This window comes from Flavobacterium galactosidilyticum (genome assembly GCF_020911945.1).
Classification (GTDB): domain Bacteria; phylum Bacteroidota; class Bacteroidia; order Flavobacteriales; family Flavobacteriaceae; genus Flavobacterium; species Flavobacterium galactosidilyticum.
The window spans coordinates 1,910,001-1,967,671 of sequence record NZ_CP087135.1; the positions used below are offsets into that span (position 1 = coordinate 1,910,001).

General features: G+C 33.5%; 55 protein-coding genes and 1 other RNA gene (1 of these 56 only partly in view). 17 read left to right on the forward strand and 39 right to left on the reverse strand.

All coding sequences use genetic code 11. The features are described 5' to 3' along the window. Window positions 1-56 precede the first annotated feature (56 nt). The 10 genes from LNP27_RS08410 to LNP27_RS08455 form a co-directional block, all read right to left on the reverse strand. Window positions 57-488, reverse strand: a complete 432-nt coding sequence (locus LNP27_RS08410) for a transposase (RefSeq protein WP_229941202.1) — start codon at window positions 486-488, stop codon at window positions 57-59. Between the two features lie 176 nt (window positions 489-664). Further along, complete coding sequence (locus LNP27_RS08415; RefSeq protein ID WP_229941203.1) at window positions 665-2,389, reverse strand: ATP-binding protein; 1,725 nt, start codon at window positions 2,387-2,389, stop codon at window positions 665-667. A 1-nt stretch (window position 2,390) separates the two neighbouring features. Beyond that, window positions 2,391-3,518 carry a sensor protein KdpD gene (locus tag LNP27_RS08420; protein WP_229941204.1) on the reverse strand — a complete coding sequence of 376 codons (1,128 nt, stop codon included), beginning with the start codon at window positions 3,516-3,518 and terminating at the stop codon, window positions 2,391-2,393. 32 nt (window positions 3,519-3,550) lie between these two features. Continuing rightward, entirely contained in the window at window positions 3,551-4,633 is a 1,083-nt protein-coding gene (locus LNP27_RS08425; RefSeq protein ID WP_229941205.1) for a porin, read from the reverse strand. A gap of 158 nt (window positions 4,634-4,791) precedes the next feature. Next, the gene (locus LNP27_RS08430; protein WP_229941206.1) at window positions 4,792-5,346 is read right to left on the reverse strand and encodes a K(+)-transporting ATPase subunit C; all 555 of its coding nucleotides are present in this window, start codon (window positions 5,344-5,346) and stop codon (window positions 4,792-4,794) included. 51 nt (window positions 5,347-5,397) lie between these two features. Next, window positions 5,398-7,431 carry a potassium-transporting ATPase subunit KdpB gene (gene kdpB / locus LNP27_RS08435; RefSeq protein ID WP_229941207.1) on the reverse strand — a complete coding sequence of 678 codons (2,034 nt, stop codon included), beginning with the start codon at window positions 7,429-7,431 and terminating at the stop codon, window positions 5,398-5,400. Window positions 7,432-7,439: 8 nt separating this feature from the next. Continuing rightward, a complete protein-coding gene (gene kdpA / locus LNP27_RS08440; protein WP_229941208.1) occupies window positions 7,440-9,161 on the reverse strand; it encodes a potassium-transporting ATPase subunit KdpA in 1,722 nt (573 codons plus the stop codon). Between the two features lie 22 nt (window positions 9,162-9,183). Next, on the reverse strand, window positions 9,184-9,261 hold the full coding sequence (gene kdpF, locus LNP27_RS08445) for a K(+)-transporting ATPase subunit F (protein WP_144889189.1): 78 nt from the start codon (window positions 9,259-9,261) through the stop codon (window positions 9,184-9,186). A gap of 156 nt (window positions 9,262-9,417) precedes the next feature. Beyond that, window positions 9,418-9,699 carry a DUF7674 family protein gene (locus LNP27_RS08450; RefSeq protein WP_086455239.1) on the reverse strand — a complete coding sequence of 94 codons (282 nt, stop codon included), beginning with the start codon at window positions 9,697-9,699 and terminating at the stop codon, window positions 9,418-9,420. Between the two features lie 200 nt (window positions 9,700-9,899). Further along, on the reverse strand, window positions 9,900-11,240 hold the full coding sequence (locus tag LNP27_RS08455) for a sigma-54-dependent transcriptional regulator (protein ID WP_229941209.1): 1,341 nt from the start codon (window positions 11,238-11,240) through the stop codon (window positions 9,900-9,902). 269 nt (window positions 11,241-11,509) lie between these two features. Here LNP27_RS08455 and LNP27_RS08460 point away from each other — a divergent pair, with 269 nt between their 5' ends. Both LNP27_RS08460 and LNP27_RS08465 read left to right on the forward strand, forming a co-directional pair. Then, the gene (locus tag LNP27_RS08460; RefSeq protein WP_229941210.1) at window positions 11,510-11,854 is read left to right on the forward strand and encodes a hypothetical protein; all 345 of its coding nucleotides are present in this window, start codon (window positions 11,510-11,512) and stop codon (window positions 11,852-11,854) included. A gap of 105 nt (window positions 11,855-11,959) precedes the next feature. Further along, a complete protein-coding gene (locus tag LNP27_RS08465) occupies window positions 11,960-12,109 on the forward strand; it encodes a transposase (protein ID WP_229941211.1) in 150 nt (49 codons plus the stop codon). Window positions 12,110-12,412: 303 nt separating this feature from the next. Here the strand turns inward: LNP27_RS08465 and LNP27_RS08470 are convergent, their stop codons facing one another. Both LNP27_RS08470 and LNP27_RS08475 read right to left on the reverse strand, forming a co-directional pair. After that, window positions 12,413-12,802, reverse strand: coding sequence for a GreA/GreB family elongation factor (locus LNP27_RS08470; protein ID WP_229941212.1), 390 nt, complete (start codon window positions 12,800-12,802; stop codon window positions 12,413-12,415). Between the two features lie 6 nt (window positions 12,803-12,808). Then, on the reverse strand, window positions 12,809-14,362 hold the full coding sequence (locus tag LNP27_RS08475) for an FMN-binding glutamate synthase family protein (protein WP_229941213.1): 1,554 nt from the start codon (window positions 14,360-14,362) through the stop codon (window positions 12,809-12,811). A gap of 409 nt (window positions 14,363-14,771) precedes the next feature. Here LNP27_RS08475 and LNP27_RS08480 point away from each other — a divergent pair, with 409 nt between their 5' ends. Beyond that, a complete protein-coding gene (locus tag LNP27_RS08480) occupies window positions 14,772-15,107 on the forward strand; it encodes a tRNA-binding protein (RefSeq protein WP_229941214.1) in 336 nt (111 codons plus the stop codon). 124 nt (window positions 15,108-15,231) lie between these two features. Here LNP27_RS08480 and LNP27_RS08485 read toward each other — a convergent pair whose 3' ends face one another. After that, window positions 15,232-15,612, reverse strand: coding sequence for a PUR family DNA/RNA-binding protein (locus LNP27_RS08485; protein ID WP_229944053.1), 381 nt, complete (start codon window positions 15,610-15,612; stop codon window positions 15,232-15,234). A 71-nt stretch (window positions 15,613-15,683) separates the two neighbouring features. Then, complete coding sequence (locus tag LNP27_RS08490; protein WP_229941215.1) at window positions 15,684-17,444, reverse strand: ABC transporter ATP-binding protein; 1,761 nt, start codon at window positions 17,442-17,444, stop codon at window positions 15,684-15,686. A gap of 166 nt (window positions 17,445-17,610) precedes the next feature. Here LNP27_RS08490 and LNP27_RS08495 point away from each other — a divergent pair, with 166 nt between their 5' ends. The 3 genes from LNP27_RS08495 (at window position 17,611) to yajC (ending at window position 20,366) form a co-directional block, all read left to right on the forward strand. Beyond that, complete coding sequence (locus LNP27_RS08495; RefSeq protein ID WP_305070157.1) at window positions 17,611-18,717, forward strand: Glu/Leu/Phe/Val family dehydrogenase; 1,107 nt, start codon at window positions 17,611-17,613, stop codon at window positions 18,715-18,717. 434 nt (window positions 18,718-19,151) lie between these two features. After that, entirely contained in the window at window positions 19,152-20,063 is a 912-nt protein-coding gene (gene nusB, locus LNP27_RS08500; RefSeq protein WP_229941216.1) for a transcription antitermination factor NusB, read from the forward strand. A gap of 30 nt (window positions 20,064-20,093) precedes the next feature. Beyond that, window positions 20,094-20,366: a preprotein translocase subunit YajC gene (gene yajC, locus LNP27_RS08505; protein WP_229941217.1), complete on the forward strand. Its 273-nt coding sequence runs from the start codon at window positions 20,094-20,096 to the stop codon at window positions 20,364-20,366. 123 nt (window positions 20,367-20,489) lie between these two features. Here the strand turns inward: yajC and LNP27_RS15290 are convergent, their stop codons facing one another. From LNP27_RS15290 to LNP27_RS08515, 3 genes are all read right to left on the reverse strand, one after another. Next, window positions 20,490-20,840 carry a glutamate synthase-related protein gene (locus LNP27_RS15290; protein ID WP_346432404.1) on the reverse strand — a complete coding sequence of 117 codons (351 nt, stop codon included), beginning with the start codon at window positions 20,838-20,840 and terminating at the stop codon, window positions 20,490-20,492. Continuing rightward, window positions 20,756-21,049 carry a hypothetical protein gene (locus tag LNP27_RS15295; RefSeq protein ID WP_346432384.1) on the reverse strand — a complete coding sequence of 98 codons (294 nt, stop codon included), beginning with the start codon at window positions 21,047-21,049 and terminating at the stop codon, window positions 20,756-20,758. Before LNP27_RS15295 ends, LNP27_RS15290 begins: the two co-directional genes overlap by 85 nt. 104 nt (window positions 21,050-21,153) lie before the next feature. Further along, window positions 21,154-21,951, reverse strand: a complete 798-nt coding sequence (locus tag LNP27_RS08515; protein WP_229941218.1) for an NYN domain-containing protein — start codon at window positions 21,949-21,951, stop codon at window positions 21,154-21,156. Between the two features lie 272 nt (window positions 21,952-22,223). On the opposite strand from LNP27_RS08515, the gene capB reads away from it, so the two are divergent. Further along, window positions 22,224-23,486, forward strand: a complete 1,263-nt coding sequence (capB, locus tag LNP27_RS08520; protein ID WP_229941219.1) for a cysteate-C-fatty acyltransferase — start codon at window positions 22,224-22,226, stop codon at window positions 23,484-23,486. A gap of 136 nt (window positions 23,487-23,622) precedes the next feature. On the opposite strand, the gene LNP27_RS08525 is transcribed toward capB, so the two are convergent. From LNP27_RS08525 to LNP27_RS08555, 7 genes are all read right to left on the reverse strand, one after another. Then, complete coding sequence (locus tag LNP27_RS08525) at window positions 23,623-24,363, reverse strand: LOG family protein (protein ID WP_229941220.1); 741 nt, start codon at window positions 24,361-24,363, stop codon at window positions 23,623-23,625. A gap of 93 nt (window positions 24,364-24,456) precedes the next feature. Then, complete coding sequence (trxA, locus tag LNP27_RS08530) at window positions 24,457-24,759, reverse strand: thioredoxin (RefSeq protein WP_229941221.1); 303 nt, start codon at window positions 24,757-24,759, stop codon at window positions 24,457-24,459. Then, the gene (locus tag LNP27_RS08535; protein ID WP_229941222.1) at window positions 24,756-24,959 is read right to left on the reverse strand and encodes a hypothetical protein; all 204 of its coding nucleotides are present in this window, start codon (window positions 24,957-24,959) and stop codon (window positions 24,756-24,758) included. Before LNP27_RS08535 ends, trxA begins: the two co-directional genes overlap by 4 nt. Window positions 24,960-24,990: 31 nt before the next feature. Beyond that, window positions 24,991-25,821, reverse strand: a complete 831-nt coding sequence (locus LNP27_RS08540; RefSeq protein WP_229941223.1) for a methyltransferase domain-containing protein — start codon at window positions 25,819-25,821, stop codon at window positions 24,991-24,993. Window positions 25,822-25,845: 24 nt separating this feature from the next. Next, on the reverse strand, window positions 25,846-27,261 hold the full coding sequence (locus tag LNP27_RS08545; protein ID WP_229941224.1) for an MBL fold metallo-hydrolase: 1,416 nt from the start codon (window positions 27,259-27,261) through the stop codon (window positions 25,846-25,848). A 79-nt stretch (window positions 27,262-27,340) separates the two neighbouring features. Beyond that, a complete protein-coding gene (locus tag LNP27_RS08550) occupies window positions 27,341-28,129 on the reverse strand; it encodes a sulfite exporter TauE/SafE family protein (RefSeq protein WP_229941225.1) in 789 nt (262 codons plus the stop codon). Between the two features lie 69 nt (window positions 28,130-28,198). Next, entirely contained in the window at window positions 28,199-28,825 is a 627-nt protein-coding gene (locus LNP27_RS08555; protein WP_229941226.1) for a Crp/Fnr family transcriptional regulator, read from the reverse strand. 287 nt (window positions 28,826-29,112) lie between these two features. Here LNP27_RS08555 and LNP27_RS08560 point away from each other — a divergent pair, with 287 nt between their 5' ends. Together LNP27_RS08560 and LNP27_RS08565 are read left to right on the forward strand one after the other, a co-directional pair. Further along, the gene (locus LNP27_RS08560) at window positions 29,113-29,424 is read left to right on the forward strand and encodes a rhodanese-like domain-containing protein (protein WP_229941227.1); all 312 of its coding nucleotides are present in this window, start codon (window positions 29,113-29,115) and stop codon (window positions 29,422-29,424) included. Between the two features lie 62 nt (window positions 29,425-29,486). Continuing rightward, entirely contained in the window at window positions 29,487-31,067 is a 1,581-nt protein-coding gene (locus tag LNP27_RS08565; protein WP_229941228.1) for an NADP-dependent glyceraldehyde-3-phosphate dehydrogenase, read from the forward strand. A 390-nt stretch (window positions 31,068-31,457) separates the two neighbouring features. Here LNP27_RS08565 and LNP27_RS08570 read toward each other — a convergent pair whose 3' ends face one another. The 10 genes from LNP27_RS08570 to LNP27_RS08615 form a co-directional block, all read right to left on the reverse strand. After that, window positions 31,458-32,027 (reverse strand): TlpA family protein disulfide reductase, encoded by a 570-nt coding sequence (locus LNP27_RS08570; protein WP_229941229.1) that lies wholly within the window; start codon window positions 32,025-32,027, stop codon window positions 31,458-31,460. Window positions 32,028-32,096: 69 nt separating this feature from the next. After that, window positions 32,097-32,405 carry a DUF202 domain-containing protein gene (locus LNP27_RS08575; RefSeq protein WP_229941230.1) on the reverse strand — a complete coding sequence of 103 codons (309 nt, stop codon included), beginning with the start codon at window positions 32,403-32,405 and terminating at the stop codon, window positions 32,097-32,099. A 54-nt stretch (window positions 32,406-32,459) separates the two neighbouring features. After that, on the reverse strand, window positions 32,460-33,581 hold the full coding sequence (locus LNP27_RS08580) for an ABC transporter permease (protein WP_229941231.1): 1,122 nt from the start codon (window positions 33,579-33,581) through the stop codon (window positions 32,460-32,462). 32 nt (window positions 33,582-33,613) lie between these two features. Then, entirely contained in the window at window positions 33,614-34,720 is a 1,107-nt protein-coding gene (locus LNP27_RS08585; protein WP_229941232.1) for an ABC transporter permease, read from the reverse strand. Between the two features lie 167 nt (window positions 34,721-34,887). Continuing rightward, complete coding sequence (locus LNP27_RS08590; RefSeq protein WP_229941233.1) at window positions 34,888-35,622, reverse strand: ABC transporter ATP-binding protein; 735 nt, start codon at window positions 35,620-35,622, stop codon at window positions 34,888-34,890. A gap of 23 nt (window positions 35,623-35,645) precedes the next feature. Next, window positions 35,646-36,542: an ABC transporter ATP-binding protein gene (locus tag LNP27_RS08595; protein ID WP_229941234.1), complete on the reverse strand. Its 897-nt coding sequence runs from the start codon at window positions 36,540-36,542 to the stop codon at window positions 35,646-35,648. Continuing rightward, the gene (locus LNP27_RS08600) at window positions 36,542-36,907 is read right to left on the reverse strand and encodes a cupin domain-containing protein (protein ID WP_229941235.1); all 366 of its coding nucleotides are present in this window, start codon (window positions 36,905-36,907) and stop codon (window positions 36,542-36,544) included. Before LNP27_RS08600 ends, LNP27_RS08595 begins: the two co-directional genes overlap by 1 nt. Window positions 36,908-36,944: 37 nt before the next feature. Continuing rightward, entirely contained in the window at window positions 36,945-37,823 is an 879-nt protein-coding gene (locus tag LNP27_RS08605) for an HlyD family secretion protein (RefSeq protein WP_229941236.1), read from the reverse strand. Window positions 37,824-37,846: 23 nt separating this feature from the next. Further along, entirely contained in the window at window positions 37,847-39,097 is a 1,251-nt protein-coding gene (locus LNP27_RS08610; RefSeq protein WP_229941237.1) for a TolC family protein, read from the reverse strand. A 3-nt stretch (window positions 39,098-39,100) separates the two neighbouring features. After that, window positions 39,101-39,712 (reverse strand): TetR/AcrR family transcriptional regulator, encoded by a 612-nt coding sequence (locus LNP27_RS08615; RefSeq protein ID WP_229941238.1) that lies wholly within the window; start codon window positions 39,710-39,712, stop codon window positions 39,101-39,103. Window positions 39,713-39,895: 183 nt separating this feature from the next. Here LNP27_RS08615 and LNP27_RS08620 point away from each other — a divergent pair, with 183 nt between their 5' ends. After that, the gene (locus LNP27_RS08620; RefSeq protein ID WP_229941239.1) at window positions 39,896-41,866 is read left to right on the forward strand and encodes a glycoside hydrolase family 20 protein; all 1,971 of its coding nucleotides are present in this window, start codon (window positions 39,896-39,898) and stop codon (window positions 41,864-41,866) included. Between the two features lie 199 nt (window positions 41,867-42,065). Here the strand turns inward: LNP27_RS08620 and LNP27_RS08625 are convergent, their stop codons facing one another. Then, on the reverse strand, window positions 42,066-44,363 hold the full coding sequence (locus LNP27_RS08625) for an aminotransferase class III-fold pyridoxal phosphate-dependent enzyme (protein ID WP_229941240.1): 2,298 nt from the start codon (window positions 44,361-44,363) through the stop codon (window positions 42,066-42,068). Window positions 44,364-44,596: 233 nt separating this feature from the next. After that, window positions 44,597-46,063, reverse strand: coding sequence for a glycoside hydrolase family 130 protein (locus LNP27_RS08630; RefSeq protein ID WP_229941241.1), 1,467 nt, complete (start codon window positions 46,061-46,063; stop codon window positions 44,597-44,599). Between the two features lie 821 nt (window positions 46,064-46,884). Here LNP27_RS08630 and LNP27_RS08635 point away from each other — a divergent pair. Together LNP27_RS08635 and LNP27_RS08640 are read left to right on the forward strand one after the other, a co-directional pair. Then, the gene (locus LNP27_RS08635) at window positions 46,885-47,217 is read left to right on the forward strand and encodes a glycosyltransferase family protein (protein WP_229941242.1); all 333 of its coding nucleotides are present in this window, start codon (window positions 46,885-46,887) and stop codon (window positions 47,215-47,217) included. Between the two features lie 136 nt (window positions 47,218-47,353). Beyond that, a complete protein-coding gene (locus tag LNP27_RS08640) occupies window positions 47,354-49,234 on the forward strand; it encodes a glycosyltransferase (RefSeq protein WP_229941243.1) in 1,881 nt (626 codons plus the stop codon). 107 nt (window positions 49,235-49,341) lie between these two features. Here the strand turns inward: LNP27_RS08640 and ssrA are convergent. Both ssrA and LNP27_RS08650 read right to left on the reverse strand, forming a co-directional pair. Then, window positions 49,342-49,738, reverse strand: a transfer-messenger RNA (tmRNA) gene (ssrA, locus tag LNP27_RS08645). Window positions 49,739-49,845: 107 nt separating this feature from the next. Further along, entirely contained in the window at window positions 49,846-51,045 is a 1,200-nt protein-coding gene (locus LNP27_RS08650; protein WP_229941244.1) for a serine hydrolase domain-containing protein, read from the reverse strand. A gap of 249 nt (window positions 51,046-51,294) precedes the next feature. Here LNP27_RS08650 and LNP27_RS08655 point away from each other — a divergent pair, with 249 nt between their 5' ends. Together LNP27_RS08655 and LNP27_RS08660 are read left to right on the forward strand one after the other, a co-directional pair. Then, complete coding sequence (locus tag LNP27_RS08655) at window positions 51,295-52,497, forward strand: NAD(P)-dependent oxidoreductase (RefSeq protein ID WP_229941245.1); 1,203 nt, start codon at window positions 51,295-51,297, stop codon at window positions 52,495-52,497. A 312-nt stretch (window positions 52,498-52,809) separates the two neighbouring features. Beyond that, window positions 52,810-53,808, forward strand: coding sequence for an LLM class flavin-dependent oxidoreductase (locus LNP27_RS08660; RefSeq protein WP_229941246.1), 999 nt, complete (start codon window positions 52,810-52,812; stop codon window positions 53,806-53,808). A gap of 126 nt (window positions 53,809-53,934) precedes the next feature. Here the strand turns inward: LNP27_RS08660 and LNP27_RS08665 are convergent, their stop codons facing one another. Then, complete coding sequence (locus LNP27_RS08665; RefSeq protein ID WP_229941247.1) at window positions 53,935-54,312, reverse strand: DoxX family membrane protein; 378 nt, start codon at window positions 54,310-54,312, stop codon at window positions 53,935-53,937. Window positions 54,313-54,643: 331 nt separating this feature from the next. On the opposite strand from LNP27_RS08665, the gene LNP27_RS08670 reads away from it, so the two are divergent. The 3 genes from LNP27_RS08670 to LNP27_RS08680 form a co-directional block, all read left to right on the forward strand. Then, window positions 54,644-55,933, forward strand: a complete 1,290-nt coding sequence (locus tag LNP27_RS08670) for an anthranilate synthase component I family protein (RefSeq protein WP_229941248.1) — start codon at window positions 54,644-54,646, stop codon at window positions 55,931-55,933. Between the two features lie 232 nt (window positions 55,934-56,165). After that, window positions 56,166-57,476: a tRNA lysidine(34) synthetase TilS gene (tilS, locus tag LNP27_RS08675; RefSeq protein ID WP_229941249.1), complete on the forward strand. Its 1,311-nt coding sequence runs from the start codon at window positions 56,166-56,168 to the stop codon at window positions 57,474-57,476. Then, window positions 57,476-57,671 carry the beginning of a protein-disulfide reductase DsbD family protein gene (locus LNP27_RS08680; RefSeq protein ID WP_229941250.1) on the forward strand. It continues 1,841 nt past the right edge of the window, so only the first 196 of its 2,037 coding nucleotides appear in the window; the start codon lies at window positions 57,476-57,478; the stop codon falls past the right edge of the window. The genes tilS and LNP27_RS08680 overlap by 1 nt, the downstream gene beginning before the upstream one ends.

A 57,671-nucleotide genomic window follows, 5' to 3' on the forward strand; every position in this document is an offset into this window, starting at 1 on the left:
AATTTTGCATTTAAATATATAAAGGATCAACACGAAAACCTGTGGAGCAGCAAAAATTAAGCATATATATTCGTTAGTCGAAAAAGGAAAAATTCTACATTCCTAACACCTCTGAATCGTGATCTAAATGCTTTTATTTTTGCATTGAAAGATTCTGCTGAAGCATTTGTACTTCGATTATCAAAGTAGTTTAGTATGGATTGATAATTAACCGTTATTGTATTGAGAACAATATTAAAGTTCTTAAATCCTGACTCCTCAACTTTTCTGTACCAATTAGCTAATTTCAACATGGCTACATTCTTATCATTATTGGTATTGTAAGTGCTACGTAATTGCTGAGATAGGCCATAAGCTGTTTTTATATCAGGATATAGTTCAAATAAAAGACGTGCTCTTTCTTCTTGGTTAAGGGTCCAATTTTCTCTGGATTTATAAAGTAAATAGCGACTTCTTGGGATCAAAGCGAATACCTGTGGGAAAGCCATCTGTTTGGCTTCTTTTTTATTTACTTTTATCGGACAGCAATGATATTTATACTAATTCCTAATTTACTACACTTATATGATGACTGTTAATTATCTTTTGATAAACAATAATTAATAAATTTCACAATTTTAGTTTTTAAGATTTAATTACTATTGCCTTCTGATAATTATACTATTCAAAAAGAAACTAGTATGAAATAAAAAGTACTACCCAGCCCCAACTCACTGTCTACTCCAATAGTTCCATTTTGTGCTTCTATAAATTCTTTGCTAATAGCTAATCCGAGTCCAGTTCCAGATTTCTGGCTTCCTGGGACCTGAAAATATTTATCAAAAACTTTAGTTTTATAACGATTATCAATTCCTTTTCCAGTATCAATTACTTGAAAAACAACTTGATTGTTTTCATTTTTAAGTTTTACAATTACCTTACTGTTTTCTGTTGAATACGTAATTGCATTGGTTAAAAAATTAATCAAAACCCAAGCAGTTTTTTCGCTATCCGCTTTTATATACGGTAAATTTTGTTCAGTCTCGACAACTAGTTCAATTTGTTTTTGATCTGCTCGCACTTTGACAGCTTCGGTAGCGTAATTAATAATTTCATAAGGATTACTCTTCTCCATATTCAGCTTAATATTTCCTGTTTCTAACTGCGACAATTCCAAGAGTTCGCCAGTAATTTTTAGTAGCCGCTGACTATCGTCTTTTATGCTTTCGATTAATTGCTTTTGATCTTCATTAATATTGCCTGTTTCTGCTTTTTCAAGTAATTGTAAACTTAGTTTTATGGATGAAATTGGGGTTTTCAATTCGTGTGAAACAGTAGCAATAAAATTGGTTTTAGCAAAATCCAGTTCTTTAAAAATAGTAATGTTTCTCAAAATAATAACATTACCAATGTCAATAGTTTGATCTTCTCCTGTTGGTTTAATTGTAATATTTATTGTTTCTTTTTCGAAGTAACTTTCTTTACCATCAGCAAAAATTTTCATGGGATGCGATTTCTGTTTTTCGTTTGATAAATCCTTTATTACTAGCGATTTCATCAAATCATTTGTCAGAGCAAGAGTTGTTACTAGTTTACCAATAACGTCCTCTGATTTTAAACCAATTATTTTCAAAGCCTCATCATTAGCAAATAAAATCAATCCCTGATTGTCTAACCCGATAATTGGGTCGTGCATATTGTTAATTAAAGTTTCAAGTCTTTTCTTTTCAAATGAAAGTTTATACAGATTACTATTATTATATTCCTGCAGTTTTTCGGCCATGGTATTGAATGATTTGGCTAAATCTCCAAATTCATTATGATTCATAAAATTCACTCGTTGCGAATAGTTTTTATTGGCTATTTCTTTGATACTGTCCGTGAGTTCTTTTATTGGATTGGCAATATTGTTGGGCAGATTCACTAATAAATTGAACGCAATCAAAAAGCAAAGTGTTCCTGTTACTGCAATCCAAAAATTAGCGGTCTCTGCTGTGTGTTTTGCAATATCACTTTTTTCTTTTATCGCATGCATATTCAATTTCATAATCTTGAAAATGTCTTGACGGATTTGGCTTTTTAAGGTTTCATCAGTCCTATTTGTCTTCAAAAAATCGATTTTTTTTTGCAAATTATAGGTCGCTTTATCTTCGCCAGCCTCCGTAATATTTGCAATTTGTTTAGTAATATTGGTTTCAAATATAGTAATTGCCTTTTCTTCATTCCCATTAATTTCATCTAACGAAAGAAGCATATTACGCGAATATTCTAGCGTGTTGTAATTGGCTTTCAGAATGTTTTCTGTATCTTTTTTTATCGAAAAAATATAAAATGCAGCTACTAATGAAAGTATGATTATCATTAGAAAAAGCAATCCAACGCCCAGGTTTAATTTGGTTTTAATTTTCATTTTAAGATAGAATTACAAGATCAATATTGGATGATGTTAGGTTATTAAGCAATTTATTGAAAACAGTTGTCGATAAAATTACTTTAAATAAACTCAAATGCGGTTTCCCGATGCAAACGGTAGTAATCTCTTTTTGAGCGACAACCTCTAAAATAGCATCTGTAATATGAGTATTCTGTACTTTAATTACTTCGGCACCAAGTTGTGTAGCTAATTTAAAATTATTAATCAGATGCCGTTGTTTGTCGAGCGCAATTTTGTCGCTGCTTTCTTTTGGCGTTTCTACATACAAAACACACCATTTGCTATTGTAATAACTCGCTAATCGAGCCGTTTTTCTTATGATTGTCTTTGCGATTTTGTCGTTACTACTTATACAAGCCAATAATCTTTCATGTTTTACTGCGATGTTTTTGGGTACTTCACTTTCCACTTTCCGATTGACTTGACTCGCTACTTCCTTCAAGGCCAATTCCCGCAATTGTAAAATTTGATCGGATTTAAAAAAATTATTCAGCGCCGTAGGGATTTTATCTGCGGTATAGATTTTACCTTCTTTCAAACGGGTTATCAATTCATCTGAAGTCAAATCAATATTCACCACTTCATCCGCTAATTTCAAAACACTATCCGGAATGCGTTCCTGAACTTCAATATTTGTGATGTTTTTTACGTCTGCATTTAGACTTTCTAAATGCTGAATATTCACTGCGGAAATCACATTTATTCCTGCTTCTAAAATCTCCAAAACGTCCTGCCAACGTTTTTCGTGTTTGCTTCCTTCTATGTTCGTATGCGCTAGTTCATCTACAATAACCACTTCTGGACGCAAATTGATGATGGCTTGTAAATCCATTTCCTCAATCAGTTTTCCTTTATAAAAAAGGCTTCGCCTAGGAATGACCGGTAAACCCTCTAATAAATCATGTGTTTCTTTCCGATTGTGCGTTTCTATATACCCAATCTTTACATCGATGCCATTTTTCAACAAGGTATTTGCTTCCTGTAACATACGAAAAGTTTTGCCCACACCGGCACTCATACCGATGTAGACTTTAAACTTTCCTTTGCGTGATTTCTGAATTAAATCAAGAAAGTGTTTGACATTATTTTCTTTTTCGTTGTCCAATTTGGTTTTAGTATTTTAAATTTTAGAAAAAATTAAAATGAAATAGCCAATGATGTAGTTAAAAATACATTTTGATTGCTAGGATCAGTGTTTTTCAAAAAGATATCGTCTTTACTATTTAAAATTCTCGCCTCTATTCTGAACATTACATTATCCGTAGGTAAATAATCAAAATTTGTGGAGAAACCGTATGTTTTAAATCCGTTTGGTGTTGCTGTTGCTATTATTACTCCTTTTTCATCCGCGTAATATTCCCCTCTTACTGCCAATTGGATTTTAGTTGTAGGTTTGTATTGCGCTATTAAAATCGGTGAAAACCAAACATCATATTGGTCACTTTCTGTTACTTTTTGTTGTGCTCCAATATCAAAACCAGCTGTTAAACTTGTTTTTTCAGATACTTTAAATTGCCCATAAAAGTTATTAAAATAACGCCATTTTTTAAAATTATCTGGTTGTTCATTTCCAACATAAGTACTCCAGTTTAATGTGGTTTTTGCATTTGGTTTATAGGTTACTTGTGTGCCAAAAGCTGGTGTTTGGTTGCCATCAATTTTCTGGATGCGTTGCCAACCGTTTAAATACATAGCAGCCAAATACCATTTTTCGCTTTTTGACGTATATCCAATTTTCACACCCGCTTCATAATACGGCGAATTATCAGCCAAAATACTTCTAGTCAAAGTGGCGCAATCTTTACCAATAGCGCTTTCAAAACCAATATGTGACGGCATAATTCCCGCATCAATCCACAGATTATGTTTCGACGAGATTTTCACGCCTACATTCGCTTCATACACATTTTTCAGTAAATCTTGTTCTGCTGCTAAATTGTACTCGGCATACGTTCCAGCCATTAAGGCAAAATTCCCGCGAACATTCTCTTTAGCATAATTCACCTTCGCCAATCCTAAATTCAAATTGACCTCGTTGTGTTTGTTATGACTGTAAATAAATCCGGGTCTGACATGATTGTCTGGTTCTCCAAAATCATAACTGTAATACGTTTCTACATAACCCGAAAACGTGAAAGGACTTTGTGTTTTTTCAGTTTCTTGTGCACTAACTGTTGTTATCCCAAAAGCTATTAAAGCTATAATTATTATATTTTTCATTTTTATTATTTTTAGAAGCTAATCCCGCTATCATTCCAATCTTTTGTCTCGCAAAAAAACGAGACAAAAGGATTTTCCCTTCTATCGGGGCTAGGGCATCTCGTTTTTAAAGACCATATTTTTTTAATTTGCGATTGACTTTAGTATTGAAATAAATTCTATTTCAATTCGTCCAAGGCCACATTCAATTCTAGAACATTTACGGTTGCAGTTCCTATTACTGCTGGTGTATTGATTTTAGTTTGCACCAAAGCTTTTACTTTTTCTTCTGATAGGTTTCTCTCTTTCGCCACCCTTTTTACCTGAATCAAAGCTCCTTGCGGAGAAATATTCGGGTCTAAACCACTTCCCGAAGCCGTCACCATATCATCAGGAATCTCTGATTTTTTCAAATAAGGATGCACGATTAAAAAGGTATCGATTCTTTTTTGCACCAATGCTAAATAATCAGGATTACTCGGTCCTTTATTACTTCCGGCGCTTCCCGCCGCATTATAATCCACAGCCGAAGGTCTTCCCCAAAAGTAGTTGGATTTATCGAATTTTTGTCCAATTTTTTCGTACCCTACCACTTTTCCGTTTACGGTAATTGTTTCTCCTTTTCCTTTATTGGGAGCCAATTGTGCTATCCCAAAAATAGCCATTGGGTAAATAACCGCTAATAACACCACCATAAATAAGGTGAATTTTAATATTGAAAATATATTTTTCATTTTGTTTTTTTTATAAACCTAACATGTTTTTAAAACCTGTTAGGTTTGAATTTACATAAATAATGCTACTGCAAAATCAATTATTTTAATCCCGATAAAAGGAACAATCAATCCACCAAGACCATAAATCAATAGGTTTCGCTTTAAAATAGCACTTGCACCAATTGGTTTATAATCAACCCCTTTTAAAGCCAAGGGAATCAGTATCGGAATGATAATCGCATTGAAAATCACAGCTGATAAAATAGCACTTTCTGGACTGTGTAACCCCATAATATTTAATCCTTCAAGAGCAGGAATTGCCGTAATGAAAAGTGCAGGAACAATTGCAAAATATTTGGCCACATCATTCGCAATTGAAAACGTAGTAAGCGTTCCTCTGGTCATCATTAATTGTTTTCCTATCTCTATGATTTCAATTAACTTGGTGGGATCATTGTCCAGATCCACCATGTTTCCGGCTTCTTTAGCTGCTTGAGTACCGCTATTCATGGCCACACCAACATTGGCTTGCGCCAAAGCGGGTGCGTCATTTGTTCCGTCACCCATCATCGCTACGAGCTTGCCTTGTTCTTGTTCATTTTTGATGTAATTCATCTTATCCTCAGGTTTGGCTTCGGCAATAAAATCATCTACACCAGCTGCTTCGGCAATAAATTTGGCAGTCAACGGATTATCTCCGGTTACCATCACCGTTTTTACACCCATTTTTCTCAAACGTTCAAAACGTTCTTTCATTCCCGTTTTGATAATGTCCTGCAATTCAATAACACCTTGGACTTGAGCATTTTTTACTACCACCAATGGCGTTCCACCTTTTGATGAGATAGCAATCACTGCTTGTGCAATATCCTCTGGGAAAATCGTTCCCGCTTTCAGTGCAATATTTTTTGCTGCATCCTGAGCACCTTTTCTAATATCGGTTCCATCTTTTAAAACAACACCGCTAGTTCTGGTTTCGGCAGTAAACTTGATTAAAGTAGCTCCTTCAATAGATAGTTTGTTTGCCACTTCAATTCCTGCCAGTTCCACAATACTTTTGCCTTCGGGCGTGTCATCAGCCAGCGAACTCAAAACTGCAGATTTGATAAAATCCTCTTCCGAGATTCCTTTTGCTGGATAAAAATGGGTTGCTTTTCGGTTTCCAATGGTGATGGTTCCGGTTTTATCCAAAAGCAATACATCAATATCTCCGGCAGTTTCTACCGCTTTTCCTGATTTTGTAATTACATTGGCACGCAAAGCCCTATCCATTCCTGCAATTCCAATGGCTGATAACAAACCACCAATCGTTGTTGGAATCAAACAAACAAATAGAGAGATGAAGGCAGCAATTGTTATCGGTGCGTTGGCATAATCGGCAAACGGTTTCAAGGTCACGCAAACAATCACAAAGATTAATGTAAAGGCAGCCAACAAAATAGTTAACGCAATTTCATTAGGCGTTTTCTGGCGGCTTGCTCCTTCTACCAAAGCAATCATTTTATCCAAGAAACTTTCTCCTGGTTCGTTAGTTACAATAACTTTGATTTTGTCCGACAGTACTTTAGTTCCACCCGTAACTGCTGATTTATCGCCACCCGCTTCCCGAATTACAGGAGCACTCTCTCCGGTGATGGCACTTTCATCTATAGTGGCCAATCCTTCGGTGATTTCACCATCAGTGGCAATTAAATCTCCTGCTTCACAAACAAAAACATCGCCTTTCTTCAATTCAGAAGAACTGACATTCTTAATTTCGCCATTGGCTAAAACTTGTCTTGCCGGAGTTTCTTCCCGTGTTTTTCTCAAACTATCCGCTTGTGCTTTTCCTCTTGCTTCGGCAATAGCCTCGGCAAAATTGGCAAACAAAAGCGTTGCTAACAAAATTAAAAATACGATGAAATTATAAGTAAAACTGCCTTGATCTTGTGCGCCGAATAAAATGGCAATACTCACAGCAAGCATAATGGCAGTTCCAATTTCAACGGTGAACATGACCGGATTCTTGAACATTATTTTTGGGTTTAGCTTTACAAAAGACTGTACTAACGCCTCTTTTACTTGCTTACTTTCGAATAATGAATTGGATTTATTGTTATTCATTTTTATTATTATTTTAATGTAAAGTACTCCGCTAAAGGTCCAAGGGCTAATGCTGGAAAGAAAGACAAGGCTGCAATAATGGCAATTACGGCGAAAACCATAACTCCAAAAATAGTCGTATCTGTTTTTAAAGTTCCCGCACTTTCCGGAATGTATTTTTTATTGGCCAATAATCCTGCGATAGCTAAAGGCCCAATGATAGGAAGGAAACGACTCAATAACAAAACAATTCCTGTGGTGATATTCCAAAAAGGATTGTTGTCTCCCAAACCTTCAAATCCACTCCCATTATTAGCTGCACTCGAAGTATATTCATATAGCATTTCTGAAAAACCATGATGACCAGGATTGTTCAACCAGCCAGTAGCATTACCGCTAAACCAGTAGCCCATTGCAGTATCATTTGCCGCAAAATAAGATGCTAATGCCGTTCCTGACAATATCAATAAAGGGTGAAGAATGGCAATGAAAGCAGCAATTTTAACTTCTCGGGCTTCAATTTTTTTTCCTAAAAATTCAGGTGTTCGTCCCACCATTAATCCCGAAATAAATACCGCTAGAATGATAAAAATATAGAAGTTCAAAAATCCTACTCCGCAACCACCATAAAAGGCATTCACCATCATCGCTAGTAATTGCATCGAACCAGAAACCGGCATCGAACTGTCATGCATACTATTCACCGAGCCTGTAGAAATTACGGTCGTGGCAATGCTCCAAAATCCAGAAATGGCGGGTCCAAAACGAACTTCTTTGCCTTCCATCGCTCCGGTTGTTTGGGCAATTCCCATTTTTTCGATAGCGGGATTTCCTTTGAGTTCACTTATAACTGTTGGTACGACTAAAAGTAAAAATCCAATCGTCATCACGCCAAAAACTACGTATGACAGCCTTCTTTTCTTTAGATAAAAACCTAAAGCAAAAATCATCGCAAACGGAATGATTAATTGTGCCCACAGTTCAACCGCATTACTAAAATAAGTAGGATTCTCTAATGGATGAGCCGAATTTGCTCCAAAAAATCCACCACCATTCGTTCCTATATGTTTTATTCCGATAAAAGCTGCTGCTGGTCCACGGGAAACTGCTACTGAATCACCTTGTAAAGTGGTAATTGTATCTTTTCCTTCAAAAGTCATTGGTGTTCCGCTAAATAACAAAGCGATGGCTACAAGAGCAGAAAGAGGCAGTAAAATTCTTGTACAGCTTTTGATAAAATAATTATAGAAGTTGCCCAATTTATCTGTGGTTCTTTCTTTCATTGCATTAAAAACCATTGCTGCGGCTGCCATTCCAACACCGGCAGATACAAATTGCAGGAACATCAATACCATCTGTGACAAATAAGAAACGCCTGTTTCACCAGAGTAATGCTGCAAATTGCAATTTACCACAAACGAAATAGCGGTATTAAATGCCAAATCGGGAGTCATGTTTGGATTGTTATCTGGATTCAAGGGCATTGAACCTTGAAATAACAACACAAAAAAGCAAAGAAAGAACCAAACCATATTCACGCTTAACAACGCTTTCAAATGTTGTTTCCAGTTCATTTCTTCTGTGGAATTGATACCACTTATTTTGAAAATAAATTTCTCACTTGGATTAAAAATCGGGTCTAGAAGTGTTTGATCTCCCGTAAAAACTTTAGCAATATATTTTCCAACAGGAATAGCTAAAACTATTGAGAGAATAAAAATACTGATGACACCAAATAATTCTGTGTTCATAATTTAATTTTAGGTTAGTGATTTAGAATTTTTCGGGCTTGATTAATACATAAATCAAATAGCCAAAAACTGCCAGTGCGACAATAAATAGTGCAGTCATAATTTAGATTTTTTCAAAGAATTCGACAGATTTAAAACAAATCGCAAACAACAAAACGGCTAGTGCGAGTAAAAGGATTGTGATGATCATAATTTTAGATTATTGATTTATTAGAGATTTAGACATTCGATCAAATAATTCAATCGATTAAACTTGTTATACTCCCGAAGCGTTTATTTGCTTGATGTATTCCGCCTTCAAGGATTTTGGGAAAAGATTTGAAATATTGCAATGACGCATTTCCATAAAAGAGGAAACCGAAAAAAGATAGACATTGGAAATAGCAATTTTAGTTTCATTGCTTCCTGTTGCCAATAATCGCTCAGCAAGTGCCAAACATTTTTTTGCTCTGGAAATATTACCCGTAATAATGGCAGTCTTGGTGATTTCGGCGAAGCGTTCTGCTTGTTTATAAATCGTGGTGACTTGATTTTTCATAAGAATGATTTTTTATGTTCTTCATCGCTAATGCCAAAATACATTCCAAAAAATCACAGTTGCATATAAAGCACCGACAATTAACAACTTATGTATTTTTAGTCGAAATTTGACATAAAAAAAGCCTATCATTTTGATAGGCTTTTCTCGTTTTGATAGCCCTTTCGGGGTTTTGAACCCTGAAAGGAATTGATTATAAATTACTGAATATTGTATTCGTCTAATTTTCGATAAAGTGTAGCAACGCCTATTTCTAATAAGCGTGCGGTTTCTGCTTTGTTGCCTTGTGTATAATTCAATACTTTTTGGATGTGTAGTTTTTCAATACTTTGCATCGAAAAAGCTGACATCGTCTTGTTGGAATTATTTTGTTGATGTTGAATCTCATAAGGCAATACATCTTGCGTCAAGTTAAAATCATCAGCCAAAATTACGGAACGTTCAATCACATTTTTTAGCTCCCGAACATTTCCAGGCCAATGGTATGTTTCCATCTTATGCAAAAAATCGCCATTGATAGCGACTATTTTCTTATTTACTTTCTCTGAAAATTGTTTCACAAAATAGTTTGTCAATGGTGCAATGTCTTTTATTCTCTCTCGCAAAGGCGGAATTGTAATCTCGAAAATATTCAATCGAAAATATAAATCCGATCGAAAACGATGTTCTTCGCTTTCGGTTTTTAAATTGCGATTCGTTGCGGCAATTAACCTAAAATTTGATTTTCTGGGTGTTGTGTCTCCTATTTGTATGTATTCGCTCGTTTCTAAAACCCGTAACAATTTGGCTTGCAAATCTAACGGCATTTCCCCAATTTCATCCAGAAATAAAGTACCGCCATTCGCCTCTTCTATAAATCCTTTCTTGTCTTTTACAGCTCCTGTAAAAGATCCTTGTTTATGTCCAAACAATTCACTTTCGAGAATTTCCTTGCTGAAAGTACTGCAATTCAAGGCTACAAAGGATTTTCCTACTCGGTTGCTATTTTCGTGAATAGCTTGTGCAAAAACCTCTTTTCCAGTCCCTGTTTCTCCCGTTAAAAGTACAGTTGAATCAGTTTTGGCTACTTTTTTAGCTAAATCAATAACTTGTTCCAATCCTTTCGATTTTCCAATAATAGTATCAAAAGAATATTTATCAGAAATTCGTTTTTCGAGTTGTTGGACTTTCTTGATCAGTTGGACTTTTTCTAATGCTTTATGTAACAACGGAATAATTTTGTCATTGTCATCGCCTTTGACAATATAATCAAAAGCGCCGTTTTTCATGGCTTGAACACCATCGGAAATTTTGCCGAAAGCAGTTAATAAGATAACTTCTGTTAATGGAAAATTTGTTTTTATCTTTTGTACAAAATCAACGCCATTGCCATCAGGAAGTTTGACATCACAAAGTATCACATCAATATCCTTAATTTCCATTTTTTTGAAACCCGATTTTAAATCCGATGCTTCAAAAACTTCAAATCCTTCAGATTTTATAATTCTAGCGAGCAGTCCACGAAGTTTTTCTTCGTCGTCGATGATAAGGATGTTTTTCAAAACTGACTTTATATAAATATTTATACTACAAATTTTTTAGTACATGATAAAAAGAAATATTATGCTGGTTATCAGTAAAATAAGAGCTTAAGGATTTGCAAATAAGATCGATATTTCTTATGTTAAAGAATTATTACCACATGGTTTTTCTAATGAAGAACACCAGTCTTGAGAACAAAGATACAGCGTTAATTTTGGTTTTACAAAGCCCTTTTAAAGAGAGACTCAATTTAGCCAGGGTCAAGCTCATCTGTTTATTTATAACAGTTTTGTACAAAATAAAGACAATTAATTATGATGAACTGGCTTCTGGATTTGACACAGCAGTTGATAAAAACAGCTTTTATAGAAGGATACAAAGGTTTATGAAGGAATTTGATTTTCCTGCGAGAAGGGTTTCTAGTTTAATATTCAATCTTTTACCGGTTAAGCATAATTTGATATTAGTTTTAGACAGAGCCAATTGGAAGTTTGGAGCTAAAAACCTAAACATATTAATGCTGTTGGTTAGCTATAAAAATGTAGCATTCCCGCTAATGTTTAAAATGGTAGACAATCGGGGGAATTCAGATATGACCGAGCGAATTGAACTAATCAAAAAATATATTGGATAGTTTGGGAAAGAGAATAGCGACTGCCTGTTGAAAGAACGAGAGTTTGTTGGAAATAAATAGATGGGATTTTTAATCATTGTTTCATTCAACAAACCTGAGCAGGCCATGACATATTATAAACAAAGATGGCAAATTGAAACGCTCTTTAAAGGGCTTAAAAGTAGCGGTTTTAATATTGAAGATACTCTTGTAACTGATTTGGAAAGACTGGGAAAACTCTTTTTATTAACAATGATTGCTTTCCTGTGGTCCTAAAATTGGAGATTATTTAGGTCAGAATATTAAGAAAATACAACTAAAAAAACATGGCAGAAGAGCTATAAGTGTATTCAAATATGGATTGGATTATTTATCAAAATCCCTTTTGGCGCGGCTCAATAGTTTATAACACAGTCTTTTTAATTTTTTGTCATGCACTTAAATTATATTTATTAATTCACTTCTTTCAACATTCCTTTCAACATTGAAAACGAAGGTCTAATTATATAAAGTATTATAATTTTAAAAGTTGCATAAAAAAAACACCTTCATAAAATGAGGTGTTTTAAAAAAGTATAATTAATTGCTTGACACATTAATTACATTTATAATTTTTAAGGTTTTAATTCCTGATGGCAATTGCCATTCTACTTCTTCATTTTCTTTAAAACCTATTATCGCAACACATAATGGAGCTAGTATTGAAACTTTGCCTTCTTTTAAGTTAGCTTGTGATGGCATCACAATTTGCACTTTCATTTGTTGTTTACTTTTTACATCTTCAATTGTTACTTGAGAGTTCATTCGAACAATGCTCTGGTCAACGACTCCATCTTTATTGATAATTGCTCGATCTAGCTCCTGTGTAAGCAATGCAATTTCTCTAATGTTAGTGCTATCTTTAGCGTTTTTAGTTAGCTCACGAAGGATATTATAATCAGTACTTGTTAAAACAGGTGTTGGTTTCATAGTCAATTAATTTAAGGTTATTTTTTCTGTTGTAGCTATATTTTCTTTATCACTAAAAAATAGTGAAGCAAAACTTTCATTAGTTTTGTGATCGATTCTTCTGTAAAAAACATTAGGAGTAATTGCTTTTGGATTGTCAAAACCACAGGCACCTATGAATTCAGCAAATGCCTTTAATGTGTTGTTATGGAAATGAGCAACTCTGACACTTTTATCAGTTACATCTAATCCTTTATATAAGTTCTTGTCTTGAGTAGCAATTCCTACTGGACATTTTCCACTGTCGCATTGTAAAGCTTGAATACATCCTAATGCAAACATCATTCCTCTTGCGCTGTAACAAGCATCCGCCCCTAATGACATCGCTTTAGCAATATCAAAGCCAGTAATTATTTTGCCAGATGCCATTAATCTAATTTGATCTCTAAGACCATATTCTTTAAGCACCTTACTAGCAAATATTAAAGCATCTGCTAATGCCATTCCCATATAGTCAATAAACTCTAATGGTGCCGCTCCTGTACCGCCTTCTGCTCCATCAATTGTAATGAAATCAGGGACAATTCCAGTTTCTTTCATTGCTTCAACAATGGAAATAAACTCGTCTTGACGACCTATACAAATTTTGAATCCGACCGGTTTTCCATTGGATAGCTGCCTTAAATTTTGTAGAAAATGCAATAATTCTGAACTATTTGTAAATGCAGAATGCCCTGCTGGCGAATGTACGGCAATATGTGGCTGAACGTTTCTTATTTTGGCGATTTCTACTGTGTTTTTTTCTCCAGGTAGTAATCCACCGTGTCCAGGTTTAGCTCCTTGAGATAACTTTAACTCTATCATTTTTACCTGAGGGAAGTTTGCTTTTTCTGTATATAATTCAGGTGAGAAAGTTCCGTCTTCTTTTCTACATCCGAAATATCCAGTTCCAATTTGCCATATTAAATCACCACCTTCTAAATGAAAGTCGCTAATTCCACCTTCACCTGTATTATGAGCAAAATTACCTAGTTTTGCTCCTTTGTTCAACGATGAAATAGCTGTTTTACTTAATGCTCCATAACTCATGGCGCTAATGTTATATATACTAGCGCTGTAGGGTTGAAGACATTGTTTGTTTCCAACTACGGTTCTAAAAAATTGTTTATCTGCTCTTTTTGGGTAGATAGAATGTGCTGCCCACTCGTAACCGATGCGGTTTGGGTCATCTTGCATTCCAAACGAAATAGTCTGCTTTACATTTTTAGCTCTTTGGTATACTATAGATCGCTGTCTTCTATTAAATGGCTTACCATCTAATTCTCCTTCAAAGAAATACTGACGCATTTCTGGTCGGAACGATTCCAAGAAGTACCTAAATCTACCCACAATAGGGTAGTTTTTCTTAACGGTATGACTGTCCTGAAAAGTATCTTGAATCAAAATGAAAAGTAAGTAAAATGGAATGATCAAGAAGAAATAGCTCATATTACCCTGATATGCCCATACACAACTTACTACTAAAAACGTAACGGTAGCTAACCAAATAATTTGGTGTACTGCTAATTTTTTTAAAAACATGTTTTTAAATTTTTTAAATTAGATTTAGGCTTTAAAACAAATTAATTTTTAAAACCGCAGATTAAATAAATGATGTTAAGTAAAACCTTCGTCTCGAAGTAGTTTGTTTTTATATAGACGAAGGTCTAATTGACAAAGGCTTTTGAATGTGAAAATTTAGCGACAAGCACAAAATCCTCTTGTAATAAAGAGGTGCATCTTGACAGCATGTTAGGAAAGGTTTTCATAAACTTTAAATTACACTTTGCAAAAGTACATTCATTTTTTGTTATAAATAACTTTTTTTTCTATTTATGTTAAATTTAGCATTCGTTTACGATAGATTCTTGTTGAGTTGATAAAAATTCAGTCTTAAAATTATCTATTTAATTTTGAAAGTGTATTTTTATGAGCATAAAACAATTACTACATGGAATTAACATTCGCAGATTTTGAAAAAGTAGCCATGCACATAGGCACAATAATAGCAGTTTATGACTTTCCTGAAGCACGAAAACCTGCATATCAGCTTACAATTGATTTTGGTGAAATCATTGGAGTCAAAAAAACATCAGCGCAAATAACTCAGAGATACACTAAGGATGATTTAATAGGTAGACAAATTGTGGCTGTCGTAAATTTTCCTAAAAAGCAAATAGGTAAGTTTATGAGCGAATGTTTAGTTTTGGGCGCCGTTGGTATTGATGGTGATGTTGTTTTGTTAGCTCCTGATTTTAAAATTGACAATGGACTCCGAATAGGTTAGTTTTACTTTCTAAAATCGACTTATTATTATTATTATTATTATTATTATTATCTAAATAGTTATAAAAAAAGTCCAAAAACAGAAGTTTTTGGACTTTTTTAATTGTAAGTAAAGTAACTAAAAACTAAATATCATCAAATTCTATATTTGTAAAACTTGATGTTTGCGGTATAAATTCTTCCTCTGATTTTTCAGGGTTGTATTCTTTTTTAAAATCTTTTTGATGTCTTTCAGATATCACTTCTTCACCTTTATGATTTAAAACGTAAGAAGTCATTTCACCTAAAATCTCTGCAAAAGCAGCAAAATCTTCTTTGTATAAATATATTTTATGCTTTTTGAAGTGGAATGATCCGTCTTCCTCAGTAAATTTTTTGCTTTCGGTAATAGTAATATAGTAATCATCTGCTTTGGTCGCTCTCACATCAAAGAAATATGTCCTTCTACCAGCCCTTAAAACTTTAGAAAATATCTCTTCTTTTTCTAACATGTCATGTTCTCTCATAATCCTTTCTGTCAATTTATGGTTGTTAACTAGAATCCAAAAATCTACAAAAAATATGTATTATACAACAATTAGAGCAATTCTTTTTCTGAAAGTTGTTTCAAATATAAAGCCGAATAATAGCCCTCTTGATTTATCAATTGATTATGAGAACCTTGTTGAATGATTTGCCCATTGTCCATTATAATTATTTTATCTGCATTCTTTGCTGACGAAACGCGATGGCTTACTATAATGGTAGTTTTGTCTTTACAGATTTCATTTAAGTTGTTCAATATTGCTTCTTCAGTTTGTGTATCTACCGCTGAAAGGCAATCGTCAAATAATAAAATAGGTGGATTTTTTATAATCGCTCTTGCAATAGAAACTCTTTGTTTTTGTCCTCCTGAAAGAGTAATTCCTCTTTCGCCAAGAACAGTTTCGTATTGTTTGTTGAAGCCCATGATGTTATCGTGTACAACTGCGCTTTTAGCAGCAGAATGTACTTGCTCGTCTGTTGCGTTTTCTTTGCCAAACATAATATTATTCTTGATGCTATCAGAGAATAAAAATGCATCCTGCGGCACGATACCAATACTATTTCTCAAATCGAATAGATTGATACTGCTTATTTCATTTTTGTCAATATTTATTTCTCCTTCAGAAACATCATACATACGTGATATCAAAGATAGAATAGTCGATTTTCCAGATCCTGTTTTCCCTAGAATGGCTAAAGTTTCTCCCTTTTTAACCGTAAAAGAAATGTTTTGCAGCGCTTTGATATTAGTGTCTTCGTAAGTGTAGCTTACATTTTCAAAAGAAATAGATCCTTCAATTATGGATTTATTTTCATTTTTGTTTTTTATTTCTGGTTCTATCTTTAGAAATTCATTTAATCTTTTTTGAGAAGCCTCAGCCTCTTGAACCATCGATGAAACCCAGCCTAAGGAAGCAACTGGCCAAGTAAGCATATTAACGTATAAAATGAATTCAGCTATGGTTCCAATATTTTGTATAGTTCCATCAATATACATTAAACCTCCAAAATAGATTACAACTAAGTTACTAATCCCTATTAATGCCAACATTAAAGGGCCAAATAACGATTGTACTTTAGCTAAATTCAAGCTTTTGCTTTTGCTTTCATTAGCTAAATTAACCATGTTTTCTTGGTGTTGGTTCTCAAGAGAATACGCTTTTATAACACGGATTCCAGAAAATATTTCTTGAGAGAAACTGGATACTTTAGAAAGGTATTGTTGGAAAATAGTGCTTCTTTTATTTATTTCAGAGCTTAATTTGAAAATAGCGAAAGACAATAGCGGTAAGGGTAGAAGCGTGTATAAGGTTAATGTGGGCGATACGTTGTACATATATACGATAACTATAGCAAAGCGAATAGCGGTATTAATCGTATACATAACTGCAGGACCTACATACATTCGCACTTTTGAAACATCCTCGCTAATTCGATTCATTAAATCTCCAGTACGATTTTGTTTATAGAAGTTTTGCGATAGGTTCTCGTATTGGCGAAACACTTCGTTTTTTAAATCAAACTCGATGTGACGAGACATGACAATTAAAGTTTGTCTCATCAAGAAGGTTAGGAAACCAGCAATAATTGTGGTAGCAATAATAAGTAGGATGTTCGAAATTAACTCGTCTTGAATTACGGCTTTAGAAACCGTTTTATCTTTGGCGAAAGCCTCAATTACTTTAAATGATTTGCTGATCAACTTTGGTGTGAAAAGCATAAATATTTGGGCAATAATGGTAAAAATAATACCGAGTAAAAAACTGTATTTGTATTTAACGAAGTATTTATTTAAATAGCGTAATTCTTTCATTGGATTTTAATATTCTCTTTTGAATTGATTTTAATAATAGTAATTGTAATCAAATTATCGATTTGATATTTTTTTTATGCAAATAACAACGCATGTTTATTTTTTACGTAAATTTGAATTGTCTTTTTGACAAATTCATAATCTTATCACTATAAAAACTTATACTATGAATGCAGCTTTCACAACAGGAAAGGAACTTCAAAAAATGGATCCCGTTTTTGGACAAATGTCATTTGATGATCACGAGCAAATTGTATTTTGCAACGACAAAGATACGGGTTTAAAAGCAATTATTGGTATTCATAATTCAGTAATGGGGCCAGCTTTAGGAGGTACACGAATGTTTAATTATGCTAATGAGTGGGAAGCACTAAATGATGTTTTGCGTCTTTCGAGAGGAATGACTTTTAAAGCGGCGATTACTGGATTGAATATTGGTGGGGGCAAAGCCGTTATTATTGGCGATGCTAAAACTCAGAAAACACCAGAATTAATGCGGAAATTTGGTGAGTTTGTTCATTCATTAAGCGGAAGATATATTACTGCTGAGGATGTAGGGATGGAAACCAGCGATATGGACATCGTTAGAGACGTTACACCTTATGTTACTGGAATTTCTGAAGCAAGAGGTGGCTCTGGAAATCCTTCTCCAGTTACAGCTTACGGTGTTTATATGGGAATGAAAGCAGCTGCAAAACAACAGTTTGGTTCAGATGTTTTAAGCGGAAAAAAAGTGTTAGTTCAAGGAATTGGACACGTGGGCGAAACTTTAGTAGATTATTTGACTAAAGAAGGAGCGATTGTAACTATTGCAGATATCAACGAAGAAAAATTAAATGAAGTAAGTGCAAAGTATCACGCTGAAATTTATAGAGGTGAAGATTTATACACCGCTGATGTTGATATTTATGCACCTTGTGCTATGGGAGCGACTTTAAATGATAACACTGTTCATAAAATAAAAGCGAAAGTAATTGCTGGAGCAGCTAACAATCAATTGGCTGACGAAAATGTTCACGGTGCAATTCTACAAGAAAGAGGGATTCTATATGCACCAGATTTCTTGATTAATGCTGGTGGAATTATAAATGTATATGCAGAATTAGCGCATTATGATAAAGCGGAAATTATGCGTAAGACAGAAAATATCTATAATACTACTTTAGAAATATTTGATTTTGCCATTGCTAATAAGATTACAACGCATAAGGCTGCTTTGACAATTGCTCAAAACCGTATTGCTCGAAGAAAATTAGAGAACAGTAAAAAATAGTTTTTAGTGTGGCAATGGTCTATAAATATCTGTGAAAAAGATTTTATGAAATTGCATTGAAAAAAAAGTTATAAAATAGTTTAGCCACGAATTACGCTATTTTTCACAAATTAAATTAAAACTTCATTATTAGATTCGTGAAGCTCTTATTTTAGTCTTTGGAATTGCGAGAATTGTGAAATTCGTGGTAACTATTTTTTTTAGCATTTGAGGCAATAGTAGTAAAAGTTGCTCTTGAAGAACGATCCTAACATTAGCAGCATAAAATAAGTTGGTAGTCTTTTTTTTGTATTGAATACTAAAATCTGAAGAGTCAGTGCTAAAAAATAAATTGGTATATATTTTATTTTAAAAAAGGAAATGATTATTTTTGCACGCTAATTAATAAAAGTTCTTACAAGGTGGTAAATAGAAGACACATTCGCGTTAAAGTTATGCAGTCCATTTATGCGATGCATCAAAGCGGTTCAGATAATCTAGAGAAAGAAGAAAAATTTCTTTTTTACAGTATCGATAATATTCAAGATTTATACCTTATTATGCTTTCTTCGCTAATTGAAATATGTAAAACAGAAACTATCTTTTTACATAAATCAAGTCTTAAGCATCTTGCAACTCCTGAGGAGCGTACTCCAAACGAGAAATTTATCAAAAATCAAATTTTTCAAATTCTTTCCGAAAACAACTCATTAAGTATTGCGCTTGAAAACCGTAAAATCAATAATTGGACTTTAAATGACGATTATATTTTATTGCTTTTAACTGATATTAAGGCGAGCAAATTGTACGCTGATTATATGAGTAATTCAGTAAATACATTTGAAGAAGACAGACAATTTATTGTTGATTTGTTTATGGAAGTTATTGTTCCAAACGAGAAATTGTATGACTATTTAGAAGATGATAAATTGACTTGGGTTGATGATATTCCGCTAGTAAATACGCATATCATTAAGCAATTGAAAGCAATTAAATCTGGAGAAAATGACAATTTCAGAGTGCCAAAATTATACAAAGACAATGAGGATAAGGATTTCGTGAAAGATTTGTTTAGAAAAACAGTTTTGAACGAAAAAGAATTAGCTAAAGAGTATTTAGACAAAACTCCAAACTGGGATAGCGAAAGGATTGCAGAAATCGATACAATTATCCTTAAAATGGCAATTTGTGAATTTTTGAAATTCCCATCGATTCCGGTAAAAGTAACGCTTAACGAATATTTAGAAGTTGCAAAAGAGTATTCTACCCCAAAAAGTAGTATTTTTATCAACGGAATTTTAGATAATTTAGTAAAAGAACTTCAAGCCAGTAAAAGAATTATTAAAGCTGGTCGTGGTTTAATGTAATAATTAATAAATAAAAAGAGAATTAAAATTATGGAACAATTAACTCAATTTGCACCGTTTATATTAATGTTTGTGGTGATCTATTTCTTTATGATTAGACCACAACAAAAAAGAGCAAAAAGTGAAAAAGAATTTGAAAGCGCTTTAAAAGTAGGTGATAAAATCATCACAAAAAGCGGTCTTCATGGAAAAGTTTCTGAATTAGCTGATACAACAGTTGTTGTTGAAACGATGTCAGGAAAATTAAAAATGGAGCGTTCAGCAATTTCTATGGAAATGAGTGCTGCACTAGCAAAGAAATAATAAAGTAATACCAGTTTTTAAATCCCGAATTCCGATTGTTATAATTGGAATTTGGGATTTTTATTTTTATCTGCTCCTAATGCTATTGCTTTACGAACGGAATAGCCAGAAATAATTTTGCCACTACCTAATTACACGTATTTTAGTTCTATCGTAACGAACTAGTGTTTTGTTGACGAAAATCAGCGCAGGTTCATATGGGATTTCTAAACCATCGACAAATTCTAGTGGTCCTACTCCTGTTCCATCAACAGTAATAAAATTGGGATAGCAGTTTTGAGCAATCATTCCTTGACAGATATTTTCAAATTCACTGGTTTTACCAATGCATAGCTTGAAACCAATTGGCTTACCATTTGAAAGTTTACGCAGTGTAGCAACAAATTCTATCAAACCTTTACTATCTGAAAATGCTGAATGACCTGAAGGGGAAAACATAGTTGTATGTGGCTGTACGCCTCTTGTTTTAGTAATTTGTTCTCTGTTTTTCGCTGCAGGTAAAACTCCTCGTGACCTGGTTTAGCATCTTGCGATAATTTTATTTCTATCATTTTTACTACGGGAAAATTAGATTTATTCGCAAGCTTATCTTTTTTAAATCCACCGTTTTCATTACGACAACCGAAATATCCAGTTCCTATTTGCCAAGTTACATCACCTCCTTGCTGGTGAAATTGAGTCAATCCTCCTTCGCCAGTATTATGACAGAAATTGCCTTTTTTGGCGAAAGCAACTGCTGTGTTTGTATTGCTTATATTTTCAATTTTTTTCTAGTTCTAAACTGTATTTAACTAAAACGCAAACGTACGTAAACGTGTTTAATTCCTCTTTTTTCAGAATCTCTTTCGTCAATTTCTAAAATATCAGTTAATGATTTAAGCATTGGCGTTAATTTAGCAAAACCATAATTTCGTGGATCAAATTCTGGTTTTCTCTTGACGATAAGGTTTCCTACATCTCCTAGAAATGCCCAACCATCATCATCACAAATATCTTCGATTGTAGTTTCAATAAGTTCGATTGTTTGCGTATCTATTTTGTTTAGCGATTTTTCAACTGGTTTTTCGACTAATTTTTCAACTGGTTTTCCTGCTGGTTTCTTCGTATCAGCAGCAGACTTTTTAGCTTTTTTCTTGATTGCGCCATCTAAAACTTCGATATAAATAAAACGATCACAGGCAACAATAAAAGAATTAGGTGTTTTTTGTTCTCCAATACCAATGACTTTCATGCCTGATTCTCTCAAGCGAATTGCCAGTCGGGTAAAATCAGAATCACTAGAAACGATACAAAAGCCATCTACTTTATCAGAATACAATAAATCCATGGCGTCAATAATCATTGCTGAATCTGACGAGTTTTTACCTACTGTATAACTATATTGTTGGATGGGAGTGATGGCATGTTCTAGTAAAACACTTTTCCAGCCACCAGCATTTGGTTTGGTCCAATCTGCATAAATCCTTTTGGTAGTAGGAGTTCCATATTTAGCAATTTCTTCCATCATTCCTTTTACGTTGCTATATGGAACATTGTCAGCATCAATGAGAACGGCAAGTTTTAATTCTTTTGTATCTTGTGACATATTAATCGTATTGAGTATATTTGTTCAAATATACAAAGTTTATTATTTAAATCGGTCTTTTAGCCCTGATCGCAACGGCATCCTTTTATGCCATCCTTGGGCATGTTTAAGTAATCTTTGGTGTGGCATAAAAGATATAGTGTAGAGCAGGAAATAGCTCCTGATACTCATTGTGATAACTACTAAAAAATAAATTTGGTTTCAAGTCTTTTATAAGATTTAAATAATTAATTTTGCAACTTCTTAAAATTAGAATTATTACTTGATATATTATGGTAAAAGATTTATTCGAAAGAATTCAAAACAATAAAGGACCTCTAGGGAAATGGGCTTCGCAAGCAGAAGGCTATTTTGTGTTTCCTAAATTAGAAGGTGATTTAGGTCCACGAATGAAGTTTCAGGGTAAAGAAGTTCTGAACTGGAGTTTGAATGATTATTTAGGACTTGCAAATCATCCCGAAGTACGCAAAGCTGATGCTGATGCTGCGCTAGAGTACGGTGCTGCTGCCCCAATGGGAGCGCGTATGATGAGTGGTCAGACTAAATATCACGAGCAATTAGAGAATGAGTTAGCTGCTTTTGTAATGAAAGAATCAGCTTATTTATTGAATTTTGGTTACCAAGGAATGGTTTCTATCATTGACGCTTTGGTTACTAAAAATGATGTAATTGTTTATGATGTTGATGCTCACGCATGTATTATTGATGGAGTTCGTTTACACATGGGTAAGCGTTTTACTTATCGTCATAATGATGTAGAAAGCATGGAAAAAAACTTGCAACGTGCTACAAAATTAGCTGAAGAAACTGGTGGAGGAATTTTATTCATCACTGAAGGTGTTTTTGGAATGCGTGGACAACAAGGAAAACTGAAAGAAGTTGTTGCTATGAAGCAAAAGTATAATTTCCGTTTGCTAGTTGATGATGCACATGGTTTTGGTACTCTAGGTGAAACTGGTGCTGGAGCAGGTGAAGAGCAAGGAGTTCAGGATGATATTGATGTTTATTTTTCGACTTTTGCAAAATCGATGGCTAATATTGGTGCTTTTGTAGCAGCTGATAAAGACGTAATTGATTACTTAAAATACAATATGCGTTCTCAAATGTTTGCTAAATCATTACCTATGATTCAAACAATTGGATCATTGAAACGTTTGCAAATGTTGCGTGACAACCCAGGTTTGAAAGATAAATTATGGGAAAATGTAAATGCATTACAAAGCGGTTTAAGAACTAAAGGATTTAATATTGGCGATACTAATACTTGTGTTACTCCTGTATATCTTGAAGGAAGTGTTCCTGAAGCAATGGTTATGGTAAATGATTTAAGAGAAAACTACGGTATTTTCTTGTCTATTGTAATTTATCCTGTTATTCCAAAAGGAATGATTTTATTAAGAGTAATTCCTACAGCTTCACATACGCTTGCGGATATTGACCAAACACTTACTGCTTTTGAAGCGATTCGTGAAAAGTTAGTAAATGGTACTTATAAAGAAATTGCGTCAAGAACTACAGTTGATTTAGATGCATAATTTTATATTCTAAAAGTCATCTTAGATAAGGATGAAATTCGGAAATAGTTAAATAAGAAATCCAGTAAGCGAAAAGTTTACTGGATTTTTTTTTTTGAGTTTTTTATATGAATAGAAGGGAATTCGTAGGATAGTATTACTTCTTTTCACCAAGCCACCATCTTGGTTTAAATTTATATTTTGTCAACCCAAATTTTTTGATGGTGTGATTTCTGATGTGTTCTATTGCTTTGGCTTCTGAATCAGTGATGAATAAAAGTTTCATATCATCAGGACTGATACTTCCGCTATCCACCATTTTTTGAATATGACCGGTGAGTTCTTTGTGATATTCGGAATCGAAAATTACAATTGGAAAATCAGCAATAATTTTGTTTTGAACCAGAGTTAGCGCTTCAAACAATTCATCTAAGGTTCCCATTCCGCCGGGCATCACTACAAAAGCATACGAGTATTTTACTAAAAGCACTTTCCTCACAAAGAAAAAAGGGATGTAAATCCATTTGTGTAAATAAGGATTTGGTGATTGTTCTTGTGGAAGCACAATATTTATACCTACTGAGTATCCGCCAGCTTCATAAGCGCCTTTATTCGCTGCTTCCATGATTCCTGGTCCGCCGCCAGTCATTATTGTAAAACCTAAATTTGATATTCCAGCGCCTATTCTTTCAGCACTTTTATAATGATTAGTTTCGGGGCCAAATCGGGCTGAACCAAAAATAGTTACGCATGGTCCAATAAAATGCATTTTTTGAAATGCTCTTATGAAGTGATAAAACACTTTAAATACAAAAGATAGATTTTTTAACCTAGTTAGTGGACCTCTTACAAATAAAGATTCTGATTTTGAAAGTCTAAATTGTGGATGGTTTTCCATACAAAGTACTGTAAGTGTTATTTATAAGTTGATAGTATATGTAACAAATACATATTCATAAAAGCAATAGTTTGTGAGTCTTCTGAGCCCCAGTTATTTGTGACTTTTCTCTAAAATTACTCTTATGATTTCGTCCTTAGTCAATACGCCAGACTGCCTCCATAATTGTTTTCCTTCTTGGTACAGTATCATAGTAGGAACACCACGAACCTGGTATTTAGAAGCTATTTGTTGGTTTTTGTCTACATCAATTTTGATGATAGAAATGCGATCACCTAAATTGTCTTTTACCTCTTTTAAAATAGGTGCAAGCATTTTACATGGCCCACACCAAGTAGCAAAAAAGTCGATTAATACGGGTTTTTCCGAATTGATAATTGTATCGAAGTTACTCATCGTTTGTTGTATTTATGGTTAGGTACGGCGCAACCAGCAGGACCACAGCCTAAGTTGAAAATTACTTGAACCAAGAAAAATGAACCAATACCAACGAAAATCCAATCTTTTAGAATGTAGGCTTGGCTAAATAAAAACACCGCAATAGCAAGACGAACGAATCGCATTAGATGCCAATTTGTAAATAGTATGTTTTTCATTTTATTCGTTTTTAAAACTGAACAGTTATTTTTAAATACTCTCCATTGTATATTTTGAGTCATAGGAAATTACGTCTCGCAGTATTTCAATTGCAATATCATTTTTACTACAAATAAGCACTTCTGTAAAATTGCTGTTGATACTAGCATTAACAATTCCGTCTATGTCTAGAAATTTATCTGTAATTGTTTTTGCACAATTACTACAAGTGATACCTCCAAAATTATACAGCTTTACATTTATTTCACTATTCTTTTTTAACCCAATAAACAGTTCAGAATTTAACCTTGGAGTAGCTGAATTCAAGCAAGTGTCCATTTTTTCAAACTTAAAAGCTGCTGAAAATAGCTTTTCGTATTCCGATTTGCTTCCACCAAAAGGTGGACTTTTTTCAAATGATCTGTTGAATAGTAAACCTGCTAAAATCCCTTTTTCAACTAAAAGATCGTGCATTTTATAAACGTATTTTTGGCGTAAAGCCGGTGGCAATGCGCAGAAAAAAGTTTGCTCAATGATCAGATCATATTTTCCTTGATGATCAAAAAAATCGCCTAATACAATCGTAATATTCGTGTTATTTTTGAATCTATCCTTCAACGCAGCTACTAATGATGGAGCGATATCAATTACCGTAACATTAGTAAATCCCTGTTCTAAAAGATATTCTGCCTCATAGGTGTTACCGCATCCAGGTATTAAAATGGAACAGTTTTTATTTTCTAATTTATCAATATATTCTTTAATAGGCGGGGAAACAAAACCTAAATCCCAACCTATACTTTTCGATTGATATTGTGCTTCCCAATACGAAGCATCTATCGGATTTTCGCAAGAAATAACACAACAATTATTATCTTCCATGGCACATATTTTTTCGCTTATTATTTATTTCAAAACTTTGCTTTGGCATACAAAATCTGTTTTTGGTAAATTTGTTTTTGCAATCGCATTAAAACCACCTTCGATTTCAGTAAAATTTCTAAATCCACGTGCTTCTAATATTGAAGCAGCAATCATGCTGCGGTATCCACCTGCACAATGTAAATAAAAATGTTCTTTTGGATCGATATCTTTAATCCATTCGTTTATCGTTGCTAAAGGCTTGCTATACGCTTCCTCAACATGTTCTGCAGCGTATTCCGACTCTTTTCTAATATCAATTACTTTGCTTTCGCCGATCGTTACTTCTTTGGCAAATTGTTCTGCCGTAATTCTATTTACGATATCTAGTTCTTTTCCTGCTTTTGCCCAAGCTTCATACCCGCCAGCAAGATGACCGATTAGGTTATCAAAACCTACACGACTTAAACGCGTAACGGTTTCTTCTTCCTGACCAACTTCAGAGATTATCAGTATCGGTTGTTTTACATTAGCTACTAAAGCGCCTACCCAAGGGGCGAAATCTCCATCAATTCCAATATTTATCGATTGTGGAATGAATCCTTTTGCAAACGCACCATTTTTTCTAGTGTCTAATAATAAAGCACCAGTTTCTTCGGCAGCTACTTCAAATTCCTCAACAGATAAAGCATGCATTCCTAGATCTAGAACATGCTCAAAACTGTTATATCCGTTTTTATTCATAGCTACATTCATTCCGAAATAAGCCGGTGGAGGCAGTAAACCATCCGTAACTTCTTTTACAAATTCGGCTTCTGTCATATCTGCTCTTAAGGCATAATTGCTCGCTTTTTGTTCACCAATGGTGGAAACAGTTTCCTTACTCATATTTTTTCCACAAGCGCTTCCTGCACCGTGAGCGGGATATACAATCACATCGTCACCTAAAGTCATTACTTTTGTTCGAAGTGAATGGAACAAGATTGCCGCTAATTGCTCTTGCGTCATTGAAGCAGCTTTTTGTGCTAAATCTGGTCTTCCCACATCGCCAATAAACAAGGTGTCTCCAGAGAAGATAGCGTGGTCTTTTCCGTTTTCATCAATTAATAAATAAGTAGTACTTTCCATGGTATGACCAGGAGTATGTAGCACTTTTATTTTGATGTTTCCAATGGCAAATTCTTGGCCATCAGTAGCAGAAACGCAGTCAAATTCGCAGGTGGCATTTGGACCATAAACAATAGGAGCGCCAGTTTCTTTGCTTAAATCAACGTGCCCTGATACAAAATCAGCATGAAAATGAGTCTCAAAAATATATTTTAGTGTAACTCCATCTCTTTGTAAACGGTCTAAATACGGCTTAGTTTCGCGTAACGGATCAATGATGGCCGCTTCCCCATTTGAAGTTATATAGTAAGCACCTTGTGCTAGACATCCGGTGTATATTTGTTCTATTTGCATGATTGTTGTTTTTTAATTTAATTACAAATTTACCTCTGTTTTTCGAGTTATACAGTGATAAATGTTACATTCTATTTTTTTAGTGAAGCAAAAACTCTTTGATAATAATATAAAATCCCATTAGTAGGACAAACCAACCAAATATTGGCTTCAGTTTGTCTCCATCTATTTTTTTAGATAAATAAGTTCCTATAAACATTCCGAAAAGGGCAATTGCAGAAATAGTAAATAGAAGTTTATAATTGATATCTGTTCCATTCAAAACATCGCCCCCAAAGCCAATTAGTGAATTGATAAAGATAATCAATAATGAAGTGCCAATGGCTTGTTTTATTGGTAAATTTCCGAAGAAGAGTAATGCTGGAATAATCAAAAAACCGCCTCCAGCTCCCAGAAATCCCGTAATAAAACCCACTAGAAGACCAATTATTGCGATACGAAGGTGGTCATCTCGCTGTACTATTTCTTTGGGAGCGGCTGTTTGTATCATCGAGATAGATGCTGCAATCATAAGTAAAGCAAATACCGTCATTATTACGAGATTTTTTGACATTTCAAAAGAGTCGACAGTAAATAATACGGCAGGTATTTTTGGTAAAAGTACATCTCGTACAAAAAGTAACGATAGTACAGAAGGAATTGCAAACACAAGCGCTGCTTTAATCTTTAAATTACCAAGACGGTATTGACCATAACTTCCAACCATTGCTGTGATTCCAACAATAAATAAAGAATAACTTGTAGCTTGCTCTGGTTGAATGTTAAAAAGATATACTAAAATAGGAACGGCGAGAATTGATCCTCCTCCGCCAATTAATCCTAATGAAAGTCCGATAATGATAGAAAGTAGATAACCTAAATATTCCATTTTTTAATTTTTGCAACTAATAATTTGGGTTCTTTAATTTTAAAATAAATAGTATTGAGTAATAGATATTTATTTTAAAAGTTCAATGTTGTTGCGGTATAAGGTTACTAAACCGCGCTGCTCCATTTTTTTTAACAAGCGAGAAATCACTTCTCTCGAAGTATTTAATTCAGTGGCAATTTCTTGATGCGACAACTTCAACTCGTTACAACCACAAACGTCTGCATGACGTTTTAAGTAAAATTCTAAACGCTCGTCCATTGCTCTAAATGCGATATTGTCAATAACCTCTAGTACTTCTTCAAAACGGGAACGATAGGAACTTATTACATATTCGTACCAGCTTCTGTGTTCCATCATCCATTTATCCATGAGAGGTAAAGGCACCATGATTAGTTCAACATCTTCAACAACTTTAGCCATAATTTGGCTTTTTTCATTTTTGATCGCACATATCATAGAAATTGCACATGCTTGACCAGGTTGCAAATGATACATAAAAAATTCGCCTCCATTTTCGTCCTCACGGTAAACCTTTATTTTGCCACTAATGACTAAAACGGTGTTTTTGATATATTGTCCAGTTCGAATAATGACAGTATCAGTTTCAAAGGATTGAGTAGAAGCATTTGTTTCAATTTCCTTTACTAATTCATTCGAAAATGAGGGGAATATTTTTTTTATAGGATCAAGCATTTCAATCTTTTTTGTGGCATTTGTAGTGTAAAAGTAGTTTAAATAACTTAGAATAGACCTCGAACTTTTAGACAAAATAAAATTCATAACTACTTGATTACATATTTCTTATTTAGACTTACCTATGGGTTTAGTAGGCTGTTTTTCGTAAAAATTAGTGCTCATTTTGTAGATTGTTGATAGTTAATGTTTTTCGAAAACGTTTTCTTATGAAAAATGTCTAATTAACAAAATATGACTTTATTGTATGTTAAAAACGTTGTAATTTTGTAAAAAAAGAAATTATTATGAATTTAACACAAGAAGACTGGGTATCTCAATTTGAAGCTGACGAAAATGCAGTTATTCTAGACGTGAGAACCGAAGCGGAATGCAGCGAAGGAATTATACCTAATTCAATTAATATTGATATTCACAGCGGCCAGGATTTTGTCAATGCAGTAGAAGTTTTAGATAAAACTAAAAACTATTACGTGTATTGTCGTTCGGGAATGCGAAGTGCTAAAACTTGTGAGATCATGAACCAGTTGGGCTTTGAAAATGCCTATAACCTGACGGGGGGAATTATTGAATGGGATGGCGAAGTAGTCGAACCCTAAAACGTAAAGAGGCAATTGCCTCTTTTTATTTATTTGAATTAACACAACTATAAACCTTAAATATGAATTTAATACCAGAAGAATTTCAGATAGGAACATTACTAAATCAAGATACGTACTTAATTGATGGTGAGTTAAAAAAATGGGAAGGTCAAACTACCGCTGTTTTTTCAACGATTTCCTCTACTGAAGAATATGCGCCAACAATATTAGGTTCAATCCCTTCTATGGGAGAAGCTGAAGCTCTAGAAGCTGTAAATGCTGCGAGTGTTGCGTATAATAACGGACAAGGTTTATGGCCTACAATGAAAGTAGCAGACCGCATTAAATGTATGTCAAACTTTGTTACGCAAATGAAAGAGACTCGCAGCGAAGTAGTTAAATACTTGATGTGGGAAATAGGAAAGTCATTAGGCGATTCTGAAAAAGAATTTGACAGAACGGTAGAGTATATTTACGATACCATTGAAGATTATAAGTTATTAGATAGTAACAGTTCTCGCTTTATTAAAAGTCAAGGTGTTAACGCAATGGTACGTCGTGGACCGCTTGGTGTAGTATTGTGTTTAGGACCTTACAATTACCCTTTAAACGAAACTTTCTCTTTGCTAATTCCAGCATTGATAATGGGGAATACCGTTATTTTTAAACCTGCTAAACATGGTGTTTTATTAATTTCGCCTTTGTTAGAAGCTTTTAGAAGTAGTTTTCCTAAGGGAACTATTAATATTGTTTATGGTAGAGGACGTGAGGTTGCGTCACCAATTATGAAGTCTGGAAAAGTTGATATTCTAGCCTTGATAGGAAATAGTAAATCAGCAATTGCTTTGCAGGATCAACATCCTAACAAAAATAGATTGCGTTTGATTTTAGGTTTAGAAGCTAAAAATCCAGCAATTATTTTACCAGATGCTGATTTAGATCTTGCTATTCAAGAATGTATTTCAGGAAGTCTATCTTTCAATGGACAGCGCTGTACAGCATTGAAAATTTTATATATTCATGAAAGTATAGCGGATGAATTTAACAGAAGATTTACTGCCAAAGTAGATGCGCTTGTTTTTGGTAATCCTTGGGACAAATCAGTTATGTTGACACCATTACCAGAAAAAGAGAAACCTGCTTACATACAAGAATTAATTAATGATGCTGTTAGTAAAGGAGCTGCAATCATTAATGAAAAAGGAGGAAAGCACACTGAAAACTATATATTTCCTGCTGTTTTATTTCCAATAAATAAAGAAATGAGAGTGTATCATGAGGAGCAGTTTGGCCCTGTTGTACCAATTATTACGTTCAAAGATATTCAAGAACCTTTGAATGATATGGCCGAATCTAATTACGGACAACAGGTAAGTTTATTTGGAAAAAATATCAAAACCATTGCGCCGCTAATTGATACTTTAGTAAATTTAGTGTGTCGAGTGAACTTGAATAGCTCTTGTCAAAGAGGTCCTGATGTATATCCATTTACAGGTCGTAAAGACTCTGCTGTGGGAACTTTGAGTATTCACGATGCACTTCGTTCTTTTTCAATTAGAACCTTTGTAGCTTCGAAAGATAACGATTATAACAATCAAATTTTGCAAGCATTACTAGATAGTAAAGAATCTAATTTCATTAATACTGACTACACATTGTAATCTATTTTATATAAAAGCAAAGCCGACTTCTTATTTTATTAAAAGTCGGCTTTTTTTTTTGAATTGTTTTTAAAAGAATTATCATTCTGTATCTTAAAAATATTATGTAATTTAGAGTACTAGAAATTTGGAATTCGGATTGTTATGGATTCCTCTAAAATGTATATGCTATCAAAAATAAAATTAATATAATAAAGAAGAGTTTTCACGAAAGATTGCATCGGGAACCCGTATTAACGCATCGTCGATTAAGGTTTATTCCTAATATTGTACTTAATATCGTAGGTCTTTTTATCACATTTTTAGTAGTTGCAACCTTGATTTACTTAATAGTGCATTATTTGATTATGCTTTTTTATCACCTGATTTGATCAATAAAAGTCACTTTTATTATTTAAGATAGCCGTCTAATTTCTCTCGAAAAGAATCACTATTCCAGTTAGCAGAGCCAATTTTTGCTACGATAACGTTACCTTGTTTGTCAATAACATAAGTGGCCGGAATTGTTGCTGATTCTAACTCAAGCGGAGGATTTGTTACTGATTGATATACAGGCAAGTTTAATTTTTCCTTTGTCATAAAAGTATTTGCTTTCTCAAACGAATCAGTAGTGACAAATAGGAATTCAACCTTGTTTTGATAATCATTATATAATTTTTGCATACTAGGCATTTCAGCAATACATGGTGGACACCAAGTCGCCCAAAAATTGATGAATACTACTTTGCCCTTATAATCTTGCAGTGATACATTTGTTCCATCAGCATCTAGTAATTGCCATTGGTAGGTTGATAGGGCTTTTTGATCTTGTATTGCGATTGTTTTTGGCGAAAAAACAATGAGTCTGTTGAGTTGAACTTTTACAAAAGTGCCTAAAGGAGTGAATAATAGTGCTGCAATGAATATAAAAAAAGCAATGTTTTGAATCGTTTTTTTTCTTGGAGTTTTCGAATTCGTCATATTGAAAATCTATTTGTTTTTGAAGAAATAAAATTGAAGTTATTGTAAACAATAATTACCTATTTCTTGTTAATCTTCATAATATTCCAGCTGATAATTACCAACATGCTTTTTATTATTAACGATTGACTTTTTTTGTTTGAAAAAGTTAATCAATCCCAATATAAAAATAGCAAATGCAAAGATGAAAAAAACAATTCCAATAATCTCACTATGTTCCACTTTAAGTAAACTTCCTATACTTAAACCAGCAACCATAAAGTACATTGCCGTTCTTAAAAAGGAAAGTAACGTAGATTGATTTGCTAGAGTAGTACGTTGTAATGCTAGTTTTTCTCTTAAGATTAAGTCTTTATTTATCGAATTTTTTTCTTCCATACTATTTCATAATTTTTTTAATGTCAGTGCAAAAATAAGCTATTTAATGCTAAATTAGTTTGTTTTCCTGTAACTCCACACTGCCAAACCATTCATTAAAAACGCATACAAACTTATAATTACAAACTGCGGAATAATATCTGAAAAACTGGAACCTTTCAGCATGACCATTCGGATCACTTCAACAAAATAACGAATAGGGTTGATCAATGTTATATTTTGTGCCCATTTTGGCATACTTTCAATTGGGGTAAATAAGCCACTCATTAGGATAAAAATAACCATAAAAAACCAAGCGATAAACATGGCTTGTTGTTGTGTATCTGTATGATTTGAAACAAAGAGTCCGATTCCCAATACTAATAGTAGATAAACTGCTGTAAAGAGATATACTAACAAAATATTACCTAGCATTGGCACGTCAAATACAACTTTAGAAATCACTAAACCTAGGGTTAGAATCACCAATCCCAATATCCAAAAAGGGAATAGTTTTCCAATTATAAACTGGTATTTTTTTATAGGAGTTACGTTTATTTGCTCTAATGTTCCCAATTCTTTTTCCTTAACGATATTCATCGAAGATAAAAATAGTGTGAGCATCGTAACCAATAAAACCAGAATTCCCGGCACCATAAAGGTTTTATAGTTTAGCGTTTTATTATACCAAAAGGAAGGGATTACAAGTATGTTTTCTGGAACTTCTTTATTGTCAGAGAAGTATTTAGAGCTTGATCCTATGTCTCTATTAAATGAATTTATGATTTGTGAGACGTACACATTTTCAATGCCAGCAGTTGCAGCATCAATAGCATTTATAGTTACTGAAATAGTTGTTTTTTGTGCTATTTGTAAATCTCGGCTAAAATGATTGGGTATGTTTACTATAATGTCCGTGTTGCCTTTTTGCATTTCTTCTACTGCTTCTTTTTCAGAGAAAAATGGCGCTGTAATTTTAAAATAGGATGAAGCTTTGAAGGATTGAATTAGTTTTCTTGATTCGGTACTTTGGTCATTGTCTACAAAAGTTATTTTTATATTTTTCACGTCAAATGTAGCCGCATTTGACAAAATTAATAATTGTAAAATGGGTAAAATAAAGATAAGTTTAATCATATTTTTATCTCTAAAAATTTGCTTAAATTCTTTTTGTATTATGAATAATATTGTTCTCATTTAGATAGTTATAAGTAAAAATAGTGGGCCTTTTATTCTAACCTAATTTTGTATTTTTTTATACTCAATGCGATAAAAAATATTGTCATACCAACTAAAACAAGCGTTTCTTTCCAGATATAGTGTATACCAACTCCTTTTAGCATAATGGCTTTTACAATGATGATGAACCATTTTGCTGGTATAATGTTGCTTATCACTTGCATGGGCATTGGCATACTGCTGATAGGAAAAATGAAGCCTGAAAGAATAATAACAGGTAGCATTAATCCCATTAGCGAAAGCATCATCGCGGTTTGTTGTGAATCTGAAATCGTGGAAATTAAAATCCCTAATGAAAGTGCCGATAGTATGAAAAGAATGCTTTCAAACATCAGTAAAAAGAGACTGCCGTTGATAGGCATTTTGAAAACAAAAAAGCCCAATACTAAAATGACTATTGCATTAACGATGGATAGAAAAATATAGGGGAATACTTTTCCAATAATAACTTGAAAAGGTTTTAGCGGTGATACTAAAAGGATTTCCATAGTACCTAGCTCTTTTTCTCGTGTAATAGAAATGGAAGTCATCATTGCAGAAACCAGCATTAAAATAACAGTCATAACACCGGGAACAAAATTGAAAACACTTTTGAGTTCAGGATTGTAAAACATACGGGATTGTACTTCTACTTTAATTTGACTACTGGTTAATCTATTTTTTTGTAATTGATCATTTTGAATTAATGCTCCTATGTAATTCGCTACTGTGTTAGCAACGTTAGGTTCGGTAGCATCAGTAACGGCTTGTATAGTTGCTACTTTTTTAGTTTCTAAATTTTTACTGAAGTTAGTCTCAAAAATAAGCACAGCTTTAACTTTTCCTTTTTTAAATTCAGATTCGATATCTTTTTCGGTGTCAATTTGATTTTCTATTTTGAAATAAGGAGACGATTTTATTTTATCAATAATCTTTTGGGTTTCAACATCTTTGGAGTGGTCTAAAATGGCAATATCAACATTGTTAATTTCGTTTGTAATAGCAAAACCGAACAATAATATTTGAGCGATTGGCATACCAAAAAGAATGAACAAGGACCGTCTATCACGAAAAATGTGATAGAATTCCTTTCTTATAAAACCGATGAATCTTTTCATTTTTTATTTTGTTTAAAGTTTCAGGTTTAAAATTTTTCAAACATAGATTTCACGAATTAGCACAGATTAATTTAGTGGTTTTAATTACCACAGATGCGCAGATTTTATGTCGATTGTCTTTATTCTCTTCGTTAGTAATTGTTCCTCCTTCGGGGGCTAGGCGGCTTCTATTCTACGTTCCTAGCTAATTTTAAAAATACATCATTCATCGATGTTACATTAAATTGCTCTTTTAGCTTTTTTGGTGTGTCCAAGGCTTCAATTTTTCCCGCAACCATTATGGATACTCGGTCGCAATATTCCGCTTCGTCCATATAATGCGTGGTGACAAAAATGGTCGTTCCTTTGCACGCTTGTGTATAGATCATTTCCCAAAATTGTCTTCGAGTAATAGGATCAACGCCTCCTGTTGGCTCATCTAAAAACACGATTTTTGGCTCGTGTAATAACGCGACAGAAAACGATAATTTTTGTTTCCAACCCAAAGGTAAAGAGCCTACTAAACTGTCAATAATATCTTCGATTTGTAATTCTTTGACTAGTGCCGTTGTTTTCGTTTTTATGTCAGATCTTGACAAGCCATAAATACCTCCAAAGAACACTATGTTTTCTCTAACCGTTAAATCATCATACATCGAGAATTTTTGACTCATGTAGCCAATGTTTTTTTTAACCATTTCTGGATTCTTTACCACATCAAAGCCAGCAACATTTGCCTCTCCAGTTGTAGGATTTGAAATGCCTATCAGCATTTTCATTGCCGTGGTTTTTCCAGCACCATTCGCTCCTAAAAAGCCGAAAATTTCTCCCTTATATACATCAAAAGAAATAGCATCTACGGCAGCGAAATCGCCATACTTTTTAGTCAAGTTTTTTACCGCTATTATTTTTTCTCTTTCCATTTTGCTAGTCCATTTCCTCTAAATTATAAATCCATGAAAACATCTTCAATAGTAATTTGAGCGGGTTTAATTTCTATCTCAGTATGATTTTTATCTTTCAGGTAATTTTCTAAGTCCGCTATATTAAAATTGTTTTCTTTGTCCGTATAATGTACGTATTCGCCAAAAGCATACACACTATATTGACTTGGATAATTTTTTAAATCATGTAGTAGCGAATGCGTATTTTTTGTGGCAACATCATAAATAACTTTGTCATAATTTTGAATAATATTTTCTGGTGAATCTATTTTCAAAACTTTACCGTTCTGAATTAAAGCGATTCGGTCACACAGCGAAGCTTCATCCATATACGGTGTTGAAACTAATATGGTAATGCCTTTTTGCTGCAATCGTTTCAGCATTTCCCAAAATTCTTTTCGTGAAATGGGGTCAACGCCTGTGGTTGGTTCGTCAAGAAATAAAACTTTTGGAGCATGAATTAAAGCACAGCATAACGCTAGTTTTTGTTTCATTCCACCAGATAAAGCGCCGGCTCTACGATTTTTAAAAGGTTCTATTTGAACATAAATGTCTTTTATTAAATCGTAATTTTCTTGTATGGTGGTGCCAAATATGGTTGCGAAAAAAGTAAGGTTCTCTTCGACTGTTAAGTCCTGATATAAAGAAAATTTTCCGGGCATGTATCCCACAGAATTCCTTATGGAATTATAGTCCTTCACCACATCAAAGTCTAAAATGGATGCTGATCCCTCACTAGCAATTAACAACGTGGTCAAAATTCTGAAAATTGTTGTTTTACCAGCGCCATCGGGACCTATTAAACCAAAAAGCTCGCCTTTTTTCACTTCAAAAGTAACGTTGTCAACTGCTTTTAACGCTTTGTATGACTTTGATATGTTTTGAACTTTGATAGTCATTATTTGATCAGTAAAAAGTTGCTGTCTTCATAAGCATCGACCCAATGTTTGATATTTGGTTCAATTTTTACATAATCACCTGATTTTAAACTCAATTTTCTACCTCTTTCATCGCCATAATTTCCGCTTCCAGAAACGCAAACTAACAAAGCAGGAACTTTAGTGACATGTTCCGCTAATTGTTTGCCTTTAGCAATTTGCAAAGACACTACTTTGTTCTCGAACGGTGTAAACAACAGAGCCGTTTGAACATCCTTTTGTTCCGTGTGCAGCTCTTTTAAATTCATCGTTTTTACAACTTCTAATGGAACTGATTTGCAACTAAATAAAGTTAGAGCTGTAACGAATAAGATTATTTTTTTCATGATAATTGTTTTTTAATTTTTAGTATTATTTAGTTTGTTATTTAATCCACATTTCCGCGGGCATTCCTATTTTAAGACTGCCGTCATTTTTAACTTTAACTTTCACCGCATACACTAGATTTACCCTTTCTTCTTTTGTTTGAATGATTTTGGGAGTAAATTCAGCTTGTGATGCAATCCAAGAAATGGTTCCTTTATAAGACTTCATTTCTGCTGCGCCATCAATTTTTACAGATACTTCTTGTCCTATTTTCAGTTGAGTTAAGTGGGTTCCGCTTACAAAAACACGTAGACTCATTTCTGAAAGATCGGCAATTTTATACAAAGGTTTTCCAAAAGCGGTTATTTCTCCAGGTTCGGCATATTTGGTCAAAACCGTTCCTTTAATGGGATTTATTATTTTGCTTTTCTTAATTTGGTCATTGATTTTCTGAATTTGCACATCAATTGATTTTAGATCGTTAATAATAGGTGCATTTTGCGTTCCAATACCTTGTATTTGTGCTTCAATTACTTTTACTTTTCCATCAATTTCATCTACTTGACGTTTAGTTGCTGCATTCTCTGCATACATATCGCGTATTCTATTTTTCTCGATTTGAACTGTTTTCAGCTGCTCTGCTAAAACACTTTTTTGAGACAATACATTTGCTGATTTTGACGAAACTGTGCTTTTAGACGCGATCAATTGTTGTTTTGTTAAGTACAATTGTAGCGTATCTATTAAACCAACTTGTGTTTGCGCTTCTAAAATAGTTCCCTCTTGTACCTGCAAAAATTCAATTTTTCCAGTGGCTTCAGCGGAAACAGTAATTTCTGTTGCTTCAAAATTGCCGTAGCCATCTGCTTTTTCGTTGCTTGTATTACAAGAGATTATTCCTAATGTTACTAAAATTAATAGACTTACTTTTTTCATTTACTATGTTTTTCTGGTACTATTTATTTTCCTTTTATTGTTTCTAAACTTGATTTGGCTGCAGCCAATTGTACTTCATGAGTTTTTAGAATATTTTTCGCTTCAAACAAATTAGTAAGTTCGAGTAGATATTCAGAGGTTGTGATTACACCGTTTTTCATTTGCGAATTCGATGAGGTTACAATTTTTTCGCGCAGATGAATTACCTCAAAGTCAGTTTGCAAGAGTTGTTCTGTCTTTCTAATTTCGTTTTCCATTTCCTGCATTTGAATTTTGTTATTTAGCTCGAATGTTTCTTTTTCTGACGAAACTATTTCTTTGGAAATATCCAAAACTTTTTGTTCTGTTTTGTTTTTACCCCAATCTAATACATTCCAATTCGCTTTTACGCCCACAACAAAAAAGGGTTGAAAAGAATTGTCTAACATATTGAGTCCAGGATTTCCGTAACCTGCTTGACCAAACGCATTTATTTTTGGAAGTACTGATCGCGCTAATGTATTTTTAGAATATTCTAATTGTTGCTTTTGCAATTCAAAAAGAGTTATTTCAGGTCGTACAACTGTTGGATTTGTACTATCAAATCGCGGTAGGACTAAATTGGCTTCCGAATCGATTTTGGTAAACGTTAATTCAGAAAGATTTTGAAACATTTTTATTTTTTCGAATTGAATTTCTGTCAACTGTTGTTTGATTTTTAATATTTCGGCTTCCAAAATAAGTTCTGAAGCTGGCAGAATAGCACCATATTTCACTCCTGATTGTACTTCTTTTACTTTGGATTGAAGCAATTCATTTTTGGATAGTAATAAAGCTCTCTTTTCTTGAAGTAATAAAATGGAGAAGTAATATTGGTTGATTCGGCTTTTCAGTTGGTACAAACTTACTTCAATTTGTTGTTGTTGAGTTTTAGTTTGTGCTTGTTTTAATTTGGAATTAACATCAATCATTCCGCCATTATATAGAAGCTGATTCACATCTAATGTAGTGCGATATTGATCTTTGTTAAGTGGCATGATACCAGGAACAACAGCAGGAAAACCTATAACTTCTGATTGGTATGTCGCTTGCGCGTTAATGTCAACTACAGGAAGTTTTCCTTTGTTTAATGCCTCTATTTCGTATGTAGATTTTTGTTGCAATAATGAAGCTTGCTTGGCGATTGGATAGTTTTTAGTAACCAATGCATAGCATTCTGCCAAGGTTAAATCCTGTTGCGCATTCGACAGTAGAGGTAATAAGAAAAGTGCTAGTAAGATAACCTTGTTTTTCATGGTTTAAATTTTAATAGCATTAATAATAAAAGCCGAAACATCAGTTTTACGTTTTTGTATTATGATATCGTAGTTTTTTTTGTCGGTATCAAGAAGTGCCGTTAATAACGGCTCGCCTATAAAAGGGAAAACATTTAATGACATAATATTAATGAACAATTGTTCGGCTTCAATTGGTTGTATAAGCCCGTCTTTTATAGCGTCAGCAACTTGTAGTTTGAACTTATTAGTGTTTGGAAAATTTTCTTTTACACGTAATTTTTGAACGAATTCAGGGTTTTTATTGAGTTCCTGCATTACAAAATTGGGTAAGTACGGATGTTTAATTACAAATGTGATATAGCTATCCGTAAACTTTATTATTTTTTCAAACAAGTCGCTGTCGTCATTTAATATTTTATTCAATTGAGGAGCTAGTAACGCAAAAGCATTCGAAAAGACAGCTTCAAATAATAGTTGTTTGCTTCTGTAATAGTAATGTAATAAGGCTTTGTTTATTTTGGCTTTATCTGCAATTTCTTGCATTCTAGCACCGTCCATACCTTTTTGCTGGAATATTTCTTTAGCAGCATTCAATATTTCTATTTCTGTATTTTCTAGTTTATCCTTAATCATCTAGTTTAATTATATGGTTTAACCATTCGGTTAACAAAGTTATGTAAAAAGAACCAGTAAAAAATGTTTTATCGATTTATTTTGCAATTGACTACTTTATTAATCTTTCATTATGAAAAAGTGAACTATATTTGGCAATTGTGAAATCAAGAAATTTTATCTTTCCAAATTAAATTATACCTTATGAATCGAGTACTTCAAATTTATTTCCTCCTATTTATAACATCGCAATTGATAGGTCAAAATAAACCCGTTACAGCTAAAACGGAATTAGCGATAATTCCGCAACCTACATTGGTACAAACTACTCAAAAGAATTTTAATGTTAAGTCGTTGAAAGAGGTAGAGCTACCTGCAGAATGGCGTGACTTAGGGCAGCAATTAGCTGAATTTAACAGCAAAAATAATTTGGCTCCAATTAAGATTGTGGCTAAGGCAAAAAGTACTGCGATACGCATAAAGAAAGTGGCTAGTTTAAGTTCAGAATCATATAAATTAGAAGTAAATGCTAGCGGTGTTCATATAGAAGCTTCGGATTATGGGGGGGCTTTTAATGCATTGCAAACTTGGAAACAAATTGTATTTCATGCTAAGAATAATGAAATTGCACAATTAAAAATAGAAGATCAACCACGCTTTAATTACCGCGGATTGATGTTGGACTGTAGCAGGCATTTCTGGACTGTAGATGAATTGAAAGAAACGATTACTCAAATGTCCTTTTTTAAACTCAACAAACTGCATTTGCATCTTACAGACAACAACGCTTGGCGAATAGAAATTAAAGCATATCCTAAACTTACATCAGCAGGCACCTATTATAAAAATTATCCAGAGTTGTCAAATAAGTTTTACACTCAAGAGGATTTAAAGCAAGTAGTTGCTTTTGCTGGCAAGCATAATATCGAGGTCATTCCTGAGGTAGACTTGCCGGGACATGCGATAGGAATTCTTGCTGCTTATCCTGAATTATCTTGCACTGGCGGAGAATTTGAAGTTTTCCCAGAAGAGATGCCTATGAAAGACCGTAAGCGTGGTCATATCAACATGCTTTGTTTAGGAAATCCTGACGTATATACTTTTGCAGAAAAAGTAATTCAAGAATTGGCAACGATTTTTCCTTCTCAAAAAATACATTTAGGAGGAGATGAAGTGCCTACAAATATTTGGGAAAAATGTCCTAAATGTCAAAAGCTACATCAACAAGAGGGTTTGAAAAAGTGGGGAGAATTACAAGATTATTTCACAAAAAAAATGGCTGTTCTTGTTAAAAAGCAGAATAAAATCATGGTTGGATGGGACGAAATTAATGAACGTCATGCCGCTTCGTCAGACGATATCGTTATGGCTTGGCGTGACTACGGCTTCAAGCAAGCTGTTGAAGCTATGGAAAGAAACGTTCCTGTTATCATGGCACCGCAACACGGTTGTTATTATGATTGGGGCTACGCAGGCAATGCGACTCGAAAAGTGTATGAATGGGATCCTATCTCAACTGAAATGGATGCATTAAATAAAAACAACTTAGTCTTAGGAGGGCAAGCTTGTTTATGGACAGAGCGTGTTGCCACTCAAGATAGAGTTGAGGAAATGCTGTACCCAAGAATTACGGCTTTGGCCGAAGTACTGTGGTCACCAAAAGAAAATAGAAATTGGGACTCCTATCTTAAGCGATTGGATCAAAATTATGAACTAATGAAAACACTAGGAATCAATTATTATGTGGATGATGCTATTAATGAAACCGAGTTTGTTCCCAAAAAAGAGAAACCTGCCTTGGTGCGACATGCTTTCCTAACCACTAATTTGCCCAATCACGGTAACTATCATTTAGAGTATATTTTTGACGGTAAATCGAATACTTTTTATTGGGGAAGTAGGAGTATAGGTGTTGGGGATTGGTATCAAATTCAGTTGGGCGAACCTGTAAAAGCAAATAAAATTTCAGTTATTACAGGCGATTCGAAAGACTATATTCAATATGCTGATTTATTAGTTTCAGAAGATGGCGAAACTTTTATGAAAGTAGCTTCTTTCAATGATGATGGTTTAGCTGGCGCTGATTTAGCAGGTAAAATCATTCGTGCTATTCGTATTGAAGCTACAAAACAACATACATCTTGGCCCGTGATTAAAGAAGTTAAAATTGAGTAGGTGAAAATTTATCCAAGTTGCTACTCTAGAAATAAAAAACCCTCATAATCGAATGATTATGAGGGTTTTTTGTAGGGAAATGGTTTTTAATATTGGAAGAGCTTATCCATAATAACTTTTTTATATTTACTTATAAATCAATGTTTCACAATTGGATTCGCAAATTCCTGTTTAATAAAAAGCTAAAGTAGTCGCAGTTTTAAAGCTCGCTTAAAGCAATATCTAATAATTCAATCATCTCATCAGCATTTTGTTTGTTGAAAGGCATTGGAGGTTTTATTTTTAATACATTATGCAATGGGCCATCGGTACTTAATAAAAACCCTTTTTCTTTCATTTTTTCGACAACAATGTCAATTTCAGCGAAAGCTGGCTCCATTGTAACGCGGTCTTTAACCATTTCTGCACCAATGAATAAACCGTGTCCACGAACATCGCTGATAATAGGATATTTAGCCATTAATTTTCTAAGTCCGTTCATCAGGTGGTTTCCCACTTCTAACGCGTGCTGTTGCATTTCTTCGTCTTGAAGAACATCTAACACCGCTAATCCTGCCGTCATAGAAACAGGATTACCTCCAAAAGTGTTGAAGTATTCCATGCCGTTATTAAAAGCATTTGCAATTTCATTAGTTACAATTACGGCAGCCAGCGGGTGTCCATTACCAATAGGTTTTCCTAAAACAACAATATCTGGAACGACATCTTGCAATTCGAAGCCCCAAAAATGGTCGCCAATTCGTCCAAAACCAACCTGAACTTCATCAGCAATACAGATTCCTCCAGCAGCTCTAACGTGTTCATACACATTTTTTAAATAATTTTTAGGAAGCGGGATTTGGCCTCCAACACCTAGAAGCGTTTCGCAAATGAATACCGCAGGTGCTTTCTTTTCTTTTTTTAAATCTTCGATAATTCGTTGCACATCAGCGGCATATTTTTCGCCTGCAGTCGTGTCTCCATATTTATAAGGACCACGATACAAGTCGGGATTAATTGCTTTATGAATCCAAGGCATTTTCCCAAAACCGCCTTTACCGTCAAATTTATACGGGCTCATTTCCATAGCAACCGTTGAGGTACCATGATAAGCATGATCCAGTACAATAATGTCTTTTTGTTTGGTGAAATGACGACTCATTCGAATTGCCAAATCATTAGCTTCACTACCCGAATTGACAAAATAGCAAACGCTTAAAGCTGCAGGTAAAGTAGCTGTAAGTTTTTCGGCATATTCAATAATGGTGTCATTAAGGTAACGCGTATTGGTGTTTAAACTAGCAATTTGTTTTTGCATTCTTCTAACAACAACAGGGTGACAATGCCCTACATGTGATGGGTTGTTGACACAATCCACAAAAGTTCGGCCTTTATCATCATAAAGATATTGTAGCGCGCCTTTGGTGATTTTTAATTTGTCTTTGTAACCAATACTTAAATTTCGACCAATGTTTTTCTGACGAGATTCTAATATATCAGTATAGTTTTCATCAGTGATTAATGCCGTAAAACCACACGCTTTTCTAAAAGTATCTTGCGCTTTTATTGGATTAATTTGAATAAGTTGGTTCAGCAATTCCCAAGCAGGCTTTTCGGTAAGAAAATGATGTTCGTTGTTGCTGTCTAATGATGCATTGTAAGCAGACTGTGTCACACTAATACAAAGACGCGCTGCAATTAGATAATACAATAAATCAACTTCTTGCTCAGTAAGGGCATACGATTTATGGTAGCCTTCAACAATTGATGCAGCAACCGCCAACGGATCTTTCTCTCCAAGCATCGCATAAGTGCACGCAATCGCTAGATTGTTGATAAGCGCTGTGTAAACCATATCACCAAAATCAATTAAACCACTAATGTGATTTTTTTGAACTAGGATGTTATAATCGTTTGCATCGTTATGGATGTAGGCATGGCGCAAAGTATGGATTAGTGGAAGAACTTCTGTGTCAAATTGCAGCAAGAAATAACCAGCGATACGCCTTTTTTCGTGATCGAGAATGTATTTTAAATTCTCATTTGCCTCGCTAGCATAACTGATATCCCAGATATAACGACGGTGCATAGCAAGATGAGAAAAGTCGCGAAGTTCATAATCCATATTTCCCAAAAAGGATCCTAGACTGTAAAATAACTCTTTTGATTTGTTTTCTTTTTCTACCCAAAAAGTGCCTTCCAGAAAATTGAGGATTCTTACATAATATATTTTTGAATCGGTCTCAATTTTTGTCAAAGCATCGCCGTGAATGTTGATGCAAAAATGCTGAAATTCGTTTGCAAGCGGGCTTTTTGATAGGTGCTGAATGATTTTAACCTGCGCATCTAAAAACGGAAGAGGATGATCTTCGTTGGAAATTTTTAAAATATATTTTTCGTTTTTTTCATTCGATAAAAGAAAATTTAACTCGTCATAACCATTTAATGATTTTGCAGTTGTAGCTAGCCCGTAATGTTCTTTCGCTAATTGCTCAACCGTTTCTTCTGAAAAATTCATTAGTAAATTTTTAGTGTTCGTAAATTTTATTTCCAAATTATAGCTTGTGCAAGCTATAAAGGATTTTGTCCAACTAACATATTACTTCCTTGTGGAACTAATAAAAGCATAATCATCAAAATTATCATTTTCTGTTATAAAAGCCAATTTTGGCCGAGTGGATTTGGTAACTGAAGTGATTTTGTGCTAATACCGATGACAAGACTATATTTTAGAATTTTTGTTTTTTACATTTATTTGCTATTTTTTAAAGCAAATAGCAAATCTGCCAAATCAACTACTCCATAAGTAGAGGAATAGTCAGAAACTGCATAGGGTAAAATTAGACTATTATTGTGTATTATTGAACCACAAGAATACACTACATTAGGTACATATCCTTCTCGTTCGCCTTCTAATGGTGAGAGTAAAGGTTGTTTAAGGCGACCAATTTCTTTTGAAGGATCGTCTAAATCAAATAATGAAGCTCCTATACAGTATCGTCTCATAGCACCAACACCATGGGTAATCACTAACCAGCCTTCGGTTGTCCAGAGCGGTGATCCGCAATTTCCTATTTGCGTAAATTCCCAAGTATATTTTGGTTCTTGTATCATTATAGGATTATTCCATTGCGTTGGTCTATCAGAAAACATTAAGTAATTATTGACTCCGTCAATCCTAGAAAGCATTGCATATTTACCTTTTACTTTTCGAGGAAACAAAGCTAAATTTTTATTTGTGGCACCGATTCCAGACAGAGGCATCACTCTAAAAGAATAAAAATCTTCAGTCGAAATCAGTTTAGGAAGAATTACATGTCCATCATATGCGGTATACGTTGCCATAATGCGTTCCGAATTATCATCGTCAATGAATCTTACAAATCGAGCATCTTCAATACCGCGGCTTTCGGATTCTGATATGGGAAAAATAACACGTTCAGTAATATCAGAGTCATGCTTAAATTGTATGTCGTAAAAGGAATCAGATAACCACACCATTTGCTCTAGAGCCGTTTTTCTACTTTGTTTTATGGTGGGATCGTTCAAAATATCATGTACGAGCTTTTGTAATACTGAGTACTCAAATTCCTGAGGCAATTGTTGCATAATAACGTTTGAATATTTCTCGCTAATATTCATCTCCCTCAGTTTCATTTGGAATCTTTGTTTATTGTAGTGTGTTTTATGTTCTATTTCTGCTTTGTCGATATAATTTCCAATCTTCATAACACGTAAGTCATTGTTTTTATCAAGAATTGCTCTTCTAAAAACAATCGAGGAAATATGGCCTTCTCCTGTAGCTCGAAAGGAGATAATCACTCTTTTTTCTCCTTCCTCAAGATCTGATTGATCAAAATCTTCTACTATCGATGGATTAAAGAAGGCTGCAGACTCTAAAGAATATTCCATTGTGCAGTAAGAGCCAATAAGCATTTTTCTTTCGTCAGATAAAGTGGTATAATCAATTTGCATTGCTTCTATAATGCCTCTTATCTTCTCACAATGCGAATAAAATATTTTAGAAATATTACGGTGTCTTCTAGCAAATTCCCTTAATGTATGCTCTAAAGTGTTATAAACTTGATTTTCAGTGAGTAGCATGATACGAGCTACCATATTTTGGGTTCGTTCATCACCATTCATAAAATATCTTGCAACAACTCGTTTCGCATCAGGTGCGAAAATTATATTTTTTCGTATTATTGGAATTCGCATAAAAATGTTTTTAGTTGATAAATAACTTTCTTGAAATGAACTGAGTAGTGACAGATTAAATAGCAACACTACTTTTACAAGGAAGTAAGAACAGGTTGATTTAACTTAAGAAGTTACTCCAGCGTATTAATGTGCCTTATTTTTTAAAGTCTTTGTTTTTTGAGCAGCATAAATGAGTAATGAACTATTAAGACAGAATTTAAATTTTAAAATAATCGATAGCTAATGGAAATTTATTTAAAAAAAAATCATTGGCTTTACTATTAAATATAAATTTTTTAAATAAAAAGGCTTTATTTCAAAAATACAATAAAAAAAATGAGATATCAACTTTGAAGTTGTTTTTACCAATTTTAAATGAATTTATCTCTAAAACGTGAATAATGTAAAACACAATACTAATTGTGTAACAATCTTATTAGACATTATTTATAAATTTACAAATGAGATTTTTATTAAGTGTAGTACTCCTTTATATTCTCGTAATATTAAAAAATGAGTAAAAATTAGAGTTCTTTCTTAATTCAAGACGATAATAATTATTAAAGACAGATACTCTTTTACGAATTTTATCTGATTTTGGCGAACTCAAAATTCTTTTTAAGAAGTTTTTACTATCTCGGTTTACTTTTAATAGTTACGCATAAAAATACTAAACGTAACTCAGTATTCTCTTCTAAAGTTGTCACGTAAATTGAGGTGCTTTTTTAGATTATCTGATTTGAAGTTTATGCAGTAAAAATTATTCACATCAAAAGTTAGATTTAATTTTTGTGAATGTGTTTTTTAAAATAAAGCAAAATATAATATAAAAAAAAATAATGATGAAAACTTTGTCTACAAAATCAAAAATTGTTTTTCTTTCAACATATCCACCAACTCATTGTGGTATTGCAACTTTTACAAAAGATACTGTTCGTGCTATTGATACAATTTATGGCAAGAGTATTAGCTGCGAGATTTGTGAAATAACATTTAAGGGAGATGCTAATATAAACTCGGCCTATCATTTGCCTTCTCAAAATAAAGAAGCTTACCAAAAAGTGGCAGCAAAAATCAATAATGATCCTGATGTAAAGTTGGTACATATTCAGCATGAATTCGGATTGTTTGGAGGCCAATATGGTGACTATCTACTAGATTTTTTTAGATGAAATCAAAAGACCAATTGCATTTACCTTTCACAGTGTAATACCCAATCCTAATGAAACTTTAAAGTCATTAGTGCAATTGTTAATCAGTTATTCCGAAGCTATTTTTGTGATGACTCACAAATCTAAAAAAATCCTAATGGAAGATTATGGTTTAGCTGAGAGTAGTATTGCTTTAGTACCACACGGTACAAATTTAGTAGATTATGAAACGACTGCTGAAGCTAAGAAAAAATTCGATTTCGAGGACAGAATTATTCTATCCACTTTCGGACTACTGGGAGAGGGAAAAAGTATAGAAACTGGACTTAAAGCTCTACCAGAAATAGTCAAACAGTTTCCAAATGTTCTTTATTTAGTGTTAGGTAGAACTCATCCAAATGCAATTGAGAATAATGTAGATAAATATCGAAATTCGCTGCAGCAAATTGTTGAAGAGCTACATCTTGAAAATAATGTTCGATTTGTAAATGAATATCTAGAAGTAAATCAGCTTTTAGATTATTTGAAAGCCACTGACGTATATTTATTTACATCAAAAGATCCAAATCAGGCAGTAAGTGGTACATTTTCGTATGCTATGAGTTGCTCGTGTCCTATTGTAGCTAGCAAAATTCCGCATACAATGGAGAGCCTAACTAGCGATGTGGGTATTCTTGTTGACATACAAAATGTAGAGCAATTTGCTGCAGCTACTATAAAATTGTTGGCTGATGATGCTTTAAGAACTCAAATGGCATTGAATGCTTATGCAAAAACTACGAAGACTTCCTGGGAAAATACAGCAATAAAACATTTAGAAGTGTATCAAAGGATTTCAAAAGGTTTAAACCAAATTAAAATATCTTATCCTAAAATTAAAATGGATCATTTGAAGAGAATGACAACAGATTTTGGAATGATTCAGTTTTGTAAAATTTCAGATCCAGATTTAGAGTCAGGATATACATTAGATGATAATGCAAGAGCGCTCATTGCAATTTGTAAGCAGTATCAACTAAATGGTAAACAAGTTGATGTAGAATACATGAAAATCTATTTAAATTTCATTGAAAGGTGCCAATTGCCAGGTGGTAATTTTATTAATTATGTAGATAAAAATAATGTAATTGAGGCTAGAAACAGTGATGAAAATTTAGAAGATTCTAATGGTAGAGCCATTTGGGCTTTAGGCTTTTTTACTACGTTAACGCCATCAAATGATCTTGCACCTCTAATAGATAAAGCTATTGATTGTTTGAAAAAAGCGGTAAAAAAAGCAGAAAAATTTAATTCTCCGCGAGCGATTGCTTTTTCAATTAAAGGGTTTTATTATTGGTACAGCGTTGAACCCTCGTTGGCTTTAAGGAATAGCATCGAAATTTTGAGTAAAAAAATTCAGTCGATGTATACATCTGTTAGTACACCAGATTGGAATTGGTTTGAAAATAAGTTAACGTATGCAAATAGTATTTTACCTGAAGCGCTCCTGTTTACTTATTTAATTACAGGACAGGAGAAAAGTAAAGAAATTGCTGTACAATCCATGAATTTTCTAATTGAAAAAATGTTTGTCGATGGTGAATTTAAAATCATTAGTAATGATGGGTGGTATGAGAAAGGAGTAACTCCCAATAGTTTTGGTGAGCAACCGATAGAAGCATGTTACATGATGCACACATTGGATTTATTTTATAAGACTTTTGGGAATACAGCGTACAAAGTGAATATGAAAAAAGCTTTTGATTGGTTTCTTGGTAGGAATCATTTAGGCCATATAATGTATAATCCTATTACTGGAGGATGTTATGATGGACTGGAAGAGAATAATGTAAATTTAAATCAAGGTGCTGAATCCACCGTTTGCTATTTATCGGCACGTTTATTAATAGAAAGTTATACTTCTACAGGAAAAAATTCAGCATTATCAAATGCTGTAAAAATAGATAAATTTAACATTCCGTTATCCAATTTTCCAGAAATTCCGAATAACTCAAATAGGGAAGTCAATTCTAAAATAAAAAATAAGGTTCAGTTTTAATATTAATGAACATTAAAGGAACCCCTAATAGTAGGCCTTACGGTTTTTACGAACGACAAAATAAACATTAAACAAAAAACCTGTAAATCAATTGATTACAGGTTTTTTTGTGGAGTCGCCGAGAATCGAACTCGGGTCCAAACAAGCAACTAAAAAGCTTTCTACACGTTTATTTCCTGATTGAGTTTTCGATAGTGTGCTCGGCCAGAAACAGCCACACGCTACTTATCTTCTTAATTTCGAAATCCACCCGAAGCTCATGGAAATCTAGGTTTATTTTTACGGTTCCCCTAAATTGACCGCCACAAACCAAGGCTTTCAAGGAGAATCCAGCTTTCCTATCTGATAGGAACGTGGCTTAATCGTACTATAATTCGGATTATGCAGCTAAAGCGTAGTTATTTTCGCCGTGTAAAATGGTAAGATCTTATATTTACGAGCAAGGTCTCAATGCTCGACGTGCTTACTGATCAATTCGACTTGCTGTCAAAACCAGTCGACCCCTTTATTATTTCAAAAACCTAAATAGAATTTGAGTTTGCAAATGTACAGTTTTATTATTGAAATCTATATATTAAACTACTTTCGGTATGACAAAAATCATTCCTTTTTTATTCGTCACCTATTTTAAAAGGATAGTCGCCAAACAAAACCGATAATTTTCGGACATCGTACGTTTTACGGGTAAATTTATTGGATAATGCAATAATGGTAACTCCCTCTTTAGGTAAAGTAATATAAGATGAGGTGTTTCCGTGCCACCAACCGTTATGAAAGTAAAAATTTTGACCAGTTTCCCAGTTCACCATTCGTATACCAAGACCATAATTTTTTGTGCCTTTACGTTCATTGCTGTACGGTTTGTAAACCATCGCATTCAGTTCTGGCGTTAAAAAATTAGCTGCATTTCGAGCTCTGTCAAATTTCAACAAATCTCGTGGTGTCGAATATATATTCTTGTCTCCATAAACGGCATCTAAATAATCAGTACCTATTTCTACTTTGTTTCCTTTATAGGATGTTACAGCAGTGTCTTTATCCCTATTGTAGTTAAATACGTAGGTGTTTTTCATGCCCAATGGCTCGAAAATAATATTCTTCATTGCATCTTCGAACGATTGCTTGGTTATTTTTTCGATAATTAATGCCAACATGGCATAATTCGTATTGCAATAACTAAAACGAGTATCGGTCTTAAATTCCAGCCCAATATTTTTAGTTGCCATGATAGTCAAAATATCTTGATTAGTCAATATATTATGGCGGTCCCAGACTGTTTTATCGCGATCCGTAAAATAGGCGTAATTACGAATCCCGCTTCGGTGATTTAATAGCGTTTTAATCGTAACATCAGGATAAGGAAATTCCCTTAAAATCGTATTCACTTTTTGATCGAGATCAATTTTTTTTGCATTAATTAATTTCAAAATTGCAGTAGCTGTTATGACCTTACTAACTGATGCTAGATGAAGCGGAGTAGATTTAGTAATTAAAGTTTTTTCTCTGAAATTAGCATAGCCTTCATATCTTTCAAAAATAATCTGGCCGTTTTGTGCAACTAATATGCTTCCATTCGCACTGTTATTAGGCCAGTTTTTATTGTAAAAAGCCTCAATTTCATGTTTTTTAGTATTGCTGTATTCTGCGGTAAGTTTGGTTTCTGCCTTTTGTAATGGCTTCATTTTAGGCATGGTACTCTTCGGGAGTTCACCATCACTTAACTCAACTTTTTTTTTCTCTTTATTACAAGAACTTAAAACCAAAAAGAGCAGCGATATATGTAGTATATTTGTTTTTTTAATAAAATTCATTTCTGTGGTGCTAGAAACGCAAATATATAGAATCAATATCTTTTGATTCTTTGTTTTTTTAAACCTTAACACTATTTTATCAGAAGCCGTTGCTCACTATTTTTACAATAGTTCGTAAGTCGGTGGTTAGTAATTTGATAGTTATTAATTTTATGTAGAAAATAAATTCAATTTAGTTTTAATTGTTATATTTGTAACAAATGAATACTGTAAAGTTATATTAAATTAATTTTAAAGCGTGTATTACCTATGAAATTTGGAATTTTAAAAGAACGGAAAAATCCGCCTGATAGAAGAGTTGTTTTTTCTCCTAACGAATTATCAAGATTGAAGCAAGAATATCAAAATGTCTTTATAAAAGTAGAGCATTCTGATATTAGGATTTTCGACGATGCTCAATATAAGAATCTTGGAATAGAAGTAACTGATGATCTTAGTGATTGTGATGTATTAATTGGCGTAAAAGAAGTTCCTGTTGAAAATTTAATTCCTAATAAATCTTATTTCTTTTTTTCGCATACAATCAAGAAGCAACCTTATAATAGAAAGCTGTTGCAGGCAGTGTTAAATAAAAATATCGATTTGTATGATTATGAAACTATTGTTGATTCAGAAAACCGCAGATTAATTGGTTTCGGCAGATATGCTGGAATTGTAGGGGCATATAATGGTATTCGAGCTTTTGGGATTAAGTTTGAATTGTTCAAGTTACCAAAAGCGGAAACACTTTCAGGCAAAGAATCACTAATTAGTCATTTGAAAAGAGTGATCTTACCACCTTTAAAATTTGTAATTACTGGAACTGGCAAAGTGGGAAATGGTGCTAAAGAAATTCTAGATGCTATCAAAATCAAGGAAGTTTCGGTAGAAAATTATTTGACAAAAAATTATACTCAGGCTGTTTATACTCAAATTGATGTTTTAGAATACAACAAGCGTAAAGATGGTCAAGTTTTAGATTTTACTGATTTTTATCAAAATCCAACAGATTATGTTTCTGATTTTGAAAAATTCACCAAAGTTTCTGATATTTATATCACAGGACATTTTTATGGGAATGATGCTCCAGTAATTCTTACAAGAGAAATGCTAAAAGCAAATGATTGTAAAATAAAAGTAGTCGCTGATGTTTCTTGCGATATTGACGGTCCTATTGCTTGTACATTACGTTCATCAACAATAGCAGAGCCTATTTATGGCTATTTACCAGATGAGAATAAAGAAGTAGATGTTTTTCATCCGGCTGCAATAGTGGTCATGGCAGTAGATAATTTGCCTTGCGAATTACCTAAAGATGCCAGCGAAGGATTTGGAGAAATGTTTTTAGGACAGGTTTTTCCAGCATTTTTTAATGGTGATAAAGACGGTATTCTAAATAGAGCTAAAATTACAGAAAACGGAAAATTGACACCAAGATTTAGTTATCTGCAAGATTACGTAGATGGCAAATAATCCACTTCTATAATAAATCATGAAACCTGCACTTTATAAATGCAGGTTTTTTATGCTGATTTTTGAATAATTTAAACTAGTATCAACTTCGATTCCCAGTCTTTTTTTTAGCATTAAGGAAATTAAGTTTCATTAAGGTTAACTAACTTAATTTTCTTAATGGTTTAAACATATTCAGTGGCTGACTGAAAATAAGTCTTTTATAAAAACATAGAGCTAATTTTGAATTGTAAACATTACAATTCTCTTAACACTGCATAATTTTTGAGCTGAAGCTAAAAGCTTAATTTTACAGCAAATTTGAAATTTATAATGAAAAAGAATATTCCAATTTCCATATTAGAGTTAGCCATAATCACAGAAGATAGTAATGCAAAAGAAACGTTTGAAAAAACTAAAGCACTAGCGCAATTTGCGGACGAACTTGGTTATAAGAGATTTTGGTTGGCAGAACATCACAATATGGCTCATGTTGCCAGTACGGCAACCGTTATACTTATTGGTTACATTGCTAGTCAAACTAAAAACATACGAGTTGGTTCTGGTGGAATAATGTTACCTAATCACGCTCCTTTAATTATCGCAGAACAATTTGGAACCCTTGAAACGCTATATCCTAATCGTATTGATTTAGGTTTAGGTAGAGCGCCAGGAACTGACGGAATGACCGCACAAGCCATTCGGAAAGATTTTTATGAGCAATCACAACGGTTTCCTCAAAATGTAGCAGAACTTCAGAAATATTTCTCTAAAGATAATGCTGCTGAAAATGTAAGAGCGTTTCCTGCCGAAGGCACTAATGTTCCTATTTGGATTCTAGGCTCTAGTTTAGATAGTGCCGCTTTGGCAGCAGCCAATGGATTGCCGTATGCATTCGCAGGGCATTTTGCACCTAAATTAATGTATCAGGCGTTTCAATATTATCGGGATCATTTTCAACCTTCACAATATTTAGACCAGCCAAAAACAATGGCTTGCGTAAATGCAATTGTTGCTGATACTGATAACGAAGCAGAAATCTTAGCTACTAGCTTGACGCAAATGTTTCTTAATTTGATTAGGAATGATAGAAAGCCTTTGCAGCCTCCTGTTGAATCTATGGATGGTGTAATGTCTGAACAAGAACATTTTCACGTGAACCAAATGACAGCTTGTTCCTTCGTAGGAAGTAAAAATAAAGTAGAGGCTAAGTTAAAACAATTTATTGAATACACTAAAATTGATGAAGTGATGATTACTAGCCCAATTTTTAATCAAGAGGATAAAATGAAAAGTGTCCGACTTATGAAAGAAGTCATCGACAATATATAAGGACAATATAATAGCGTTTGCCTCTGTTTAAATGGTGTTGAAAAAAAAATCAGCCAAAAAATAGTATATAATTTGGCTGATTTTTTTAATTATAAGTAGGCGTATTACCTTTTATCAAATCTTTGATTACTTTGCTACAAACAAACCTTTATAATTTCCCCAGTGACTAATAATTAAAAAGATATTGCCAAAAAAAACAAAAAGCGCAATAGGCAGGTTTTCTGGTGTCAAGAAGAAATTAATTAACAAAATGTTCAGTGTAACAGGCAAAATGACAATATTAGCAAGGGTTACAAATCGTCCGGTGATAAATGACAGTCCACATAGAAATTCTAGTGATTTCGCAAGAGGTATTAAATAAGTAGATGCCATTAATCCTACATTAAAGGCTTTGAAATTTCCAGTAGTTTCAGGCTCAGGAGCGAGATGCAGAAAAAAACTAACTGAAGTATAGAGAAAAAGAATTCCAAGTAAGGACCGAATTATTAGGATTGCAATTTTCATAATATATGTTTTTTAAGTGGTTACATATTTAAAAATTATCTTTTAGTAATTGCACGTTCAACTACATTTCAACTTTCCATCGGGGGCTTTCTTTTGAAGCTAATTCATTGTTTTAGTACAAAATCTTAACTAATATAATTGATGATCCAGATTCGTAAATACTAGATTCTATCTTTAAAATTTGATAAAACATCAAAAGGACTGTTAGTTAAGAAAAAAATAGATTGAATATTCACTATCAAATTTACAAAAAATTAAGCCAGTTTTAGCAAAATCAATTATTGAAGGTTTGTTTTTTATTGTAATTTTGAATTTTAAACACAATTACTTTTTGAGAACTTCAATTTACAAGTCGATTTCTGATCCAAAACTGTTCAAACAGCAGCTTTTATCCTGGTCAAGACAGTTTCGGGAAATTATTTATTTGGATAGCAATGACTATCCGCAAGACTATTCTAATTATGATTGTCTTGTTGCAGTAGATGCTTTTACTTCAGTTAAAACTGATTACCATAATGCTTTTGAAGATTTAAAACAATACCAGCAAACAACTAAAGATTGGCTTTTTGGTTATTTAGCTTATGACTTAAAAAATAATACAGAATCCTTAGTTTCTAAAAATTTCGATGGACTTGATTTTCCTGATTTGTTTTTCTTTCAGCCTAAGAAATTATTTTTATTGAAAGGGCACGAACTCGAAATTCAGTATCTGAACTTTTGTGATGATGAGGTAGAGCAAGATTTTGAAGAAATCACAGATAGTAAAACTTCAAAAGTTGTAATAGAAGAAAAAGTAACAATTCAACAACGAATTTCAAAGGAAAGTTATCTGGAAAAAGTTTCAAAAGTCATGGAGCATATTCATCGCGGAGATATCTATGAAGCTAATTTTTGTATGGAATTCTTTGCCGAGAATGCAACTATAAATCCTTTTGAGAAATTTAGTACGCTGAACGCAATATCCCAACCGCCATTTGCCGTTTTTTTTAAGAGTAATAAACATTTTTTACTTTCGGCTACACCAGAACGTTATTTAAGAAAAGAGGGCGATACTATAATTTCGCAACCTATTAAAGGGACTTCAAAACGTTTTTCAGATCCAATTGTTGATGAGAAATCGAAAAATGATTTGGCTTTAGACCCAAAAGAACGTTCTGAAAATATTATGATTGCAGATCTTGTTCGGAATGACTTATCAAAAACTGCTCAAAAAGGAACCGTTGAAGTAAAAGAATTGTGTGGTATTTATTCTTTTTTGCAAGTGCATCAAATGATTACTACGATTACTTCCAAGTTAGATGCGCAATATGCGACTGTTGATGTAATCAAAACTACTTTTCCTATGGGAAGTATGACTGGTGCGCCAAAGATTGAAGCCATGAAAATCATAGAAGAATTAGAAGAAACAAAACGTGGTTTGTACAGTGGGGCAGTAGGTTATTTTACACCTAATGGCGATTTCGATTTCAATGTGGTCATACGCAGTATTTTGTACAATCAAGAAAAAAAATACGTTTCTTTTTCAGTAGGAAGTGCCATTACTTCGCAATCTATTCCTGAAAAAGAATATGAGGAATGTCTGCTTAAAGCAAAAGCAATGCGAGAAGTTTTGGTAAGTTAAACGCATTAATGTGCAAAATTAGATGCAAATTACACTAATTAACACAAATCTTTCTGAAAATAGAAATACAATAGCTTTTTATTTTCAGAATTATAGAAAGTAAAAATCATATTTAGTATTAGGTAATATTAAAACGTAACTAAATTTAATTTTCTTAATGGTTTTTATGAAAATTATGTATTGAACTTGCCTCATTTGTCATGGTTTAAATTAAAATCAATTAAATTTGAAAATGCTACAAAAATTCCAAAATCATCTGCTTAACAATTTTCAGTTTTTAAAGGGTAAAAAACTACTTCTAGCCACAAGCGGTGGGATAGACAGCATGGTTATGCTGCATTTATTCCAGCAGTTAGACTTTGAGATCGCCATCGCTCACTGTAATTTTCAATTGCGTGGAGTAGAAAGTTTTGAAGATCAAAAGTTTATTCAGGATTACGCTGATGCAAATGCTGTTCCGGTATACATCACCCAATTTGACACCAAAGCTTTTGCGGAGGATTACAAACTTTCAACGCAAGTTGCTGCTCGAGAATTGAGATACAACTGGTTTTATGAATTATTGGAAACGGAAAAATATGATTATATTTTAACGGCGCATCACGCCGATGATAATTTAGAAACCTTTTTGATTAATCTGTCACGTGGAACTGGATTGGACGGATTAACTGGAATTCCGGAACAAAACGAAAATGTAGTGCGGCCACTTTTGGCATTTAGCCAACAAGAAATTGAAGATTATGCTAAATTAAATCATATAAAATGGCAGGAAGATAGTAGTAATGCTTCGGATAAATACGTTCGAAATAAAATTCGCCATCATCTTGTCCCAATGTTGAAGGAATTGAATCCTAATTTTCTTTCGTCCTTTCATAAAACGCAAAATTACTTGCAAGAAGCGCAAAATATGGTTGATGATGCTGCTATTATGGTGTACCAACAAGTAGCAGTTCAAGAGGGTGAAAACATCAGTTTTGATTTGAAAAAACTAAAGAAGTTACCTAATTATAAATCGTATTTATACCAATGGTTGAATGAATTTGGATTTACAGCATGGGATGATATTTATGATTTAGTTGTAAGTCAATCCGGTAAATTTGTTTTTTCAGCAGATTATCGATTATTGAAAGATCGAGAAAGTTTAATCTTGAGTCCTTCGGATTTTTCAACTGAAAAACGGGAGTATTTTATAGACGCTAATCAGACAGTAGTTAATGTTCCCTTAAATATTTCCTTTTCGCCAGTAGCTGATATGGCTATCGTTTCAAATAAAACTATATTTGTCGATTCAGATAAATTGCAATTTCCATTGGTTTTACGTCATTGGGAAGAAGGAGATCAATTTCAACCTTTCGGTATGGATGGAAAATCTAAAAAGATAAGTAAGTTTTTTAAGGATGAAAAATTATCATTGTTAGAAAAAGAAAATACTTGGCTTTTATGTTCTAATGATATCATTGTTTGGGTAGTAGGTCTTCGTCAAGATGAGCGATTTAAAATTGAAAATACAACTAAGAATATTCTTAAAATACAATTAGACTAATGAAGAAATTATTATTTATACTTATCGCTTTTTTGGCTTTTGCCAACGGAAATGCTCAAATTTTAGATCCAGCTAAATGGACTACTAAAATTGAAAAAAAATCAGAAACGAATTATGTTTTAGTATTTGATGCGGTTATCGAAAACGATTGGCATTTGTATTCACAAACTACTCCTGATGGCGGACCACTTCCAC

Bases quoted from the DNA above. Each gene is read 5' to 3' on its own strand.
- LNP27_RS08570 (WP_229941229.1), bottom strand. From the start codon at position 32,027: ATGACGAATTCGAAAACTCCAAGAAAAAAAACGATTCAAAACATTGCT.
- LNP27_RS08630 (WP_229941241.1), bottom strand. From the start codon at position 46,063: ATGCGAATTCCAATAATACGAAAAAATATAATTTTCGCACCTGATGCG.
- LNP27_RS08635 (WP_229941242.1), top strand. From the start codon at position 46,885: ATGATGAAAACTTTGTCTACAAAATCAAAAATTGTTTTTCTTTCAACA.
- LNP27_RS08595 (WP_229941234.1), bottom strand. From the start codon at position 36,542: ATGACTATCAAAGTTCAAAACATATCAAAGTCATACAAAGCGTTAAAA.
- LNP27_RS08415 (WP_229941203.1), bottom strand. From the start codon at position 2,389: ATGAAAATTAAAACCAAATTAAACCTGGGCGTTGGATTGCTTTTTCTA.
- LNP27_RS08495 (WP_305070157.1), top strand. From the start codon at position 17,611: ATGAATGCAGCTTTCACAACAGGAAAGGAACTTCAAAAAATGGATCCC.
- LNP27_RS08615 (WP_229941238.1), bottom strand. From the start codon at position 39,712: ATGATTAAGGATAAACTAGAAAATACAGAAATAGAAATATTGAATGCT.
- LNP27_RS08535 (WP_229941222.1), bottom strand. From the start codon at position 24,959: ATGAAAAACATACTATTTACAAATTGGCATCTAATGCGATTCGTTCGT.
- LNP27_RS08650 (WP_229941244.1), bottom strand. From the start codon at position 51,045: ATGAATTTTATTAAAAAAACAAATATACTACATATATCGCTGCTCTTT.
- LNP27_RS08550 (WP_229941225.1), bottom strand. From the start codon at position 28,129: ATGGAATATTTAGGTTATCTACTTTCTATCATTATCGGACTTTCATTA.
- LNP27_RS08605 (WP_229941236.1), bottom strand. From the start codon at position 37,823: ATGAAAAAAGTAAGTCTATTAATTTTAGTAACATTAGGAATAATCTCT.
- nusB (WP_229941216.1), top strand. From the start codon at position 19,152: ATGCAGTCCATTTATGCGATGCATCAAAGCGGTTCAGATAATCTAGAG.
- LNP27_RS08640 (WP_229941243.1), top strand. From the start codon at position 47,354: ATGGAAGATTATGGTTTAGCTGAGAGTAGTATTGCTTTAGTACCACAC.
- LNP27_RS08555 (WP_229941226.1), bottom strand. From the start codon at position 28,825: ATGCTTGATCCTATAAAAAAAATATTCCCCTCATTTTCGAATGAATTA.
- LNP27_RS08430 (WP_229941206.1), bottom strand. From the start codon at position 5,346: ATGAAAAATATATTTTCAATATTAAAATTCACCTTATTTATGGTGGTG.
- LNP27_RS08565 (WP_229941228.1), top strand. From the start codon at position 29,487: ATGAATTTAATACCAGAAGAATTTCAGATAGGAACATTACTAAATCAA.
- LNP27_RS08525 (WP_229941220.1), bottom strand. From the start codon at position 24,363: ATGGAAAACCATCCACAATTTAGACTTTCAAAATCAGAATCTTTATTT.
- kdpB (WP_229941207.1), bottom strand. From the start codon at position 7,431: ATGAATAACAATAAATCCAATTCATTATTCGAAAGTAAGCAAGTAAAA.
- LNP27_RS08600 (WP_229941235.1), bottom strand. From the start codon at position 36,907: ATGAAAAAAATAATCTTATTCGTTACAGCTCTAACTTTATTTAGTTGC.
- LNP27_RS08590 (WP_229941233.1), bottom strand. From the start codon at position 35,622: ATGGAAAGAGAAAAAATAATAGCGGTAAAAAACTTGACTAAAAAGTAT.
- trxA (WP_229941221.1), bottom strand. From the start codon at position 24,759: ATGAGTAACTTCGATACAATTATCAATTCGGAAAAACCCGTATTAATC.
- kdpF (WP_144889189.1), bottom strand. From the start codon at position 9,261: ATGACTGCACTATTTATTGTCGCACTGGCAGTTTTTGGCTATTTGATT.
- LNP27_RS08480 (WP_229941214.1), top strand. From the start codon at position 14,772: ATGGAATTAACATTCGCAGATTTTGAAAAAGTAGCCATGCACATAGGC.
- LNP27_RS08425 (WP_229941205.1), bottom strand. From the start codon at position 4,633: ATGAAAAATATAATAATTATAGCTTTAATAGCTTTTGGGATAACAACA.
- LNP27_RS08585 (WP_229941232.1), bottom strand. From the start codon at position 34,720: ATGAAAAGATTCATCGGTTTTATAAGAAAGGAATTCTATCACATTTTT.
- LNP27_RS08545 (WP_229941224.1), bottom strand. From the start codon at position 27,261: ATGCAAATAGAACAAATATACACCGGATGTCTAGCACAAGGTGCTTAC.
- LNP27_RS08580 (WP_229941231.1), bottom strand. From the start codon at position 33,581: ATGAGAACAATATTATTCATAATACAAAAAGAATTTAAGCAAATTTTT.
- LNP27_RS08475 (WP_229941213.1), bottom strand. From the start codon at position 14,362: ATGTTTTTAAAAAAATTAGCAGTACACCAAATTATTTGGTTAGCTACC.
- LNP27_RS08575 (WP_229941230.1), bottom strand. From the start codon at position 32,405: ATGGAAGAAAAAAATTCGATAAATAAAGACTTAATCTTAAGAGAAAAA.
- LNP27_RS08540 (WP_229941223.1), bottom strand. From the start codon at position 25,821: ATGGAAGATAATAATTGTTGTGTTATTTCTTGCGAAAATCCGATAGAT.
- LNP27_RS08485 (WP_229944053.1), bottom strand. From the start codon at position 15,612: ATGAGAGAACATGACATGTTAGAAAAAGAAGAGATATTTTCTAAAGTT.
- LNP27_RS08610 (WP_229941237.1), bottom strand. From the start codon at position 39,097: ATGAAAAACAAGGTTATCTTACTAGCACTTTTCTTATTACCTCTACTG.
- LNP27_RS08465 (WP_229941211.1), top strand. From the start codon at position 11,960: ATGACATATTATAAACAAAGATGGCAAATTGAAACGCTCTTTAAAGGG.
- tilS (WP_229941249.1), top strand. From the start codon at position 56,166: ATGCTACAAAAATTCCAAAATCATCTGCTTAACAATTTTCAGTTTTTA.
- LNP27_RS08660 (WP_229941246.1), top strand. From the start codon at position 52,810: ATGAAAAAGAATATTCCAATTTCCATATTAGAGTTAGCCATAATCACA.
- yajC (WP_229941217.1), top strand. From the start codon at position 20,094: ATGGAACAATTAACTCAATTTGCACCGTTTATATTAATGTTTGTGGTG.
- LNP27_RS08450 (WP_086455239.1), bottom strand. From the start codon at position 9,699: ATGAAAAATCAAGTCACCACGATTTATAAACAAGCAGAACGCTTCGCC.
- LNP27_RS08470 (WP_229941212.1), bottom strand. From the start codon at position 12,802: ATGAAACCAACACCTGTTTTAACAAGTACTGATTATAATATCCTTCGT.
- LNP27_RS08620 (WP_229941239.1), top strand. From the start codon at position 39,896: ATGAATCGAGTACTTCAAATTTATTTCCTCCTATTTATAACATCGCAA.
- kdpA (WP_229941208.1), bottom strand. From the start codon at position 9,161: ATGAACACAGAATTATTTGGTGTCATCAGTATTTTTATTCTCTCAATA.
- LNP27_RS08515 (WP_229941218.1), bottom strand. From the start codon at position 21,951: ATGTCACAAGATACAAAAGAATTAAAACTTGCCGTTCTCATTGATGCT.
- LNP27_RS08560 (WP_229941227.1), top strand. From the start codon at position 29,113: ATGAATTTAACACAAGAAGACTGGGTATCTCAATTTGAAGCTGACGAA.
- LNP27_RS08625 (WP_229941240.1), bottom strand. From the start codon at position 44,363: ATGAATTTTTCAGAAGAAACGGTTGAGCAATTAGCGAAAGAACATTAC.
- LNP27_RS08410 (WP_229941202.1), bottom strand. From the start codon at position 488: ATGGCTTTCCCACAGGTATTCGCTTTGATCCCAAGAAGTCGCTATTTA.
- LNP27_RS08655 (WP_229941245.1), top strand. From the start codon at position 51,295: ATGAAATTTGGAATTTTAAAAGAACGGAAAAATCCGCCTGATAGAAGA.
- LNP27_RS08665 (WP_229941247.1), bottom strand. From the start codon at position 54,312: ATGAAAATTGCAATCCTAATAATTCGGTCCTTACTTGGAATTCTTTTT.
- LNP27_RS08490 (WP_229941215.1), bottom strand. From the start codon at position 17,444: ATGAAAGAATTACGCTATTTAAATAAATACTTCGTTAAATACAAATAC.
- capB (WP_229941219.1), top strand. From the start codon at position 22,224: ATGGTAAAAGATTTATTCGAAAGAATTCAAAACAATAAAGGACCTCTA.